We start from the raw sequence: 57,671 nt of genomic DNA, 5'->3' as shown, positions 1-57,671 counted from the left end.
TGTCTCCGTCGGAAGAATCTGTATAGCCGCAGACAGCGTATCCGCCATCGGCAGTCTGAATAATGTCGAATCCTTCATCATCATCGCTGCCTCCGTAAGTTCTGCTCCATTCAAGCTCACCATCGAACGAGAACTTCAGTACCCATAGATCTCTGCCGCCTTTTTGGTCTCTGATGACTCCGCCGGAAGATTCGGTGAAACCGGCAACAACATAGCCGTCGCTTACCTCTTTCACTGAGTTTGCACGTTCATCGTTCTGACCCCCAAGAAGCTTCTGCCAGATGATATTCAGCTGCGGATCCAGCTTAATGATCCACAGATCTTCTCCGGTAGATCTGCTTAATGTCTTAAGATCACCGTCAGAGGATTTCGAGTATCCGCACACGATGTAACCGCCATCTTTGGTCTGCATTCCATAAAGCAGCTCGTCATCCTGAGTGCCACCAAAGGCTTTGATCAGATCGGCAATCAGCGCGCCGGAAGAGCTCATAACCGCGACCCAGCCATCCTTGCCTCCATGATATCCACTTCCTGAAAAATTGGAGTCAGAGGAAGTGGTCATACCCGTCAAAAACAGTTTCTCACCTATAGTGGTGTTCACGGAATGAATTGTATCGTCTTCACTACCGCCAATGTAAGTCTGCCACCTCAACGAACCGTCGTTTTTCATCATTACTACGTAACCGTCTATACCGCCATGATACGGATAGCCGCTTCCAGTGTATTCAATATCATCTGATTCCGTCCAGCCTACAGCCACGTAACCGCCCGTAATTCTAACTGCATCTGAAAGGAATTCCTCGTCGCTTCCTCCATAACAGAGTTGAGGCTCTATGACGTAAGAGCTAGACAGATACTCTAGAGAAGGAACCCAGAAATCGCTCTTTCCGTTGTTTCCAAGTATCAGATTACTCTGGGTTGAACTTGAAGTAACGCCAATCACAATCTCTGTCGAACTCTCTACAACGAGTCCCATTCCCTGTTCCACTCCGGTTCCGCCATAAGTAATCTCGTGAACAAGCCTCGGACTGTAGATCGCCTTGATTATCGTATTGCCTTCGATACTGATCTCGATCTGTGCTGCTTCCATCAATTCATTGTTGACAAGCCAGCCCTCAAAATCGTAGCCCGGAACTAGTGGAGCCTTAACAGAGACAACTTGTCCATTTCTGGCCGAAAAACTATGAGGAAGTTCTCTCTCTCTGTTTCCGACTTCAATCCTCTCAATCAAAGGTGTGCAGCTCACGACCACCGAGTAGCGGCGAAAGATACACCCGGAGAGAGTGAAGACTATGATTAGAGACATAACAAGCACCAAAATCCACTTCTTCTTCATTAGATCACCCCCGAAATTACTTCTTACATTAAGTATTGTATAACGGATGCACAGAATATTATAAAAGCCGTCAAGTGCAACCAATAGCCATTGCAATATTCCCCAATTGTGGTAACATATTTATCGATCAAAGGAAGGTGGTGCTTTCGTGGAAGGAGAAAGTTGTAGCAACTATTACGAGTGCCCCGTTGTTAGAGCTTATGAGGAAGGAAAGATTGACGGGGAATGGATAAGAATGTATTGCGAGAGAAACTGGAGAGAGTGTGCGCGGTTTCAGCTAGATGAGATCTTTAGTTATTCAACCGATTTTGTGCTGCCTGATGGCAGTGTTGAAGATAGATTGAGCAGGTAAGTCGGACTACCACATACAAGTTATACTTCGACATGGTGAGTTGAAGGAAACTACCTTTGGCCACACTTGACTTCTCTACATGCTACTTATCATTGTTCATGTGCAGGAGAGCAGATCGGCAATCATATGATAGCTCTTATGTTTTCGCAAATTCTGTATGTAACTCCCGATGATCTTGATCTCAGGTTTCCGCCCGAGGAAACTAATCAGTAGATTTTAATCAGCTCTTTAGCGTCACTCACATGCAGGTTCTTCTCTCTTGCACGAATGCTGTGTTTGTAAGCTGATATCCTGATCCTAAGTCCTCCCTTGCTACATTCATCATACCGATAAGTCGCGGCGTTTATGAGAAATCATGTGATGCTTCTTCTCCCTTGACAATACGTGCTGTGTTAGCCTCTTGAAAATCTATATCTTAAATCCTCCCTTGAGAAAGGAGGGCCACGTAGTGGCGGAGGGTGTGCACTAATTCGCAAGATCGAGATTGCAAAAAAGAAAAAGACGTAAGAGGCAAGAGGTAAGAGGTAAGAAGTGCAATTAGATCTTGCCTTTCTGACCTCAAGCCTCAAACCTCTTACATCGTACGACGCCGCATCGTACGCAGCTCAAGACAGTCGAGATTAGATCCAGTACAGAACCACTACGGGATGAGAAAGTGAGTGGATTCCAGCGCAGGCTCGTAAGTGTAGGCTCTCGAATGACAGCCTCTCACGTCATCCTCGTGTATTGTCATAAGAGAGAAAGTAGAGAGAGTATAGAATGAGGGTAGAGGGAGTAGCCAGTCGTCATTCTCGATCTTTGAAACAGTTACAAGTGACAAGTTGCGTGTTGTAGAGCAAAAGCCAAGAAACTCTATAAGTCTCTTGAAACGCTCTTCCCGGTGGACGGTGGACCGTTGACGGACAACGTTGTTTTGAGCAGCGCTCAGCGGGGCCTTCTTCTTAAGCGTATAGCGGATCTTCAGGGCGAGATCCCGTGCAAAGGCATCACGGGATGACTGTCTTTTCTTACTTCACGTCATCCTGACAATGTTCAGGCCAGGATCTCGATCTTTGAAACTGTTGCAAGTTCCAAGATGCAAGTCGCAGGAACGGTTATCCGTTATCGGTTCGCCGTTCTCCGATAGTATCGGAAGATCGGTTCCGGCGCGTTGCGCCCAAGTTCCTCGTTCCGGAGCTAGTAGCTTTGTTCTTGGTTAGTAAGAGCGGGAAGGTACGAGTTGAAGAGAGAGAAAGAGACAGAGGAGAGAGTTCTCGTCTTCTCGTGAGCGCAGCGAACCTCTCGACAATGCTCCTTCTCGATTGGTCTTATCGGTGAACGGATCCTCGCTCTTGGACGGTCAACGGCGAACCATGTTTTAGAGCGTTCAGCTGGGCCTTGTTCTTAAGCGTACAGCGAACTTCTGGCGTCTAGCGGTTCTCTCCAGCGTTCAGCGGCTCTTAGCCCACGAAGCGGAACTTACCTCTGCAAAGCAAAGACTGGCTTCTGAATCCTCCCGCTGAAAGCGGCATCACTTCCTGGGATGATTTTTCCAGCATCACTTCCTCGCGCCAGCGAGCCTCACTTCCTGGCGAAGCCAGCCTTGCGTCCGCCGGTGATCTTTCGGCGCATCACTTCCCCGGACGTTCCTCCGGGCATCACTTCCTCGCGCCAGCGAGCCTCACTTCCTGGCGAAGCCAGCCTTGCGTCCCCGGATGCTTCTCCGGGCATTGCGACCTGGCGAAGCCAGCCTTGCGTCCGCCGATGCTCTTCGGCGCCTTGCGTCCCGCCGAAGGCGGCATTGCGTCTTACTTCAGCAGTGACTAACTTTTCCCTCGTCTGCTCGTGAGCGCAGCGAACGTCTCAAAATGATTCTTCTCGTCTTGTCTCGATCGATCTTATTGAATACGATTCCGCTTCTTTCCTCGTAGCAAGAATATCTGGCGAACTTGGAAAGACTGTTACGTACAGTAAGACGTATAACTTACTATAATATTGATAGGTGTTGAACAATCTTCTCTTAAGGACAGTCGAAGAGTTGTATGCCCTTCTGGTTTAGATGTAAGCTCGCGCCCGGTTTTCTTTGTGGATGCGGTCTTGAGGGAATTGCTGACTAAAAAGCACATCGATCATTGAAAAAGGGGGTATTTTTGATGAAGAAGCTTTTGGTAGCAGTTCTTGTTGTACTTACCACTGCGCTATTTGCAGGTACCGTCTCGGTAATCGGACCTTGGTCCGGCTCCGAAATGGATGCTTTCATTCCGGTCCTGGAGGCATTCAAGGCAGAAACGGGAATTGATTACACTTATCAGACTTACAGGGCAGAGGATCTGGCAAATGTCTTACCTGCTCAGTTTGCCGCAAGGAAGGCTCCCGCTGATGTGATATTCATGTGGTCTAGTTTCATAACAAACAACACGAAGAACATAGCGGAGCTTACCGATGTAATTGACAGAGATGCTTATATTCCGGGCGCACTTGACAACGTAACAACCGCAGACGGAAAGGTCTATGGAATAGCTTACACGGCAAAGGTAAAACCAGGTTTCTGGTACAGAAAATCCTTCTTTGAGGCTCACGACTTGGAAGTCCCTTCTTCCTGGGAGGAGTTTGTTGCACTTCTTGAGAAAATCGACTCGTTGCCTGGAGTGAAAAATGCCATTGCAAGTGGTAATGGTGTAGGATGGCCTCTTTCTGATGTCACAGAGCACTTCTTGATAACGTTTGGTGGGCCGGAACTTCAGAAGGATCTTATCGAAGGGAATACATCATGGAGAAGCCATGCCGTTCGAAATGCCATGGGCAAGCTAGTCTATCTGATCGAGAGAGGATTCTTCAGTGTACCAACTGAGTGGACAACGATACTGGAACAGTGGTGGAAAGGAGATTACGGCCTATACTTCATGGGGCAATGGATAACCGGAATGGTAGAAGATGCCGATGATCTCGCTGTTTTCAGCCTCCCGGGGAATCGAGGAATGGTTTTCAGTATCGACTACGCTTTCGTTCCAGAATTCGCCACAAACAAGGCGGAAGCTCTCGAGCTCGTGAAATTCCTTGCCGGTGAAAAAGGGCAGAGCATTCAGGTCGCACAGGGTGGCCATATAGCAACGGTCGAAGTAGCTATGGATAACTACCCGGCCGTCGACATGGAAATCGCGAAACTCACTGAGGGAGTTCAAACTCTCAACGATCTTGATGACTCTATTGGTGGTCTATGGCAAACCGCATTCTGGGATCAACTGAAGCTCATCTGGGTCCGCCCAGAAAGACTCAATGACGCTCTAATGGATCTTGACGAGAAGATGCCTAATTAATTCGTGAACTGTAGTGGGGCCCTGAGGGTCCCACTACTTTTTTTTCGGAGGTGAGATAGTTGGCTGTAAGAAAGGCTAAGCTAAAACACTTCTTGTACTTCATTCTACCTGCCTTGTTCCTCCTGGTTGTTTTCGTTCTGTATCCAACTCTGAATACGGTTTTTCTAAGTTTCGTGGACGATGACGGAAAGATCTCACTTTCGAACTACATTGAGGTTTTCTCCAGCAGGGACATTCTGGATACGCGAGGATTCAGTAGAGGCTTTCCCTATGGTTCGTTGATCCACAATATCCTCTGGATAGCCATTCATTTACCGCTGACGACCATCGTCGGTCTTTTTCTTGCCGTTCTTCTGAGAGGTGTGAAGGGTGGAGGGATTGTCAAGTCCGTGATCTTCCTCGGAATGGTAATGCCTATGATCGTTGGGGGAATAATGATAAGATTCATGTTCGAAGAGAACGTGGGCGTTGTGAACCTTGTTCTTCAGATACTTGGATTAGAAACGAAAACCTGGACAGCATATCCAGAGACGGCCTTGTTTGCACTGATCTTCGGTTCGGTGTGGCTATGGACAGGTTTCTCCATGATTCTCTATTCTGCAGGACTCGAGACAATCCCAAGCACATACTATGAGGCAGCACAGATAGATGGAGCTTCGAAGGCGAAGATGCTTTTCAAGATCACTATCCCCCTGCTGAAACCTATAACTGTTGTAGTACTTACAATGACGCTTCTATGGGAGCTGAAGGTCTTCGATATTGTCTACATTGCAACGATGGGTGGGCCAGGCGGCTCATCTAACGTCTTGGCGCTCCAGATGTATCTCTACGGCTTCAGAGAGTGGGATTTTGGAAAGTCAGCTGTTGTTGCAGTGCTAATCGCAGGTTCGACTCTTCTAGCGGCGATACCAATGATGAAGTCGGCGGGGGATGAGGCAGAATGAAGAGAACGAGACGAGAGACTCTTGTGAAGACTGTTGTAGCCTGGATAGTTGCTCTAATCTGGATACTGCCTCTTATGGGTGTTGTTATGACGGCCTTGAGGCCTTTCAGCGAGGTAATCGATGGATGGTGGAAGCTCGAGCCCTTCAATGCGACTCTCTCGAACTTCTCCGGAGCGTTGAATCACCGGACAGCGGCTCTATACAAGGGAATGATAAATTCGCTAATGATAGCGATTCCAGCTACTATTGCTCCTCTGCTTCTTGCGACACTGGCCGGCTACGGAATCTCGAGGTACGGATTCCCATTGAGAAAGACCTTCATATTGACAGTGGTGCTAACGCTTGCTCTTCCTCAGCAGATGATAGCCATACCCATTTTCAGAATCATGAGCAACCTTGGGTTGGTGGACACCTTCTTTGGACTCATATTGCTTCATACTGCGTGGGGAATTCCGTGGATAACTTTTTTCATGCGCAACTACTTCAAGACTCTTCCTGCAGACATGGAAGAGGCCGCAAGAATCGATGGAGCCGGCGACTTCGGCATATTTTTCCGCGTGGTTCTCCCTAACGCATTCCCCGCTATTGCTTCTGCATCTGCTCTGCAGTTCACCTGGGTGTGGAGTGATTTCTTTCTTGCGCTCATCCTTATCTACTCACCGGAAAAGCTGCTCGCGACTCAACGAATCCCGCTGATGCGAGGTGTTTACCATGTTGACTGGGGACTGCTTTCGGCCGCGTCTTTGCTCGTCATGACAGTTCCCGTTCTCATTTACGTCCTCTTGCAGAGATATTATGTAAGGGGAATGGTAGGATGGACAATCAAATAGAATACTATGAAATGAGGGAATTGGATGAACGGTCAATTCCCTCTTTGTATTATTACATCTATCGACACTATTCGCACAGCAGCACTATTAGGTCGTTGACATTCGTGCCCGTCGGGCCCGTCTTGAATAGATCCCCTGATTTGTCCAGAGCGTGGTAGGAGTCGTTATCGAGAAGGAACAGTTGCGGATCTATTCCGGCATCGATCATTCTGCTCATAGAGTTTCCATCGACAATTGCTCCAGCCGCATCGGTAGGACCATCAATGCCGTCTGTACCTACACATGCGAGTGTTACGTTCTGCATTCCATCTGCTGCGATTGCAAAGGCGAGAGTCATCTCCTGACAACGGCCTCCGAGACCTTCTCCCCGAACATGCACTACCGTTTCGCCACCTAGTATCAACGCCGCAGGTCTCTTTGTAGGTCTGTTGAAGCGCTCTTCTCTTGCGATTGCGGCCAAGAAGACTCCGGCATCTCTCGCTTCGCAATCTAGTGAGGTGGTGACTATTGAAGAGTTGTAGCCCAGCTCTCTAGCAAATGTCGCTGCCGATTCGCAGGCTCTTGTGATGCTTCCGATTATCTCGGTCTGAACGTTGTGAAGTCTATCAGGGGTCTCCTTCTTCAGTGCTTCAACAACTTCGGGCCTGAGATTGAGCGCATACTTCTCGATCACGGCAAGTGCTTCTTCGCTTGTACTGCTGTCAGGATAGGTCGGCCCGGACGCTATCGAATCCAAGCGATCGCCAAGAACGTCTGAAAGAACAAGTGTATATATCTGTGACGGAGCGACGAGCCTTGCAAAACGGCCGCCCTTCACTGAAGAAAGTCGTTTTCTTACTGTGTTGATCTCGACGATACTGGCACCGGAGCGGAAAAGCTTGTTGTTAACCTCCACAAGATCTTCGAAAGCAACGCCATCGGCAGGCTTTTCGAACAGTGCCGATCCTCCCCCCGATATAAGAAAGAGGATTTTATCGGGCTTGCCGGATTCAATTAACTTCAGCGCATGATCGGTAGCTTCGACTGTCTTCCTATCTAGAATCGGGTGCCCCGCTTCAAATATCTCTATGCCTTCGATTTCTCCTTGACTGTAGCCATATCTAGTAATGACTACACCGCGTTCGATTTCATCGCCGAGCTTCTCCTTTGCTGCCTTGGCCATTCTCCATGCTGCCTTTCCAATCGCAAGAAGAAATACCGGACCGGTTAGCCCCGCCTTTTCGATCGCCTTTTTTACCGAGCTCTCAGGTTGAACGGCTTCGATCGATTTCTCGATTATGTACTTCACATCTTCTCTAAGTTCTCTCAAAACAATCCTCCTCAATAGCACCGAAAAAGAATCTGTCCATAGTGGAAATGCTAGTCTGATTCAATTCTATACTAGTTAAGAAAATTCATCGTTATGAACAGGTATTCTTGCGCTCCTCTGACTTGTATTAAGCAGTTGCAGTAAATAGATTAGAACCTAAACTGGTTGCTTGATGGAGACTTTTTCCAGGAAACCAGCCGGCCTACAATGAGAATAGTCTGCAGCACATATAAGCACAAATCAAAGAAAAAGACGGTGCATACACACCGTCTTTTCTCATCTCTGAAAGGCTCAGAGAAGTATGGTCAAGTATAGATATGGCCCGGGGAGGAAGTTGTATAGCAAACTAAGTCCTGCACTGAGAATTATATTATCAACCGGCCTCAGAATGAATTCCCATCCTCTGCCGAACACAGGGATGAAGAATAGGAACTTCCCATCGAAAGTATAAGCGTTTAGCTCATTTGGTGTCATCGGCTTTTCGTAGTAAGTGCTTGACTGGAATAGATAGAAATCCATTCCCTCGTAGCCGGTGATGTTTCCTGCTAGATCATACACTACATCTCCATACAGGCCCTGGCCGAGAATGAAGTTCTTCGGAGCGGCCACAAAAACAGATGCAACCAGAAGAACTGCCACAAGAATAAGGACTTTTTTCATCAAATTACCCCCTTTTAAGTGATATCGAACCTATCCTACTTACTGATTTTACACTTAATGGCCTCATTAAGTCAACGTATGTTCATTCTCCAGAAGCAATTTTTAGCATACAGCAAGGATGATAACAGTTAGGGTTCAAACCACTCCAGTCCATCGAATGAGTACCGGGCGAGGTCGATATTGTCATCCCTGATCCTGTAATACCATGACGTGAAAATACTTTCAGTTGAACCGGAACTGGAAAACTCAATCTGTGCCTCGTAAGAGTACTCTCCCCAATCAACTTCCGCGTATTCAACGGCTACTAACTCCAAGTGGTCAACTTTCACCTCTCCTGAAAGCACGTGTTGGTTGACGAACAAAATAGCGGTCTCTTCTATAGCGGGATAAACCATCTCGGGGTCGAATTCTTCGACCAGGCCTCTTGAAGAGAGCAGCATAATAACCACTGCCAGGACTATCACAGCGACTATCGTGTATTTCTGCAACACGGCTTTGATCTCGCTGTCTTGTTGATTCTCTACTTGAAGCTCTTCAGATTCTTCGTTCTTCTCATGTTCGCTCAAAAAAATAGACCCCTTTCGGGGTCAATTATACATATCTGTCAATCAAAAAACTACCGCGACATTCAGTCTCACCGAACTCAAGACAGACGATAGAATCGCTGAAGGTGACTCGAAGAAAAAGCCCAGAACGGTTAATGGTGAAGCAGAAACACCTGCTCCGACCAGAAGTGTCTGGTTGTTCTGAAGCACCAGTGCGTAATCAAAGCCGACTCCAACGTATGGGAAGATAACAACATTCGTTCCAAATTCATAGTAGAGATTAATCTTCTGAAGCTCGAGTGGACTAAAATAGGTCTTCCATGTCCAGCCCAAGCCCAGGTTAGGACCCGTCCATCCCGTTATGTTTCCAAAAACGTCTAGCTTTGCCTCTCCATAGACGGGAAAGTGCAGACCCGCTACCAGTGGCTTACCATGAGCCTTATCGGGCCAAACGATTAGTGGTTCGGAAAAAACGGCGATAGCCAGACCAAGAACAACAGCTAATAACAACAGTTTCTTCACTTCTATCCCTCCTTTGCAACGCGCGAACTCGACCTAAGTACATACCAATTATACAACATTACCCGACCGTTATCAGCATTAGGACCACTGTATAGAAATATAATAGCTCTGAGGACTAAAGCAAAAGAAAGGTCTAATGGATCTCAATTTGTAGCCGATCAAGTGTATTGATGATAGAATTTCTTAGACATATTCATTCATCGCGGAGGAGTGTTGTCTTGGGCAAGATTATTGTTTTGGCCGGGAATGTTGGCGCGGGTAAGTCTACTATAGCGAGCGCTATTGCAGAAGGTCTTGGATTCAGTATTCACTACGAATCCGTTTCCGACAATCCCTTCCTCGAGGATTTCTATTACGATCAAAAGAGATGGTCATATCATCTCCAAACATACTTTCTATTTCACAGGTACTGTTCTCTGAAACAGGCTGAAGAGAAAGACAACACCGTCTTCGATCGTTCGATATATGAAGACAGAGAGATTTTTGCTCGCAACCTTTTTGAGACCGGGAAGATGTCTCAAAGGGAATTCGCAGCTTATGTGACAATGTTCGATTCAATGATAAAGTACTTGAAGAAGCCTGACTTGCTGGTCTATATCGATGCGGACGTCGATACGATTCTTGCCAGGATAAGGCGGAGAGGAAGACAGATGGAGACTGCAGTTCCAATAGCTTACTGGGAGCAGCTCGACAGGTTGTACTCGCAATGGATTGAAGAATACGACCTTTCTCCGGTCTACAAGATAGATGCCAGATCTGTTGATATCGTCATTAATCCAGAGAAGACAGAGAGAATCATAGGCGAAATAAAGAGAATCCTGTAGAGGCGCTGTTCATTCCTTAACAGATTTGCAGAAATCGTAACTTGACATTCTGTACAAGATGTTGATACTATCAATTATCAAAACACTACGAAGGTGATCTGTGTGAGAGTTAGTTCGAATTCATTCTTTATGACAAACAAGCTTCATCATCACAGACTGTGGCGCCCGGTTGAGGGAGGCGGCACCTTCTAGTCGTGCTCTCTTAAGGAAATCAACAGACCGGGCTTATGGCCCGGTCTTTTTTTATTGGAGGTGTGGAATGAAGAAGTTCCTGGTACTTGCGGTTTTGATCTGTATGACAATGGCATTTGGAAGTCTGATCGACGACGTTAGGCAAAGAGGTGTTCTGAGAGTTGGGCAGGACGCAGGTTATATGCCCCTTTATGGAACCAATCCCGATGGCGAACGAATCGGTTTGGAAGTGGAGATCCTCGAGAGGATGGCCGAAATCCTTGGCGTGAAACTGGAATTCGTAGTTGTGAACTGGGATGGAATAATCCCTGCTCTGATGTCAAACAAATTCGACATAATCTGGTCTGCAATGACTATAACTCCGGAAAGGGCTCTGAGAGTGAACTTCTCTGATCCCTATCTGACAGTGGGTCAGATAATTCTCTACAACACAAACAGGTACACGGTTCCACCCACCGAGGAAGACCTGGACAATCCCGATGTCAAGATCGCTGTACAACTTGGTTCGACGGGCGCAGAAGCAGCAACCAGACTCCTCTCCAATGCCCAGATCTTCATGTTTGAGACGATCGACGAAGCTGCCTTCCAGGTCGCTTCCGGAAGGGCCGACGCAATGATCTTTGACTCCATTTATGCAAGATTTATGGCAAAGAAATACGATCAGCTCGATGTGACGGAAGAACTACTGACAAGAGAGGACTTTGGCGTAGCAATTGCAAACGGAGACTTTGAAACACTTCAGTGGTTGAACACCTTTATTCAGTGGGTAAAGACAACTGGAACACTGGAAGAGCTTGAAAACTACTGGTTCGTGGAATACCAGCCGGAGTTCTAAGGAAAGAATTATGACAAGAGCGATGTCGAAAATCATTCTGGGAGTAATAGTCGCAGGAATGCTCTGGTTCTCCTATTCATCAGTCTCAGCTGTGTATCCTTTTAACTGGAGATCGCTTGCCAGGTATTACAAACTCTTCATCGAAGGGATCGTCACTACTCTCCAGCTAAGCGTCATCGCTCTTGCTCTTGCAGTAATCGTGGGAATTGTGGTAGCACTTGCACGAGATTCAAAAGTCAATCTGCTGCGTGACGCGGGGACTCTCTATGTTTGGTTCTTTAGAAACATGCCGTTACTGGTGGTCATTCTTCTAGTCTACTACGGCTTCGGTTCTGCAGTTAACATCGATAGATTCTGGGCGGGAGTTGTCTCTCTTTCTTTATTTGAGGGAGCATACGTAGGCGAGATCTTTAGAGCGGGGATAGCCGCAGTTCCTTCTGGAGAGAAGGAAGCCGGAGAGGCCATGGGACTCTACAGAAGTCAGATAATGTTCTCTATAGTCTTTCCACAAGCCTTTAGAATCTCAATTCCCCCTCTAATCGGACAACTCGTAACGCTCATCAAGGACAGCTCGTTGGTGTCGGTCATAGCCCTTGGCGATCTCACGATGCGCGCCAGACAGGTGGGAACACAGACTTTGGCAGTGTTTGAAGCGTATATCTTACTTGCCGCCTGTTACCTGTTTATGACATCGCTGATCTCTCTGGTAGGAAGGATACTTGAAAGGAGGCTTGCCATTCCATGACAGAAAGAAACGTAATTTTGAAGCTCTCGAACCTCTCAAAATCATTCGATGGGCTGTCTGTCTTGAAAAACGTCTCGTTCGACGTCAAAGAAGGCGATGTGATAGCTGTCCTGGGTTCTTCTGGTGCGGGAAAGACGACCCTACTCCGATGCATTAACAACCTAATAACCCCCGATGAAGGCGAGGTCTTCTTTAAGGGGAGACAGGTAGAGAGAACGAGACAATCAATTAGATCTTTCAGATCAAAGGTTGGATTCGTATTTCAGAGGTTCAATCTGATTAGTCATTTGAGGATTGTCGATAACGTTGCTCTGCCTCTCGTGAAGGTCAACGGTATGAAGTGGGCAGATGCAAGAAAGGCCGCCGAAATTCAACTCAGGCAGGTGAATCTTGGCGAAAAACTTACAAGTTACCCTTCTCAGCTTTCCGGTGGACAGCAACAGCGAGTGGGGATAGCCAGAGCGCTCGTCATGAATCCCGACATTGTTCTCCTAGATGAACCCACATCGGCCCTAGACCCGTCTCTTGTAGGCGAAGTAATGAGAGTAATCAGAAGGCTCTCCTCAGAAGGGAGGACGATGATAATCGTCACCCATGAGACCGAATTTGCAAAGCATATAGCAAATCGCGTAATCTTTTTGAAGGACGGCGAGATAACTGCCGATTCTTGTCCGAAAGAATTCTTCGAGTCGAAATCAGACGATGTAACCGAGTTCTTGACAGACCTTTCGGCAATTGTATAGCACTTTCCTGCAATGAGGGTTTCTTCCGTGATCTCTCGCAAAAAAAGACGTAAGAGGCCAGAGGGAAGAGGTTGGAAGAGCGGGAAGAGGAGAGAGGAAGAGGAGGAAGAGAGAGAGAAAGAGAGGGCGAGAGGACGCGAAAAACAGTACAGACGTCAGGAGCTCGTCAGTCCCTATTTTCGCTTCTCGTCTTTTCGTGAGCGCAGCGAACGGCTCGGCGACGCACTTTCTCGTCTTATCTCGATCTCATTCGTCAACGGCATGTTTTTTTTTCGGGAGTTGCCTCTTGCATGTTGATTTTGGAGCTCATGAATGGCAAACTATAGTAGACACATCAAGCTGGAGGATTTCATGAGAAGGGTATGGTTGACAATCATGGTATGTACTGGTATTCTTTTGACTTCGCCTGTATTGATTTCGAGAGAGATCAAAACGATTTTCGTCACCGCTCCTGCAAGCTTTCCCGAAAGAGCAAAGCTTGAGAGCGGCGTTAACGCTTTGAGAAGTGTTGGATACCGTGTTGTAGTTGGAAGAAGCTGCCAGGTATCGCTTTCGTCTAGAGAAAAGGCTAATGAGCTGAACGAAGCCTTCGCAAATCCAGAATATGATGCGATTATCACTGCCAGAGGAGGTTATGGCTCGTATAACCTTCTGGACTGGCTCGATTGGGGCTTGATCGCTTCAAACCCGAAGCCCCTGGTTGGCTACAGCGATATCACCGCACTGCTTCTTTCGATCTATTTCAAGACAGGTCTAACGACGTTCCACGGACCTATGGTTGCGGTCGAGCTTGGATCGGACACCCAGTCAGTCCAAAACATCGCAGCGATATTCAACGGAGAGAGGACTATTCGTTTCAATTACCAGTCCATTCCAGTAATTGAAGGCAAGATGGCCGGAAGGCTTATACCGGCAAATCTTTCTTTGTTTCAGACCCTTCAGGGGACTGAATATCTGGGCTCGCTGAAGGACGCTATCCTGGTGCTTGAGGATGTAAGCGAGACAAAAGAATCACTTGAGAGAATGATTTGGAATATTGCACATCTAGATGACTTTTCGTCACTCAGAGGTGTTGTTTTTGCGGGATTCACGGAGATCAAGAACGGCGATCTAGACGACATAAAGAGGGTGATACACGACTATTTTCTGGACAAAGAGATTCCTGTCTGGATCGGTTTGCCAAGTTACCACGGGGACTTCCCAAAGGTTGTACTTCCCGTAGGTCAGTGGGTGGAAATAGACATGGAGAAGGGGACAATCGAGATTCTTCCAGTTCCCGAGGCAAGAATAAAATAGAAAAAGAGCGTCCTGCGCTCTTTTTCTATACTATGGAGTCTAGTCAATCGTAGAAATAGTTTCTTGCCGCGTGGTAAATCGCTATTGATCCATCGGCCGCTGCCGTAACTATCTGTCTAACCTCTTTTTCTCTTACATCACCAATTGCGTAGACGGCCTTCTTGTTTGTCTCCATGAAATCGTTTGTCTTGACATAACCGAACTCGTTGAGCTCCACCTTTCCTTTCAAGAACTGAGAGTTCGGAATTAGCCCAATGAAAACAAATACTCCATCCACCTCAAGCGGAGTTATTTCGCCAGTGTCGACACTCCTGATGTTCAACCTTCTCAGCTGAGAATCGCCTTCAACTGAATCTACTACTGAACTGAAAACATACTCAACCTTACCTGTGTCGTTCAGCTTTTTCTGCAGAAGTTTGTCGGCAGTTAGCTTCGGGAGATTCTGAATCACTGTTATCTTGCTAACCATTTTGCTCAGATAAAGCGATTCATCGAGAGCACTGTTCCCTCCGCCAATTACAGCGATGTGTTTATCGGAAAAGAAGTGTCCGTCACAAGTTGCGCAATAGCTTATTCCTCTTCCCTTGAATTCTTCTTCGCCTTTCACGCCGAGCTTTCTCGGATTCGATCCTGTGGCGAGTATAATGACCTTCGACATTATCTTCTTTCCATTGTCAAGGACAACCGCTTTCTCCTCTTCATCAATTTCTAGATCGACAACCTCACTATATGTGAAAGGCACGTCAAAAGCTCTCGCGTGTTCAGCCATCTTCTCACTCAGTTCCATTCCGCTGATACTGGTGAAACCCGTCCAGTTCTCAACTGCCCGGGTATTGTTCATCTGCCCGCCATCCAGCGCCTTCTCGATGATCAAAGGACTCAGTCCTGCCTGAACGGCATAAATTCCCGCAGTGATTCCGCTAGGACCTCCTCCAATAATAACTACATCATAAGAGTCTCTCAAAACGGATTTCTTTGCGCTGCCAAGTTCGAAGAATGACATTCTGCTCCTCCTTATACGGCCTTCAATACCTGATCTACGTACTGACCTTCCGGATAAGCTCCAACGAAAGTCACCTTGTCGTTAATCACAATCTGTGGTACAGAAGAGACACCGTACTTCTTTGACAGTTCCGTGAACTCATTCGCTTCAACCATGTATGCAGTAATATTCTTGTTTGCCATAGCAATATTGTGAGCCGTGATAACGGCCCTGGGACAGTACGGGCAAGTAGTGGTCACAAAGACCTTTATGTCTACAGGCGAACTTATCGCTTCAATCTTCTTGATCGAGTCCTCAGAAAGCTCTGGAAGTGCTCCCTTAGAAAAAGAGACAATGTCCTGCAAAAGCGTGCCGAACTCATGACCGGCCGGTATGCCGAGGAACCTTACTCCCTTGTCATCTCCGTCCGGATTGAGCAGAACTATACTAGGAGCTAGATCAATGCGATACTTATCGGCCATTTCCGATTCAAGATTATGAACTTCGAAGGTTATCTTTCCTTCAATTTCCGAGAGTTCTTTCAACATCTGTTCGGCAGTGGAACAGTAATCGCAGTTCTTGTCACTCTTGAAGAGAAGTGCCTTTACAGGACCTTCCATGCTGCCAAAGACCTCTTTAACCTGTTTTATTGTATTGTCCGGAAATAACTTTGCCATAACTATACCTCCTTGGAATTCCGTATTATGCATACCCTATAGGGGTATGATATCATCTGTATGTTACTCTTCCTTTGACAGCTTGTTTACAGAACTGTCGCCAAACCATCTGCTTACGCCAACGGTCAGGCAGATGACTGTGAATAGAAGCATTATCTGCAGCCATTCGTCGGGATAGAAATACTTTAGGTGGTCAGATAAGAACCTTATGACAGTTGCGATCGCAGAAAAGGTAAGGATGCAGTCGGCCAACTTCCATTTTCCCTGTACGATGAGGTATTTCTTGAAGAACTCCTGACGCGTATACCCCATGGAAAGAAACAACATACGAAATGTGTCATCGTATCTCGACATGTGTCTGCCTAACGATCCATATACATAGAGATAGGCGATCAGGAAGAGGACTAGATTGTGAAGTCTGTAATTATCCGTGAATAGCATAGTACTTAGAAAGATGAATCCATTTGCAAAGGCAATGTTCATAAACAGAAGAAAGAAAGTCGGTTTTCTTATTTGACGCTGAAAGGCAAAAACTGAGGCCACCGAAAGGACGGTGGCCAACACAGTAATAATTAAGAAACTCAGAAAAATGTGAACAATATCACTGACTAACAATCAGATCACTTCTTGCTTACCTTCTCATTGCCGTCTGAACTGTCTTTCCCTTCTCTGAAGATCTCCGCCATTGCACCTATCGAGCTAAGCATTGCACTGCTCTCATAAGGCAAGAAGACCTTGTTTGCCTTACCATCTGCAATCTGCTTAAGGGACTCCAGGTATCTGATAGCAATAACGTCTTTCGTCGGATCACCCTCATGAATGGCCTTGAAGACGTTAACTATAGCGTTAGCCTGACCCTCGGCCTCTGCTATCAGCTTGAACTTGTTGGCTTCTGCGACTCTCTTTATTGATTCGCTCTGACCTTCGGCCTGAAGTATCGCGGACATCTTATCGCCTTCGGCTTTCGTTATCTCCGACTGCTTATAACCTTCGGCCTCCAGAATGACGGCTCTCTTGGTTCTCTCAGCCTTCATCTGCTTGGACATGGCATCCATTATGTCCTGAGGTGGATCGATCTTCTTGATCTCAACTCTAGTGACCTTGACTCCCCACTTGTCCGTGGCTTCGTCAAGTACCTCTCTCAGAGTAACGTTTATTCGCTCTCTTGAGGTAAGTGTCTGGTCCAGCTCCATCTCACCGATAACGTTCCTTAGGTTTGTCTGAGCCAGCTTTATGGCTGCGATCTCGAAATTAGCGACGTTGTATACGACCCTGAATGCATCGGTTATCTGGAAGTATATGATAGCGTCAACGGTGACGACAACGTTATCCTTTGTTATGACCTCTTGAGGTGGCACGTCGATAACTGTCTCTCTGAGATCGACCTTTACCATCCTTTCAATAAACGGAATTATGAACTGAAGACCCGGTTCTGCATCTCTTCTGTACTTTCCGAGTCTCTCTACCAGTCCCTTCTCGAACGGACGGATAATCTTTATTCCTGAAGCTGCAATGATGAATATTACTGCTGCAAGTATCAACCAAAAAACCATTTCTGATCCCCCTTTCTATCATTCACTGAGTGTTATCGTTTACTCTCTCGACATAGACCAGAGTACCTTCCAGTCTCACCACTTTCACCACGGTATCCACCGGTATTACTTCACCGTTAATCGAGTTGGCTCTCCAGTCTTCTCCTTCTATCCTGACCCTGCCTTTTTCCAGCACCGGGTTAATCTCGACCATCACACGTCCCAAAGAGCCCACCATTCCGTCTATGTACATCTTCCTCGGCGAATCACCTTTTGAAAGCCTTCTGGCAATCGGTCTTGTTAGAAGCACCAACAAAGAGCTGCTTACTGCAAAGACAAGTACCTGCCAGCCGAAACCGAAAGAAAACATTGATGCCAGACCTGCGAGAAAGGAACCAATAGAAAACCACAGAAAGAAGAACGTAGGAGTAATTATCTCTGCCACGAGTAAGACAACGCCGAAAATCATCCAGCCTATGTAGCCCATTCTTTACCTCCTCCCGGAGTACTCAGAACAACCTTACAGTTCAAAAACATGTTCCGGGTGAACAAGAAACACCTCAAGTTCGGAACCGTCAAGTTCCTTCTTAATTATATTATGCCATTTTTTCATCTTGGATGTGTACCGTCCCGATATATGATACAATATCAATCTCTTTATACCCTTGCTATTTCTCACACTGTCGATTACTTCCTCAATGCTGGAATGATTCTGATTCCTTCTATCCTTCCCGACCAGAAAAGTGCACTCATGGAGCAACGTCTCCGAATCGGCAATAACCTCGGGAGGAAGTGCGAATGTGTCTCCACTGATGGTCACGATCTTCTTAAGATAAGTGTCAGTAATCTCTTCTCTACCTTTCTCACTGACTACACCGGCAATCTCCTTTGATGAGAGACCGGCGTATTCCTCTTTTAGCTTCTTTCTCTCTTCATAGATATGGTAACCGTAGCTGATCTCGCCGATTGTATGTTTCACTCTGAAGGGAGTAACATGTCTCCTGAAGCTGCCTGCAGTTCTAAGATACACTTCATCTCCGACGTTTATCGGGTTGACTATCATGTTATATCTTAATCGAGGATTCATTCCAATGATAAAATCGAGGTAAGCTTCGATAGCTCGATTGCCCGAGGGGAAACTAATTCTCAAAGGCTTGTTCCGGTCGCCCATTGCCGTGTTTCGGGTATTTATCAGGCCCCAGAGTCCGGAAATGTGATCGACATGACCGTGGGTAAGGAAGATATCTTTTATCGCATAGACGCTGTTGCCAAGAACAGTGGATATACCCTCTCCCACATCGAAGAGTATCCTTTCGGGTCGATATAGAATCCATGTTGAGTAGAGAGCCTTCGAGAAAATCTGAAACTCCAAATCAGTCTTCCTCCAGCCCTTCCACTTTCAATGCAATCTTTCCTTTAACATTTCCCGGAAGCTTAACATCTATCTTGTATTCACCAGTCTGTTTGATATGTTCCTCTAGCTCTATGTTCTTCTTATCGACCACAAGACCAAGCAAACTCTTGATGTGGCTGGAAATATCTCCGGAGGTGACTGCTCCAAATAGCTTGCCGCTAGATCCGGACTTAGCCTTTATCACGAAGTGGTGTTTCTGGAGCTCGTGCAACAGATCTTCACTGGCCTTCTTTATTCTTTCTTCCTTTTCTTCCTGCTGTTTCTGAATGTGCTTGAGCTTTGCCATCTCTTTCTGATTGGCTTCAACTGCAAACCCCTTTGGAATAAGGAAGTTTCTACCGTAACCATCAGATACGTTCTTCACTTCACCGGCTTTTCCAACGTTGTTTACGTCTTTCAGAAGAATCACCTTCATAAGAAACCTCCTTTTAAAAAAGGGAGGCTATTCGCCTCCCTGACTGACTCTATCACTCTTTTGTGTAAGGAAGCAGCGCCATGAATCTCGCCCTCTGAATCGCTTCCTTCACCATCCTCTGGTGTTTCGCGCAGTTACCTGTAATCCTCTTTGGGATAATCTTGCCCTTTTCGGTAACATAGTCGCGCAACAAAGAAGTGTTCTTATAGTCAATGTACTTTGTCTTTGTACCGCAGAGTCTGCACTTTCTTCTGCTTCTTCCTCTTCGCCTATTATCTTTTACCATAATCTTCCACCTGCCTCAAAATGGGATATCGTCGCTTCCGGAGTCACCCGTGTCGCTTCCAAAGAAAGTAATGTCATCGTTTCCAGTGCTCTCAACCAAATCATTATCCTGAGTCGATCTCTCAAAACCTCCAGAACTCTGTTGAGCCTGTGCCTTTGTCTCCATGAATCGTATGTTGGAGGCGGCAACCTCGGCCATTGACCTCGATTCACCGTCCTGCGTCTTCCACTTGTTAATTCTGAGAGAGCCCTCTACAAGTATAAGTCTGCCTTTCGTTAAATAGTTGCCAACGAACTCCGCTGTTTTTCCAAAGGTCACAATCCTTATGAAGTCGGTACTGTCGTTATTGGATGACGCGACATTTCTGTCAACTGCAAGAGTGAACGTTGCAATTTGAGTGCCACTGGCAGCGAACTTGATCTCCGGATCGCGAGTTAGTCTACCTATCAAGACAACATGATTGTAGCTAATCGACATTTCTTACTCCTCCGTCTGCTTTTCTTCTTCAGTAGTTTCTACTTCAACGGCGACCGCTTCTTCAGTTGCTGTATCTTCAACCGGTGTTTCTTCTGACTCAGCATTCTGAACGCTTTCTTCAACCACCGGCTGTTCTGCCGCTTCGTCTTTTTTCAGCAAAGCTTTTTTCTCCGCCTTTTCAAGATCTTCTCTCCTGAATGTCTGCCATCTGAAAACTTCAGGGGTGATACCAAAGAATCTCTCGAGGATATCAACCGATTCGGGGTCAGCCTTGAACTGAATAACCGTGTAGTCGCCTTCGCTGAAGCCTTTTGTAACCCTGTAAGCTAGTTTCCTGACACCCCATCTGTCGAACTTCTCGATTGTTCCTCCGACTCGTTCAACAATATAGTCTCTAACCTTTTCAGCCATCGCATTCCGATTCTCTTCATCTAGCTTCGGCGAGACTATGAACATAGTTTCGTAGATCCTGCTCATTAACTTCCTCCTCCCTTGGTCTGTGGCCTTGCCTTCTGCGGCAAAGCGGGAATTCAACGCATAGAATTATAACACAATGCCCGAATTCTTCAAGTCCGATCGATGACTTGTACACTAAATACGCTACAGGCAACGGAGATAACTCAAACTATTCATCTGCTAAGGCTTCGCAGTCTCTTATCATGTAAACTGTATTTGTTAAACAATGAAGTACCAATCCTCACCTTTAGGAGGCGTCTCTTATGAAGACCGCGATAATCTACTCGACTTGGAGCGGAACTGTGGAAAAGTGTGCAAGCGAAATCTCAAAGAAACTCTCTGAGGAACCAGAGATAATCAACATCAAGAAAGACCCATCTCCGAAACTCAAAGAATTCGATGCCGTGATCGTTGGGGCATCGATCAGAATCGGCAAGGCAAACAAGGAGATAACGGAATTTGTGAGAAGGAACCTTGAAGACCTTAAGTCGAAGAGGCTTGGAGTATTTCTCTGCATGGGTTCAGGAGAAGAGAACTTTGAAGAGTACCTCTCTCAGAACTTCCCTAAGGAGTTTCTTGACAAATGCAAGACAAAAGGGTTTTTTGGTGGCGAGTTCAATCTAGAAAGACTGGGTTTTCTTTCAAGAATGATGCTGAAGGCAGCTTCGAAAGGTAAGCCTCAGCCCCACATTGTTTCAAGCAACATCGATAAGTTTGTCAAGGACTTTGAGGCTTAGCCAGCTTTGCTATAATACAGCCGAACAATAAGTTACTGAAATTCATCTTCCGGAGCAAAGACGATGAAACTGATGTACCTTACCAGAGTACCCATATCGATAGGGATTGCAGTTGCAGCACTGAACGTAATCGTCATGGCGCTTATCTTTCCGAGGCTTGAAGAGGGACTGAAGGAGCTCGACACACTTGAGTTCGCACCGCTAAATCTATCTCAATTAACCGATGGAGACTATGAAGGAAATTTCGCGGCAGAGATAGTAGGGGTGACAGTAATCGTCATGGTCTCCGGACACGAAATCAAATCGATTGAAATAGTGAGACACAATCACGGCAGAGGAAAATCGGCAGAGGCAATCATCGCCTCCTTAATTGAGAACCAATCTGTCGAGGTCATTGTAATCTCGGGCGCCACTTACAGCAGCAAGGTTATTTTGAAAGCCATAGAGAATGCCACAACATAAACAGATAGAAGACTTATCTGACGGTCTACTTCTCTTCTTTCAGACTGAACCCTTCCATGATAGTTCTCTGGAAAAGCAGCAGCATGATCAACGGAGGAATCATGGCGATTATGGCTCCGGCCATAATGATATTCCATTCGGCCGCTTGAGCTTCACTTGCAAGAAGCATCTTTATTCCTATCTGTACAACACGCATGTTATTGCTGTTGGTAACTATCATAGGCCACAAGTACTCGTTCCACATATATGTGAATTCAATCAGAAACAACGCCCCGACATTAGTCTTTGAAAGCGGGATCAACACATTGAACAGAAATCTCATGGGTCCGGCTCCATCGATCCTAGCAGCGTCGGAAAGCGAAGGTGGAACAGTCATGAATAGCTGTCTGAAAAGCAGAGTTCCAGTCGCGCTGGCAAAAAACGGTATCGTGAGAGCTCTATATGAATTAATCCAGCCAAAAGTTCTCATCAGCTCATAAGTCGGTACAATTCTTATCGGTAGCGGAAGCATGTGGGTAATCAGAATTATCGCAAAGAAGAAATACTTTCCTTTGAAGTTCCCGAAATAGGTGAAAGCAAAGGCAGCGAGCATCGAAAGAAATATCTTTGCAAATGCCACGGTAATCGAAATGAATGCGCTGTTGAAGATCAATCTTCCCATGTTGACGGTCTTCCAGGCCGTCGAATAGTTATCGAATGCGTGAATGCTTGGGATGAACTTAGGAGGGAATGAGTAGGCTTCCTTCTCGTTGAATGTGCTCATAGTGAAGGCATAGTAAATCGGAAACATTATTGCTATGAGCGCGATTGTCAGAAAAAGATAGCTCAGAAAGATCGATGATTTTCTCTGCTTCATCTAGTTCACCCCACGATCATCCATAGAAGACCTTTTGCTCGGCAAATCTGAACTGAAGAACAGTCAAGATGGCTACAAAAACGAAAAGCACTATTGATTGAGCGGATGCAAAGCCCGTATCAAGGTTTATGAATCCGTCTCTGTAAAGTTTGTATACAAGGACTTGCGTGGCATCTCCCGGCCCGCCCTTTGTCATTATGTCGATCAGTCCGAAGACCTGAAAGAAGGCGTACAGCATGTTCATTATCAGCAGGAAGAAAGTGGTCGGCGACAACAGCGGAATTGTGATCTTAAAGAATCTCCGAACGCTAGATGCGCCATCTATAGCAGAAGCCTCAATCAATTCTTGAGGAATCGTTTGGAGTCCTGACAAGAAGAAAATTATATTATAACCAAGCATTTTCCACGAAGCTGCAATGATTACTGCAACGAGGGCAACTTTCCCATCCATCATCCAGTTAACATTAGCTCCAAAGATCGCCTTCAGCAAGAATGTAATCGGGCCGCTCGAAGGGCTGAACATCAGTGCCCAAATCGTACCTGCTATTGCCGGTGAAATCGCATAAGTCCAGATGAAAAGAGTTCGATATACTTGCAGCCCCTTCAGCTTCTGATTCAGAAGTACCGAAAGCAGCATTCCCAAAGTCAGACCGATCACTACGACGAAAACCGCAAAGATTAGCGTTATAACAAGGCTGTTGATGTAATCTGAAGATTTGAATAGCTTGGTGAAGTTGTACCATCCCACGAATATCAGTTTGTCGCCAAAAGGAGAGACCCTGAAAAAACTCAGGTACAGCGACTGAATAGTAGGAACAACCAAAAAGATGATGACCACGACCAATGAAGGCAGAAGTAGCAAGTATGGTAAGAGCTTGTTTGGAAAACGACTATGCATGCCTCATCACCGTCCGGAAAATACTAAAGATCCCCTGACATTTCTGTCAGGGGATCCAAAAAAAACTACTTGCCGTAGATCAATGTGTATTCTTCAAGTATCGTGTTCGACTTTTTTGCCGCATCGTCGAGAATTCTCTTCGCTTCTGCTTCGAAATTCGTTCCGGTGTACTGTATAGCCTTTTCAATAGCCCCATCAACGACATCTCTGATGGCGACGAAATTGCCGAGTCTCACTCCCTGAGCCTCGGGAATTCTCGTTCCCGAAAGTATCTGAAGGAAGGCGGTAAGGTGATTTGGATTTTCGGCAAACCAACCTTCGTCCATGAGTTTCTTGACTGCACTATTGGTGGTTGGGAAGTAACCCGTCGACTTATGCCACTCGGCAGTAACTTCAGTCTTCATAAGGTACTGGAAGAATTTCCAGATCGCCTCATATTCTTCGTCTGTATGACCCTTCATTACCCATAGCGTTGCACCGCCAATGACGGAATTTCCCTTCGGATAACCTGGTATAACCGGCAGGAAGGTTGTTCCCATCTCGAAATCGGCTTTCGACTCAATTGAGCTGACAGAAGATGTAGACTGAATCAACATTGCAACCTGCTTGGTAAGGAATGCCTGGTTTGCGTCATACTCTCTGCCGCCGTAAAGGAAAACTTTCGCCTGAGCCCATTTTATCCACTCCGCCAGGACCTTGACACCGAAGTCTCCGTTGAAGAAAACCTCCGTCGCTTTGGCGGCTCTGCCGTTCTCATTGTTTGCATAAAACTGGCCATGTACCGAGTGCATCTGCTCGAAGACCCATGCAGGCCAACCAAAAGAGATTCCTCCCTGTGCCGCCCCTGATTCGACTATCTTCTTTCCCATCTCGTATAGTTCATCAAAGGTCGACGGCGGTTTGTTCGGATCGAGGCCAGCGGCTCTGAAAATGTCTTTGTTGTAGTATAGGATGGCACTTGACGAGTTGAAAGGCATTGAATAGAGCTGGTCGCCCACTGTGTAATAATCGAGAATAGGGCCGATCACGTCTCCCCAATCAAAATCAGGACCGGAAAGCTCAAAGACCGGTTTGATAGCATTGCTGTCAAGCATAGTTTGAAGTCCAACCTCGTAAACCTGTACAACATGAGGCGCATCTCCTGCTCGATACGAAGCGATCGCCTTGGTTAGGGTCTCTGCGTATGAACCGGTGAACTGCGCAACCACCTCAATATCGGGGTTTTCTGCGTTGAATCCCTCTACAATTGCATCAACTGCACCCAATCTGCTGCCACTCATAGCGTGCCAGAAGTTGATTGTAGTCTTTCCGAAAGCAAAGATTGACAAGCTCAGAAGAACCAGTACAAGAAGCTTTTTCATAAGATCCCTCCCTTTTCGAAAATTGAAAACGGCAGAATACCGAAGTAATTATAACACCAAGAGTTCCCCCGAAAGAAGCTCCCTGAGAAGCCAACAGAGTTGGATATCACACGTAAGACCCCGCATATCGCTTCGTTCTCGTTATTTGAAAAGAAAGAACCGCTCACAAACCCTTCCGAAAAACGGATCCACAATTTATCCCGGAGGTCCTTTCAGACTGACATCAAGCAATGAAACATTATTTCGAGAGATACATCTCAGTTCTTGGATCCGGTGGGTTTCATCTGGAATTCGATCGCGATCTTAGAATCGCGAAGTAAACGCCCGTCATTAAGATTGCAGATAGAAGCCCGACAAATCCGAAGAGTCTGAATGCAAAGAAGACTGAGAATTTATCGATAATTATTCCTCCTCCGATTGACCCCACGATGAAAGTCAATCCCGACCTCACAATCCAGAAGACACTCTGAGCAGCAATCATCCGCCTACCCGAAAGACCGTAATGGATGAAGTGAAAAAGGGAGTAATACATTAGAATATACGTCAACCCGTGTAAAGACTCCACCAAATAGAGCGCATATACGTTTGTCGCAAAGGAGACAAGAATCATCCTGACTCCAATTACTGCCATGCCGAATAGCAGGATTTTCATACTGCCGATTTTCTCGATTATCCTGTCGGCAACCAACAAGAAAGGAATCTCTGAAAGAGCGGTAATTGCAAAGACAACCCCCACGACCGACGGATCCATACCGTTCTGTCTTGTGAAGACCGCAATGAAAGAATTATGGAAGGAGTTCAAAGTAATTCCGAAAAACATTCCGACAGTCATCAAAGAAAACTGAAGAAGAGAACCTGCACTGGCAGGGTTTTCCGGGGCTTCAGTTCTCGATTCACCGGGTCTTCTCTTGAGGAACATCGGTGAGAAGGCCAGAACAATGGAGGTGGCTGCAAATAACCAGAAGAAACTGATCCCGACGAGACTGCTTAACAAGAGAGAAGTAACTGCAAACCCAATCGTGCCAAAAAGCCTCACACGATCGAAACGACCTCCAGTAGTCTTAAGAATCGTCATAATAATTGAATCACCCAGCGGAACAACTGCCGAAAAAAAGAGAGAGAAGAGGATCATGAAGAGTAAGGATGTCAAGAAATCGCTGGTGGCAAAAATGGGCCAGATACATACGGCTGAAGAAAGAGATACGATATAATAGATTTTGTTCTGACCAAGTCTAGAGCTGATTTTAAACCACAGGGGGCTGGAAACTAGCGAGGCAACAGGCAGTACCGCCATCAGTATTCCGATTTCGGTTGGTGAATAACCGGAGATGTCGAAATATTGACTAAGCAGATTCTTAGTCGCCAGGCTCGCATATATTAGAGCTTCAAAGAATAGTATATTAAGATTCAACGCAATCTCACCCCACGCAACTAGTGGAAATTATACAACTTGCAATTCAAAAAGATTGAATGGAGTGTGACTATGAGACTTATCTTGAAATCAATGACCATTATCGTCATTCTTCTTATTTCAACGGCACTTTCCGCGACCGTAGAGTTCGATGTACAGGGACACCGCGGCTGCAGAGGTCTCATGCCCGAGAATACTATTGCCGCCTTCACACACGCTCTGAAACTGGGCGTTGACACTATTGAACTTGACACTGTAATCACCAGTGACGGCGTTGTCGTCATTAACCATGAGCCGTATCTGAATCCACAGCGAACGAGAAAGGACGGGGAATTCATAAAGGACCGGTTATTGATAAAAGACCTTACTTTCAAAGAGCTTAGAAAGTACGACATAGGAAGAACTGTCAATCCTGAAGATTGGCCCGAACAACTTCAAATGGATGGACAGGCTATACCCTCTCTCGAAGAGGTTCTTGACCTGGTCCGGCAACACAACGAGAAGTCTGCAAAGGAAGTGAGAGTTAACATAGAGATCAAGCACTTTCCTGAGAGACCTCAGGATACCGTCGATCTTAGAGAACACGTTAGAAAAGTTCTTGAAGTTGTTTCCAGATTCGGCTTCGAAGAACTGTCAACGATACAGTCTTTCAACTGGGAAGCTATCAAGATTTCTAGGGAGTTGGAACCATCCGTTGAAACGGTCGCCCTAATTTCAAGCACAAATCTCGATAAAACTATATGGACTGCCGGTCTGAGATTGAGGAACTTCGGATTCGACATAGGGAAGATGCTTGCCAGTATCGGCTGCAGTGTCATCTCTCCTAACTACACACTCATGACCGAGGGATGGATAGAGAGCGCTCACAGATCCGGACTGAAGATCATCCCCTGGACCGTAAACGAGGTCCCGGAGATGGAGAGACTGATAGACCTTGGAGTAGATGGAATCATTACGGATTATCCCGACAGACTAATAGAACTTCTCTCGAGCAGACAGAAAAGCCTTTCTCATTAGAGAAAGGCCTCTCATAAGAACGTTTTACACATCACCAAGTAGATTATACCGCAACCAGAAGGTTTTTCGTCGCAATTTCAGCCAATATAGATGGTAAAACACACTTGATTATAGACTGAAAGACCTGGTGATGCTTATGAAAACCGAATCAAGGTCTTTGCACTCCAGTGGAAGCAGTACTGTGACATTCTCCCCTCTGAGCTTTCCACTGCAGAGTATGCGTCTCGAATCAAAAGGACCGCAGTGTTCTGGCGAGAATTCCTCCCCTTTTTCGTCCAGTTGAACATCCTGGGGTCTGAAGGACGCATCACCCACCCTGTTGACTCCCATCGAAGAAAAGAGCTCCATCACAAAATGCGAAGCCGGATCTTCGTATATCTCTGTTGGCGGGCCATGCTGAACTATTGCTTCATCATACATGACGTACACTCTATCCGCAACTGCCATCGCATCTTCGGGATCGTTCAATACTATGAGCACTGACTCTCCAAGAGCAATCAGCAGCCTCTTGATCATCAGTCTCAGCTCGGTTCTGATCTTCTTGTCGAGTCTCTCGAACGGTTCATCAAGCATGATGATGTTGAATTTCTTTACCGTCTCTCTTGCGAACGCCGTCAACTTCTTCATACCGGCCGGCAACTCTTTCGGCCAACGGTCAAGATAGCCAGAAAGGCCATCGAGTTCATCGGCTCTTCTACTTACCTTTTCATTTGCCTCCTTGTCCTTCATTACTGTGAGAGGAAAGGCAATGTTGTCATGGGTATCCATGTGGGGAAACAAGGCATTGTCCTGAAAGACAAAAGCAAGGCCCCTGAGATGGGGCTCAAGGAAAGTAACGTCCTGCCCGTTGATCTCGACAGTACCCGAGAGCGTTTCGTGTAGCCCCGCAATAGATCTTAACAGGAGAGTCTTTCCACAGCCTGATGGTCCAATCAAACCTACGATTTCGCCCTTTTCAATTGATAGATCGACAGGCCCGAGGTCGAACTTCCCGATCCTGCTTGTCAGATTCTTCACATCGAGAGTCTTCATACAATCACCCCCAAGATAAATTATAGCTTCAGAGCAAGACAAAGCCCTTCATCCTGAGACTCCCTCATGCTGAATACTTGCACTGACTTGATCGCCTTCCGTTGAGAACCGGAACGAGTCGAGCTATACTATTACCAAAGCCTCTGTCGGTTCTCTTGTTACTTTTTTTTGCAATGTATAAGAAGTTATAATAGAGAAAATACTCGTGTATAGGAGTGACAAACGTGTCAAGACATCTACTTACCAAGGCTGAATCATACCGTGAGGAACTTGCCGCTTTTCTAAGCGATCTCGTAAGCATCAAGAGCTTTTCTGCCGGTGAAAGGGAGGTTGTCCAGAGAATTCGCGAAGAGATGGACAAGGTGGGCTTCGACGAAGTCATAGTCGATGGTCTGGGAAACATCATGGGTAGAATCGGATCGGGCAAGAAAGTTATTGCCATGGACGCACATATCGATACCGTAGAAGTGGGAAATGAAAAGCTCTGGAAGGTAGATCCTTTCGGAGGAGTTGTTAGAGATGGCATAATCTACGGGAGAGGTGCTTCCGATCAAAAAGCTGGAATGGCTGCAATGGTCTACGGGGCAAAGATAATGAAAGAAGAGGGACTGCTGGGAGATTTCACTCTCTACGTTACAGGAACTGTGATGGAAGAGGATTGCGATGGCCTCTGCTGGAGGTACATAGTTCAGGAAGACGGCATTAGGCCTGACTTCGTGGTCATTACCGAACCGACGAATCTAAATATCTACAGGGGGCACAGGGGAAGAATGGAGCTTCAAATAAAAACCTCGGGGCTTTCCTGTCACGCGAGCGCACCCGAACGGGGAGTCAATGCTATCTACAAGATGGGCCGTATCATACAGGAGATAGAGAGGCTCAATGAGAGGATAAAAGATGACGCTTTCCTAGGGAAGGGGACGATAGCCGTTACTCAGATATTCTTCAAATCTCCCTCCCAAAACGCAGTAGCCGACGAATGCACCATCCAGCTAGACAGAAGGTTGACGGCGGGAGAGACAAAAGAGACGGTAGTAAAAGAACTGGAAGAGGCCATTCAAATGGCCGGGGAGCAGGCGGAGATTGTAGAACTCTTCTACGAAAGACCTTCATATACCGGAACTGTGTATCCCGTCGAGAAGTACTTCCCAACGTGGGTAATGGAAGAGGACAGCGAAATAGTGCAGAAGACCGTAAACACTTTTAGAGAAGTTTTCGGTGAGGAGCCTTTCGTTGACAAGTGGACATTCTCGACAAATGGAATAGCAACAGCAGGTGTCTTTTCGATACCGACGATCGGATTCGGGCCCGCTAACGAGATCTACGCGCACAGTCCCGATGATCAGTGCCCCATCGACCATCTGGTAAAGGCTGCGGCTATGTACGCTCTTCTTCCTTTAAGGCTTTCACAATAGATTAGGAGGTAATAGGATGAGTAGCATTTTGAGAGGCAGAGACTTCATCACCACACAGGACTTTGACAGAACGGAGATTGATCTGATGCTCGATCTGTCTTCCGATCTGAAACGGAGATTTGCAACGAGCGAACCGACCCCTTTGCTTCCTTATCAAACGGTGTTCTTGATGTTCTTCGATCAATCAACTAGAACACGCAACTCGATGGAAGCGGGAATAACACAGCTGGGCGGACACGCTCACTATCTGGACCCTTCGACGATGCAGACTGCGCACGGAGAGGTTCCTAGAGATACCGCGATGATTCTTTCGAGATACGGCCACGCAATCGCTGTAAGGCACTGCAAGTTCAAGGCGGGAAATCCTTATCTGAGATCTCTTGCCGAACACGCGGATGTCCCAATTCTGAATCTGCAGGATGATGTCTATCATCCTATGCAGGTTATGGCCGATATGATGACGATTAGAGAGAGATTTGGAACGAATCTCAACGGCCTGAAGGTCGCGATAACATGGGCTTATGCCGAAAGCCATCTCAAGCCTCTTTCCGTTCCACAGTCCCAGATTCTTCTCTTCACGAGATACGGTATGGACGTGAAGTTAGCGTATCCGAAGGGCTTCGATTTGATGCCCGACATAGTTGATCAGGCAAAGCAAAACGCCGAGAACAGCGGGGCCAAGTTCGATATACTTCACGACATGGATGAGGCATTCAAAGATGCAGATATTGTGATTCCGAAGTCATGGGGTGGCTTCTACGTCTCAGAAGATCCTCAGGAGATCATGGAAGAAGTGAGAAAGAATAAAGACTGGATTTGCACACCCGAGAGAATGAAGCTTGCAAATAGGAGAGCGGTCTACATGCATGCTCTTCCCGCGGATAGGGGCAGAGAGGTCGTCGACGAGGTAATAGACGGTCCTCAGTCAATCGTTATAGACGAGGCGGAGAACAGACTTCACACAGCTAAGGCTGTAATGGCGCTTACTATGGGCGGAAGACCGTGACTTTTGACCTTGCCCTGGAAAACGGTACGATTTGCGCAGGAGACAGTGTCTTTCCTGCCAATCTCTATGTTTCGGGCGAGGAAATCGCGGCGATATCTGCAACCCGGAGCAGTTTCCCGTCACGCGAGATCCTTGACTGCTCCGGATTGTTTCTCTTGCCGGGATTCATCGATCCTCACGTACACCTTTCGTTGAATCTGGGAAGATATACGTCCGTTGACGACTTCGATTCGGGATCTGCTCTTGCAATCAGCGGGGGAGTAACCACGCTGATTGATTTTCTCGATCCCGTTTCCAGTCTTTTAGACTTTGAGAAAGCAAAGAAGAGTCGAATGCAGACGGCAGCAGACAGCAGGATAGATTACGCTTTCCACGTAACGCTTGCAGGAAGTCCTGGATTTTCCGCCGAAGAGATAGCCAGAGCTGCAATAGCCGAGAAGATGCCTTCTATAAAAATCTTCACGACATATAGTTCTTCCGATCGCAGAACAAGCGACGGAATGATCCTCAACCTGCTTTCGCTCTCAAGAAAGCTTGGGTTCGTTCTGCTGGCCCATGCGGAAAACGATGAAATAATAACTGAGACCGTTTCCGGTTTCGTAAGTCCTACTTTCAAAGATCTCTCGGATTTGAGACCGACTATTAGCGAGATGACCGAAGTAGTCAAGCTTGCCTTGATGTCTATGGACAAACAGGGCCAGCTGTACATCGTACATCTTTCCAGCGGCGAAACCGCAAAGACTCTCGGCTCGATCAATGTCAACTGGAAAGACTCTACAAGACTTGAAACCTGTCCTCAGTACCTACTGCTGGACAATAGCCCGCTACTCGGCGAGCAAGGTTATCTTAATACTTACTGCCCCCCTCCAAGGAGCGCACAGGAGAGACTGCTTCTTGTCTCTTCGTTGAGAGAGGGGGAGATCTCATCGATGGGCACGGATCACTGTCCATTCCTTAGGCAAGAGAAACTCGAGAATCGAGATGACTATTTGTCGATGCCGAACGGCTCTGGATCGCTAGGCCTATCCTTTTCCACCGCAAACACTTTGCTTGAAGGCGACCTCACAAGAGTCTCTTCTCTGCTTTCAACAAACGCGGCCAAGACGTTCGGATTGTTTCCAAAGAGAGGGCTGCTGGCTCCCGGATCTATCGCAGATATCGCCGTTGTCGATAAGGATGCAGAGATTACCGTCTCAAGATCGCCTTTCACAAGATCCGACCACTCTCTTTTCGATGGCATGAAGCTAAAGGGAAGGGTGGAAGCGGTAGTTCAAAGAGGCAGAGTCGCCTACAAAGACGGTGAAGTTCTGCTTCCCAGGGCTTCGGGACGCTTCATCGAACGCGAATCAATTCGTTGGGAGGATGCTTCATGCAAATAAATGGAGTTTCTATTTTCACAAATGATGGAGAATTCATAGAAAAGGGATACGTGAGGGTAGAGAACGGGGAGATTGTGAAGGTCTCTTCAGGCGAAAGCAGCTATGATGGCGAGAATCTGCACTTAGACGGAAAGCTCTTGATGCCTTCGCTGGTAAATGCCCATACGCATATTTACTCAACTTTCTCTCGCGGATTGGGGGTCTCTCCCTTCAATCCATCCTCGTTCACAAAACTGCTGGAAGAGTTGTGGTGGAGACTGGATAAAGCCCTTACTCTTGAAGATCTTGAGATCTCGGCTTATGTGGCTTCAATCGAGTCGCTTAAGGCAGGCGTTACATCTCTCTTCGACCACAACTCTTCGCCAAACGCGATAGATGGTTCTCTGGAGAGAATCGCCGCTTCCGTCAACGATGTCGGTTTGAGGTACTGTGGAGCTTATGAGGTCTCGGACAGAGACGGATTGGAAAAACGTGACAGGGGAATAAGAGAGAATCTCGAGTTCAGCAGGGAGTCGACGCAGTACAAGAAAGGGGTTTTCGGTTTCCACGCTTCCCTCACTCTCTCAAAAGAGACACTGTCGCTGGCTTCAAAAGAGATAGCTGGTAAGCTTCCCATACACGTTCATGTTGCAGAGGGCCCCGAGGACCAGGAGCACACGATTGGCGTATATGACCAGAGAGTACTGGAGCGCTTCCATAGAGCCGGGCTCATGACAGAGAACTCAATCTACGCCCACTGCATTCACACTACACCATCTGAAAGGGGCCTGATAAAGAACACAAAGGGCTACATCGTGGTAAATTGCCAGTCGAATATCAACAATGGTGTTGGATTTCCTGAATGGAAACGCTTTAGAGAAGAAGGAGCTGCAGTGCTGGTAGGAAACGATGGTTACGGATTCAATCTCAGCAACGATGTAAGGTTCATGATTCTCGGTCCTCACTACATCCAGCGCGATCCGAAAGCCAGCTATTCAGGAGATCTAAGCCCTTCTCTCTTTGGAGCAAACTACGAACTTGCAACCAGAACGTTTGGAGCAAACATTGGAACGATTCGCGAGGGAAGCTCCGCAGATCTGATCGTACTCAACTACCGAAGTCCGACCGAAATCACGGCAGAGAATTTCGTGGATCATTTCTTCTTTGGAATCTGCGACAACATTTCGGTAAGCGATGTGTTCGTCGGTGGCGAGAGGGTCCTAGCGCAAGGAGTACCGACAAAAGTCGACGAAGAGATTATTTATAGAGAGGCAAGAAGGTTGTACAAAGCATTTGAGAAGAGATTCTAGGAGGTGCTTTCGTGAATCTTTCGACAGAAGTGGCGGGTATTTCCCTTAAGAATCCATTGATGCCTGCCTCCGGTCCTCTTACAGGGGATCATAGGAAGATGCTCGCACTGGAAGCCATGGGAGTCGGAGCTATGGTTACGAAGACGATATCTACAGTAGCAGCTAAGGTCCCGAGACCTTGCATAGTAGCGGATAAGGACTTCGTAATCAATACTGAGCTTTGGAGCGAGTTCCCTCCTGACATGTGGTTTGAGGAGTTTCTACCGCAATACAAGAAATCATCAAGTCTTCCTCTGATAGTCAGTCTAGGTTACTCACCTGAAGATCTTCGAAAGCTGGTCCCGTTATTCTCAAGGTTTGCAGATGCTTTCGAGCTGTCTACTCATTACGTCGCCGATGACCCTTCGCTTATGAAGGAGTTGGTCTCTGCCGTTAAGGAAGGCACGGACAAGCCGGTCTTTCTGAAGTTCGACCCATCTGTGCCTGATCCGGCTGAAATGGCAAAGGCCGTCCAGGACTCCGGTGGCGACGGAATCGTTGCAATAAACTCGCTTGGACCGGTCTATCCGCTGGACAGGAGGGTGAATCGTTCGTTTTTGGGAAGCAGCGATGGGTTTGGCTGGATAAGCGGTCCCGTAATCAAGAAGCTTTCCCTCTCATCCGTAAGGAGAATACGCGAGGGCTGTTCTCTGCCGATTATAGGTGTCGGTGGCATTCAAAGCGCAGATGATGTAATTGACTTTCTCTCTTGCGGCGCATCCGCGGTGCAGATGCTTTCTGGAGCTCTGATAAAAGGCAAAGACCTCTTCAAAAGGATAGTAGACACTCTTCCGTCGGCTCTCGAGAAGAGAGGGTTCGATAGTGTAATAGATGCGATCGACTCTGCTGAAATACAGAAAGAGTCCTTTGAGGTGAGAAATCCGCTTATCGATCACGAGAAATGTACCAGATGCGGATTGTGTGTTGCGGTTTGCCCTTACTTTGCACTGAGGTTGGATGAGAAAGTGGAAGTGGATCCGTCTGAGTGTTTCGGTTGCGGGCTTTGCGAATCTCGCTGTCCCGTTAGCGCCATCGGGGGTGTACTGGTTTGAGCAAATATCTTCTGAAGTGCATCACTTGTGGTAAGGAATTCGCAATAGACGAAGTAGACTACTACTGCCCCGATTGCGGTGATCGTAAGGGGACCCTCGAAGTCGTATACGATTTTGCGCTTGTGAGGAAAAAATTTGAGTTCAGTTTGACTTCTCTTCAAAAGAGGGGAATCTGGGCCTTTGACTTCCTTTTGCCGTTTGAAGGGAAAATCGATTTCCCGGAGCTGCTTGTTGGCAATACACCGCTCTACAAGAGTCGTTCTCTTTCGAGGAAATACGGAATTCGGGAAGTCTTGATAAAAGACGACGGAAGAAACCCGACAGCATCTTTCAAAGACAGGGCAAGCGCCATTGCTGTAGCAAAGGCAGTGGAAAAGGGGTTCGACACCATCTTCTGTGCCTCGACGGGAAATGCAGCCAGTTCTCTATCGGGACTTTCGGCCGTATCCGGCTTGAAGAGCGTTATCTTCGTGCCTTCAACCGCCCCTGTGGCGAAAATCACACAACTGCAGGTGTATGGTTCAAAGATTCTTGCGATAGAAGCAAGTTATGACAGAGTATTCGATCTCTCTATGGAGATAGGGATGTCTATGGGTTGGTATTGCAGAAACAGCGCGATCAATCCCTATCTACTGGAAGGGAAGAAAACCTGCGCGTTGGAACTCGCTTTCGAGATGGAGGACGATCTCCCTGATTTCATATTCGTTTCGGCCGGCGACGGGACTGTTCTCTCAAGTTTCTACAAGGGCTTTGAGGATATGAAGGAGTTGGGTCTCATCGAGAAAGTTCCGAAGATAGCCGGAATCCAGGCCGAAGGCTCTGCTGCGATCAAGAAGACCTATGAAGCGGGCTTCCCTTTCGAACCGATCGATCTTGAAGCAACCACAGTAGCCGACAGCATATGTGTTGGAAAACCAAGAGACGTCATAAAGGCCTGTCACTACACAGAAGCGCATGACGGTCTCCTTCTCTCGGTTTCGGACAACGAAATCCTTGAGAGTATAATAGAACTTGCGAGGGAAACCGGAGTGTTCGCCGAACCGGCCGGTGCAACTGCATTTGCGGGCTTCAAGAAGGCTAGGAAGCTTGGACTCGTAGGTGAAAAGGACCGAGTAGTGATAGTTGTCACCGGCAACGGACTTAAGGACCTCAAGAACGTTTCTGCGGTTCTTCCCGAAGTACGGATTCTGCCGCCGGATAGAGATGCAATCGAGGAGGCACTGAAATGAAGATCAGCTTCATTCTAAACAATGAGAAGCATACACAGGAAGTAAGAGAAGATATGCGATTACTCGATTTTCTGCGTGATGAAATGGGGCTTACCGGAACAAAGGAAGGCTGCGGTGAGGGAGAGTGTGGAGCATGCACGGTCATTATTGATGGCAAAGCAGTCAACTCCTGCCTGGTTCTTGTTCCCGAAATCGACGGTTCAGAAGTGGTTACAATCGAAGGTCTTTCCAGGAGCGGCGAACTCGACCCGATTCAGCAGACTTTCATTGATGAGGGGGCGGTCCAATGTGGATTCTGTACGCCGGGGATGATAATGTCGGCGAAAGCCCTTCTGGACAGAAATTCAGCCCCAAGTGATGAAGACATTATGGAAGCCATAGAGGGAAATCTCTGCAGATGCACAGGTTACTACAAAATTATCCAAGCAATCCGTAAATCGGCAGAGAGCCTCGCTAAGACAGATGAAAAGTGATTCCATAGTACTGCTACTTCTGGCTGCAGGAGAGTCGAGACGCTTTGGCAGTGAGAAGCTTCTTGCGGACTTCGCAGGCAAGCCGATTCTGCAGTGGTCGCTGGACAGTTTTGGAACCATCGACGCAATGGGCAAGATTCTTGTGGTCAATCCTGATTTTGAACCGGAGATGTTTGAGATCGGATCGTTCCAGACGGTGATAAACGAGAACTACAAAGATGGGATTTCAACCAGCATCGTCAGGGGACTCAGAGAGTGCCCCGACAGCTGCGAAGGAATCGTTCTGGCCCTTGCAGACATGCCATTGATTACCAAAGAGGATGTGGAACGCCTGGCAGGTTCGGTAACCACTGAAGACGAGATGGTCTCCTACGTCTTTGAGGGAAAGAAAGGCTTTCCGACATATATTTCTAGAAAGGTCTTTTCCCGACTATCCAGAATAACCGGCGATAGAGGTGCATATCAACTGGTGAAAAGCGGGCTTGCCAAGATGCGCGAGATCGAAGGCCGAAGTCACAATGTCTTCGATATTGATATTCCGGAGAGTATGAATTGTACAGACCATGGTTTAGGTATTACAGATAGCAATGGAGGATTCCGGAGGTGAAAGAGATGTCATTCAGTGTCCTTATGCCGACAAGTGAAGAGGAACTCATGTCGATTCTCTCCAGAAGCGACTGCAATATTCTCGCAGGCGGAACCGACCTACTTGTAAAAATCAGGTTGAAACGCATAGCGCCAAAAAATGTCGTGAGCCTGAGACATTTGAGGAGTTTCGGCAAGATAGAAGACCTCGGCGACTCAATAAGGGTCGGATGCAAAGTAACGATGTCCGAGCTTTTGAGTAACGAGACAATTGGAGAAGATAGCAAAATATTGAAGATGGCTTTGAGAGAAGTAGGCAGCCCACAGATCCGAAACAGAGCAACTCTCGTAGGGAACGTTGTCAATGCATCTCCTGCAGGCGATTCAATCGTTGCTCTCTTGCTCTCAAACGCGACTTTGCAGATTGTGGGCCAGTACGGGGAGAGAATTCAGAGTCTAGCCGACTTCATCAAAGGTCCGGGAGTGACATCTCTTTCAAAAGGCGAGTTTGTAAGATCCATAACTTTCGAGAAAACCGGGGGGTTCTTTCCTCAGTTCTACAAAGTTGGTCAGCGAAGTTCTATGGCCATAGCAATAGCTTCGGTAGGCTCCTTGATATCTGAATCGGAAATCAGACTCGCATTCGGCTCGGTAGCTCCCGTTGTAGTTGTTCCGAAAGAGGCGTGCGAATATTATTCGAGTGAAAGGAGCTCGTTCGATGAATCGAAATTCGTCGAACTGGCCATGAAGCGCGTCTCACCCATAGATGATGTTCGAGCAAGTCAGTGGTACAGAACTACCGTTATCAGAAATCTAGTTTTCAGAACCCTAAAAGTCTGGAGAAAGAGGGGATATAATGCTGTCTAACGTGAATGAGTACTTCAGACCGGAAACCGTCGAGGAGGCATTTGAACTCATGCAACGCGACAGAGATCATTCGATATTCCTTTCCGGAGGTACGATTGTAGCTCTTATGGAGTCTTCAAGAATCGAGAAGATCATCGATCTGAAATCTCTAAGGCTTGACACGGTATCGATCACCGAAGATGAAATAGTAGTCGGCGCCTCAACGACAGTCGAGTCTTTCAGAAAGGACCCACTGATAAGAAGGGAATTCGGAGATTTCTTTTACGACGCCTTCTCTTTAGTAGGCTCATGGCAGATTAGAAATATGGCGACTATCGGCGGCTCAATCGCCCCAAAACTTGGATGGTCGGACGTAAGCACCTGTCTTCTCGCTGCCGGCTCAAGTCTCATGATCTACGGGGTCGATGGTTACCAGCGAATGCTGATCTCTGATTACTTCTCGCTACCGGCAGGTGAAAAACCTCTGATCACTCACGCGATTCTTAAGAAAGACGGCTGGTTCACGGCCTTCGAGAAATTCTCGAAGACTACTTTCGATATTGCGACGGTCAATGTAGGCCTTTCGATCAGACCGGAGCACGGGAGAATAAGAGCGGCCAGAGTTGTTTGCGGATCTAGACCGCAGTATCCGGCAAGGTTTGAAAGTGTCGAAGCGGCAATGGTGGATCTAGAGATAAACGATGTGATGCCTTCAATAGTAAGAAGTCTCGTTTATGAGAGCTTTATTGGGGGCTCGAATATGACCGCCTCCTTCGAGTACAGAAAGCACCTTGCTTCAGTGCTGGCCCAGAGAGCTGCTGAAAAACTGAAGGGGATGATTTTATGAGAATTGCCTTTACTGTGAACGGAAGACTTCATGAACTCGATATTGACCCCGGTGAGTATCTGCTTGAAGTACTAAGGAGGATAGGCTATAAGAGCGTCAGAAGAAGCTGCAATTCTGCAAGTTGCGGAACTTGTACCGTTCTCCTGAATGGAAAGCCGATACTTTCATGTTCAACTTTTGCGGTTTCTATTGATGGTCAGAACATTGAGACCGTCGAAGGCATGGCCGATGGAGACAAGTTGCATCCAATCCAGGAGGCCATTCTCGAAGAGGGCGGAGCTCAGTGCGGATACTGTATCCCCGGGGTAGTAATGACGGGAGAAGCTCTGCTAAGAGAAAACCCGGATCCTTCCGACGAAGAGATAAGGCTCGCGCTCAACGGGAACATCTGTAGATGCACGGGATATGAGCCTCAGAATCGAGCCATAAAAAAGGCGGCCCAAGTGATGCGAGGTGAAATCGATGAATGATTCCTTCATGACGATCGGAAAATCAATGAAGAAAGTAGACGGTCTCGCAATAGTGAGGGGAAAGCCGGCATATACACCAGACTATGATATGCCGGATGCTCTAGTTGTCAAACTTCTCAGGTCTCCTCATGCCCACGCAATTATTAGGAGTATCGACAGCTCTCAGGCTTTGAGCATACCGGGTGTAGTCGGCATCTTCACCTACCAAGATGTGGAGAGAGTTCCTTACACCAGAGCAGGTCAGGGATACCCAGAACCCTCTCCTTACGATACTTATCTCTTGGACAGAAAGGTTAGGTACGTTGGCGACCCTGTGGCAGTCGTAGCAGCAACTACCGAAAAAGCGGCTCTCAAGGCACTAAGAAAGATCAAGGTCGAGTACGAGACCCTGGATGCGGTTTTTGATATGAAGGAAGCCTCAAAAGAGGGCTCTCCGATAATTCATGATGAAAGCGACTGCTCGGGTGTCTACGACAAATCCAGAAATATCGCCGCTCACTTCGTGATGGATATCGGAGACGTTGAGAAGACCCTCGAAGAGTGCGAATTCGTTATCAGAAGAACATATCATGTGGACACTCAGCTGCATGCTGCACTGGAACCACACAACGCTCTCACTTATCTTGATCCTGTCGGAAGACTAGTAGTTATCTCGTCCACTCAAGTGCCTTTTCACTGCCGAAGAATTCTCTCTCGAATACTGAAGAAGCCAATTGCAGAAATCAGAGTCATAAAGCCGCGAATCGGCGGAGGATTTGGAGGTAAGCAATCGGTAATCGCAGAGCCTTACGCCGCTCTCGTTACTCTCAAGACCGGTAAACCCGCAAGAATTGCTTATACAAGAGAGGAAGTCTCGATGGCAACGAATATTCGCCACGAGATGAGCTACGATGTTATCGTCGGAGCGGCTGGAGATGGAAAGATCAAGGCCATTTCACTTCACGGAATCTCAAATACTGGGGCCTATGGAGAACACTGCCTTACAACTTTCATGGTCTCGGGATCAAAAACGTTGCCTCTGTACAACAAGGTCGACGCTGTACACTTCGGCGGAGACATAGTTTATACGAACCTCCCTCCTGCAGGAGCTTATAGAGGTTATGGAGCGCCTCAAGGGCTCTTTCCTCTCGACTGTGCTATCGATGAACTTGCCTATGAGATGAAGATGGATCCGCTGAAGCTCAAAGAGATGAACTCCATAAGAGAGGGCGAAACCTCTCCAATATTTGAAATCATGGGTGAGGGAAGGGAAGGCGTCCCTCAAATAATGAGGAGTTGCAAGCTTCAGGAGTGCATCGATCTTGGAAGAAAGGCAATTGGCTGGGACAGTAAGTGGGGAAAGAAGAAGAGAAATGGAAACAAGGTTCGCGGGGTTGGCTGTGCTCTTGCAATGCAGGGTTCGGGTATCCCGAAAATCGATATGGGCGCTGCCACTATCAAGATGAATGAAGACGGCTCATTCAATCTACTTGTGGGAGCTACGGACCTTGGCACTGGAAGCGACACAATCCTTGCTCAGATTGCCGCCGAGGTTCTAACGGTGCCTCTGGAGAAGATCATCGTCTATTCATCAGACACGGATCTGACTCCCTTTGACGTTGGCGCTTATGCGTCAAGTACAACTTATGTCTCCGGAAATGCCGTTAGGCTTGCTGCCGAGAAGGTAAAGGAAAGGCTTCTTGATCTGGCGGCCGTGTACTTCGAAAAAGACAGGTCTGAACTGACTTTAGAATCTGCCGAAGTCCGCTCAAGAGACGGCTCATCAGTCTCCCTGTCAGAACTCTGCACCATGCATATGTACACCTTCAATCAGCAGCAGATTTCAGAGTCGGCCTCCTATGTGGGTGAAGAGTCCCCGCCACCGTTCGCCGCAAGCTTCGCTGAAGTTGAGATTGACACAGATACCGGAAAAATCACACTGGTCAACTTCGTTTCATATGCCGACTGCGGTCTCGCACTGAATCCAGTACAGGCAATGGGTCAACTTGAAGGCGGTTCGATGCAAGGCATCGGCTGGGCGCTGTACGAAGACATCATCTACGGCAAGGACGGAAGAATGTTGACTAATGATTTCTTCACCTACAAGGTTCCCTCAAGAATGGACTACGGGAAGCTTACATGCGGTCTCGTCGATAGTTACGAGCCGACGGGCCCGTTTGGAGCGAAGAGCATAGGAGAAATAGGTATCGACACACCGATTCCAGCAATCTCCAATGCAATCTTTGATGCTGCGGGCATCCGACTGAGACACGCGCCATTCAAGAGCGAAAGAGTTCTATTCGAGATACTGAATATGGAGGTGTGAAATGAAAAAAACGGCAACATTCTTATTCGTGATACTGCTCTGCTCGTTTACATTTGGAATCACCTTCTGGGTGAGCTGGGAAGGAGAGGATTTCTACAGGGCGGCGGCCGGTAGATTTTCAGAGAAGACGGGGATTCCGGTTGAGATTGTCTACTTCCCGAAGATCGAGGAGAAACTCAATGTGAGCTTGAAGACAGGCGACTTGCCTGATGCTGTGATGATAAAGGATACTTATGTCGGCGACGTGGCAGCCTCGAAAAGGAATCTGCCTATCCCGGAATCTGCGCTGAGAGACCACCCCGAGAGATATCTGAGTGCCTTCACCTGGAACGGTGAAGTCAGCGCTGTTCCCTACTATGCAGACAGTCAAGTCGCCTTCATCAATCTGGATGCCTTTGAAGAAGCAGGCTTGAATCTCGAAGATGACTTCGACTTCGTACAGTTCGAGATAATAAAGGAGAAGCTCACAGGGATAGTTGACTATCCTATTGCATTCGATTTCACGTCACCCTACATAATGTTTCCCTATGTCTCGGCACTTCTGAGAGGAGAGGAGAGGGCTGCTCTCAAGATCGGAAGTCCCGAGAGCAAGGAGACTGTATCGATCGTGAAGAGCTATTTCGATTCAGGTGTGATCTCCAGACTTGAAAGGGCGGCCATGAATGGGCTTTTCAGACAGGGAAAGATTGGCGTGATGCTTCAAGGCAGCTATATGGCGGAGAAGTTCAGAGAGAAGGGCCCTAGATTCGCGATGCTTCCCTTTCCCAATCTACAGGGGATAGAGGTAAGAGGAGTTATCGATTCAAAAGGTTTTGCTCTCTTCAACAGCGATACTTATGAACAGTGCATGAGCTTCATAGCCTACCTTGGGGAGCAGAGCGAAGAGTTCTTCATACAATGCGACAAGTACCCGCTTTTTGGGTCAGGCTGGCTTCCAGAGCTTGGAGAAATCGTCAATAAAGGAGAATTCATGCCAAATTTTCCAGGATATCAGACACTGTTGTTTGAGGCTCTGGAACCCGCTTTACAGGCAATATTTAGTGGAGCTATGACCGTCGATCAGGCCTTGACGGGTGCACAATCCTACATTGACTCTGTCCGGTAGTTAGTATGTCGGTCGTGATACCGATCTTCTTTACCCTTGGACTGCTTCCTCTTATAGTGAGAAGGAAGTGGTCTATGGGTTTGTCTGTTACCTTCATTCTCGCAATCGCGACTATCGCTCCTACGGTTTGGGCTCTGTATGTCTCATTGACGGAATTTGGCATCTTTCAGACGGAACCTGTCTTTTCCGGTCTGAAAAACTACGAGATTGTGCTAAGAGATTCCGGTTTCAAACTCTCGCTGAAACTGACGGCCCTCTGGTCGACACTGAAATCGGCAATTGAGGTCTCAATCTCCTTCTTAATCGCGCTCAGGTTGAGAAAAGCCAACAGGTACAGCAAGTCCGCTCTTCTGCTCTTGGGTATAGGCTGGTTTATACCATCATTCATAACGGTGTCCGGATGGAGGGTCTTTGTTCAGGGATACGGAGGGTACTCTTTGTTGAATACCCTTCTTGGCACAAGTATTGACGTGACTCTCAACCCTCTGCACGCATTTCTTTCTTCCCTACTTGTAAGCGTCTGGCTTTCGATACCTCTCTCGACCATGATAATTCTCGGGATGCTAGGGAGAGTTTCAAAGGAACTGGATGATGTAATGAAAATAGACGGTGCGGGAGATCTCACAACCGCCTCTATTCTGTTTGGAGAGATAAGATATCTATTGATTCCGTACTTCTTGTTTCAACTTGCCAGATCGATGAAGGAGTTCACATCTGTCTTTCTTATGACCGGAAACGGTCCGTTGCTGCCTGAGGGATTCACTCCGCATACCTTGACCGGTTCAACTTCATTTCTCGGAATCGTTCTCTTCAGGAAATTCAATACGGCAAAGGATTACGGACTTCTCTCCGCTTACGCGGTATTCGTAGGAGTATTCGCACTCATATGGATCCTGGGCGCGCTCTTTTCTCGAGGAGAAGTGCCAAAGAGACACAGGCGGGTTCTCTATCTCAGCAGCGCGGCACACATTCTTCTGGGGCTTTTCGCAGGCTGGAACTGGCTCGTTTTTCCCGTTGTTGCCGGATATTCGATACTCCCGCTAATAATACCCCGCTTCAGGAAGCCGTTCAGACGGCTAGTGGGAGTTCTGTTGATATACGAAGTCGTCATATTCATTCTGAGCGTTGCTCAAAATGGTATCAGTGGCGTCATTCCGGCCACCCTTCTAAGCGTGCCTATGATCCTTCTGTCTATAAGATACAGATTTCCTCACTTCGATTTTTCCATTCCCGGATGGCTTAAGAGAGCGCTTCTTATTGTCTGTCTGGTTCCCACCGCAGTGATAGTGATCTACATACTCTTTCTCTCCTTCGCTTCCGATTCGGACATTGTGCCTTCAATCTCTGAACTGACACTGGCAAATTACGGCAAAGTGATCTCCGACGGACTCCCGGGCAACATATTCAATACTCTGAAGATCGCTTTTTGGGCCTTTGTGATCGTTCTTCTGGCTGGAGTTCCCTTTTCCTATCTCTTCTCTTTGAAGAGAAACATATTTGTGAGGATTGTCGCTTCAGTGATTCTCTTCGGAAGCCTCTACAACGGAATGCATACGTTACTCCCTATGTACTTTGTATTCGACAAGTTGGCCCTCGTGAACAGCTTGTTCGGAGTTGGGATGGTTGTATGTATTCAGGCAATGCCGCTAACTATTTTGCTGCTTGGCGGCTTTTTTTCTTCTGTCCCGAGAGAGCTCCGGGAAGTCTCTCTCCTCGAGGGATTATCGGAAACCGGCTACTTATTGAGAGTTCTTATTCCTCTTTCAATGCCCATAATCGGCGGACTACTCATGTACACTCTAGTCTCAGCATTCAATTCCTTCTCCATGCCGCTAATCCTTCTAAACAGTCAGGAACTCATGCCTTTCTCTCTCAAGATCTACAGTTACGTGGGTGAAGTAAGGAGCTTCTACACCTCCTGGAATTTATTCGGAGCGGCCTCGGTAATAGGGGTTATTCCTCTCCTTCTTTTCTTCAGAAGCTCACTGAAGCTCATTTACAGCTCGAATCTACGTGATCAGGGAATAGAATATGACTGAGCTTCACTCGAGGCTTTCAGGAAAGAATCCTTCATTTACGATACAATATAGATGGTGGTGAATTCTTTTGAAAATACTTTTGACTAACGATGATGGAATCCAGGCGACTGGAATAAGGTCGCTCGCGAAGAGACTTTCAAGGTCTCACGAAGTGACAATAGTTGCTCCCGAAAGCAACCGGAGCGGCGTAAGTCACTCAATTACATGGTTGACGCCGGTACGGATAAGAGAGAGGGAAACAATAGAGAACGTCTCCTCCTTCTGCACGAGCGGAACTCCAGCAGACTGTGTGGTTGCTGCTGCAACGATCACCGGCATTGACAGGTTTGATCTTGTGCTAAGCGGCATAAACCATGGCCAGAATCTTGGGGTTGACATCAGGTACTCGGGAACATTATCTGCAGCACTGGAAGCCAGGGTACACGGGATACCTGCCATGGCAATCTCCGTGGTTAGCGAGGAGAATCCAGATTTTCTGGCAGCTGTGGACTTCTCTGAAAGTTTCGTAAGAGAGTATGACTGGAAGAAGCTTCCGAAGCATACCGTTCTTAACGTTAACGTGCCTGCGATACCTAGAGACAAGATCCGGGGAATCAGTTGCACAAGACCTGGTGGTCTCATAAAGAGACGCTGGTTTGAGAAAAAAGTAAATGAATGGGGTGAGGAGGAGTTCTGGATGCGGAAGGAGATCCTCCACGATTCTCACGATGAAGACCTTGACTTTGTAAATGTCGACAAAGGGTTCATCTCGGTAAGCCCCATCGATTTCTTTGGCTCCTGTGACTCAGATTTCGGATTCTCTCTCGAAGAAGATTTAAGGCGCTTTTCAAGTCACTGGTTCAACAATAGAAATGCCAGCGATTATATTGCAGGAATTGCTGAAAGCAAAACCTAGAAGTCTATAGAAGTTGAAAAGCCCATGCTGAGATCAAATCTGACAGACTCATAGAGATGTATTCTTGCTCTTGCTAACAGGACTAGCTTTTGATTCATAAGAAACCTAGCTTGAGCAGATATCATAAATTCGTGTGAGATAGGCGTCACAAGTCCATACCAATTTTCGTCGTAGGGGAAATCGTATTCCGAGTCTATATCTATAGTGCCTTTTCTGAGATACTCCATCGTAACATCTAGTCTCATAGTCGAGTTCTCGTATTCAGCACTCACCAAGCCCAATGCTGCATCCGGTCCATACGGAAAGCCAAAGAATCCATTGATTGCTCCCAGTTCCTCAATCCATAGCGGATTCACAAATCTGCCTTCTTTTTCCTTTCTATTGTACATATAAGTCGTTGAATGATAGTACTCAAATCTAAGCTTTAAACCCCCACCTCGTAAAAGCGAGCTTTTCCTTACTGAATAATCTGCTTCCATAATGCGGGGCCCCAAGAATTCGTTTCCTTCAAGTAGAGTAATCACCCCTCCTACCAACCAACCAAATGCATTTGGGTTTGATTCATGAGATTGACTTTCGACTCCAGTCACTAAGTCGTCAAGTGTGAACTCACCGTAACCAAGGACATTGCCTATGTTCATCTCCATTCTAATTGCACCCATTATGTTTGAGCCTTTCTGATAGGTGTTGTGGTGCAGAATGAAAGGAGCAAGATCCTCCAAATCAGGATATGCACCGTGTACAAGGTTTTGCTCCACCACAGATATGAGAACGTTTTCGTTGAGGATCTGAATTGTGTGTCCTATGAGCGTCCTCGGGGCATTATAGATGCTCCTATCAGAAGTAATCGCGTAGAAACCGTACGATAAATCTCCGAAGATACTTCCTGTTGTCAGATTGATCCACAAATGATCAAAATAAGGAAAGCTTTCCGATAAAATGAAGCTATAGAAAGAACTTCCATAAGCGATTTTCCTTCTTCCCAAAGAGAAAGAAAGTACATCTTCGTTCATCTCCAAGTAACCAACTCTCGGGAAATTGAGATCAATAGTCGGAAGAACATAGCCTTCAGTATAAGGGAGGTTGCTTTTCCCTCCTGTTTTCAGAAAAGTTGATGGAACCTGTCTAATATCAAAACGTAGTATCAATTCGCACTTTGGGAAACTCATTTCTGTTGAAAACTCTGCAAACGGGGGCATAGACAAGTATCTTTCGAATTCTCTCATTGTAGCCTTGTTATCATCAATCATAAGAGGCATGTTATTCATGGAAAGAACGGGCGAAAAAGTAAATCGAAATTCCGACCAAGAAACGCCAATAATCGGAAACAAGAGCAGGTAAAGAAGCATTAATCTATTCCTCATAACCTCCACCTTCAGTCACCACATAGGTTGCTGGAAAATAAGCTGCTCGTAACCCGATAGTTCTTCTAAATTAAAACAAATTAAGATTACGAGATCTAAACGATGCTGATACTTCTGAAGAGCACGACGGGATCTTCCAAAATGCGGCATTAACATCTTAGCCTTCTCATGCTTCTCTTCCTCTATCTAGTTTAGACTAGTTCAGACTCAGTTTGCCAGCCAGATCTTCGATCCCCTTCACAACAAAAGGCAAACAATATACTAAGACGGGTAAGAGAAGCCTTGCTTCCGACGTCCGACCGATCATGAAGTTCATAAAGATGAAAGGTACTACCCACAGCCAAGTTGATTTGTAGAACGGAATCTTCCAAGCAAGAGGAGTAAAAACAGCCGGAATCGAAAGCAGTATGACTGGATAAACTAGGGACCAGATGTTGTTAAGGTTAAAATCATATTGAAAGAAATTCAGATAGTATTGAGCTTCAGGAAACAGTACTCTAGACAGCACTACCGTGAAGCCCAGTGGAACCAATACTAGGACTGCTATCTTTAGCCAATTATCAAGTCTCTTCAAATTCGACTTGTCCGACATTTGATACAAGGAGTAAATGACTGCGATGAATAAAGCGTGATCTGTTCTAGCAGTACATGCTAGCAGAACCAACGAAATCATTGTTGCGAAGGCGCTCCTTTTATAGATGGCAATCAACGAGCCTGTAAAAAGCGACAACGAGAACATTGTCTCCGCCTGAAGAAAATCCTGAGTCGCAAACGGCAAGAGACCGGCAAACAGAAGAACAGCCATAAGGGATGAATAAGGACCTGCAAAGTTCTCAGTGAAGAAGTATAACAGGATGAAGAAGACAATGGAAAAGAAGAATCTAGCCGTCACATGCCCGTAGTAGATCCTGCTTTCTTCAGTGTCGTCTATCAAGTAATTCTTGAGTTCTTCAGGGATGTGGCTCCCAACTGTAAGAATCAACCTGGCCGGATCCATTGCATACTCTTCGATTTTGAGAGACTGAATGTTTGCTTTCAAGATGTTCTTGATTAGTTGATTCTCTCCAAACACAGAAGACAGTAGATTGTCAACGTTCTCATTAATAACATTCAAGATGGACATCCGCTCTTCCACAGAGAAGAACAGATCGAAGCTCCTGCGGAACTCTTCATCCCAAGCTTCTTCTTCCAAGAGCAATCTTGACAAATACTGATTGTTGATGTCATACCACTTCAGAGGTATGTTCTTGAAGAAATACTCAATCAAATAGTAGACTCCAAAACGAAATTGATCAGGTGCAACGCTGTTTCCTGCAATTACATCTCTGTGACAGGCCACACGCGAGTACCTTGAATATGTCAGAAGTCTGCTATCTGTAGTCCATACAGTCATCGATGCAAAAACATAAGAGAGAATCACGATCAACAATAATACCACGAGTAGCCACTTCTTTCTTGATGAAAGCACTTTATTACCTCTCATACTTAACAAGCTCCTCTCATATTGCTTCATCGCAATTTCTTGTTGCATCAACAATCCCAACGATTGTTAGTGGGATAAAATAGACTAAGACCGGTAAAAAGAGCCTTACATCAAAAGTCTTCCCCACGGCAAAGTTAAGAATCGTAAAGGGTATAACCCATATCCATGTCTTCCTATACCATTCAATCTGTCTCAACTTGAATGAAAATACAAGCGGAATACATAAGAAGATCGAAGGAAAGATCCAAGACCAGATGAATGCGAAGTTAAACCCAAACTGAAAAACATCAACATAGTACTCCGCATAAGGATATACAATGTTTTTCAGAAACAATGTAGCTATGACCGGAATGCTGAGAAGTACTATTCCATGTACAAGTGTCGAGATCTTTCTTACTCTCAATGCATCAAGCCCGTAATAAAGACAGAATATACCTGAAATGAAGAGAGCGTGATCTGGTCTAGCTGTACATCCCAAAATAATTAGCAGAGTAAGGATAATTCCCGTTCTGCGTTTGAGCATGGCTAGTAATGATGCAGTAAAAATACAGACCGAGTACAGGGCTTCAGCTTGAAGGAACTCCTGAGTTACGAAGGGAAGAATCGCTGCAAACGTAAACATCGAAAAAACGGATAAGGGCCGACTTAGGAAACACCGAGCATAGAAATATATGAGAATGTAGAGAAGTGAACTGAAGAAGAACCTGGAATTGAAATAGCCGTTCATAATTCTTGTTTCATCGCTGTCTGGATCTAGGTAAGATCTGATGTCTGAAGGAAGCAAATTACCTATCAACAACGCAGTGCGCTTTACATCAGATACATAATCCTGCCATCTGATCTCACCAATTAGATTTTTGAGCAGATTCTGCGCCAAGACACTGTCCTTGAACAAGTCTTCCAATATGCTGTCTATAGTGTTATTGATAGAAGCTATCAGTTCTTGCTTGTTGGCCTCAGTATACATGTAATTGGCACTCTTCATTATTTCTGGAGTCCAAGCAGCTTCATCGGTCAAGAGATTTGAGAGGTTCTCGTTGTAGTTGTCAAACCATTTTAGAGGAAAATACTTGAAAAAGTGTTCAATAAGCATAAAACCGCCTATTCGATATTGCTCGGGTGCAGTACCCTTTCCCAACACAAGATCTCTGTGTATACTAACTCTCGAATATCTTGAGATGGTCAGAAATCTGCTATCGGTAGTCCATACAGTAACGGAAGTGAAGACGTATCCGAGAACGAGCGCAACAAAAAGTACAATGAATGACATTCTCAATCTACTTGACCCAGAAAAAGACTGTGATTCCGATTTCATAGATACCTCCCATGGTATTGTCGGCTAGTAGTTGTCCCACAGACGGCCCCAGGGGCTCTCTCTCTTCCACTCCTCGAATGTCTTGACGCCGTGCTTCTTCCACCAGTGCTTATCGTGATAGGTATCTGAAGCGGCCACGAAGACTTTTACAAGAGGCGTGTGGAAGAAGAGTTTCTGAAAGACCTTCAATGGGCTGAACCAGAGCAGATCACCGACTCTGCTGGCAAAATTGTCTCCCACGTGGAATTGCAGGTTCACTCCAGACACATCGTCCCCGACCAACTCTATGTTCTCAGGCCTGCCGTTCCCAAGGCCCTCTTCATCGGCCAGCCTTATGTATTTCAAGTCCATCGGATTGAAGCCCATCATCTTCGCCGCAACCGCGTCAATAGCGACCTGGTCTTCACTGGCGAGTATGTAGTCTGCCTTCACCGGGATCAGTGTTCTGGGACCGGGTCCGTTTCCCGCAGTCGTTCCATCCATAAAGGCAAACAACCCTGTGTGAATCTCCTTCTGTATCTTCAACAGATCGACAAGAGTCTCGTGAATCCATGAATGAGTGTAATGCCTCTTCACGTTCAAGAGACCGCCGAATGCGTTTTTCATCGCGCCTGTGGTCGTCGTATAGATGTGGCACTTCATCGTCGGAAGCTGAATTATGTTTTTGCCGAAGAAGTAGTCAGGAAGCTTCACTCCCTCGGGAAAGATCTTAGGCAGAACCGTCAGTTTGCTTTTTGGCGTATATTCAATCCATGACATGTCTTTCGGTTCGAAGTTGTACAGGACGGGGATATTGTATTTTTCATAGACGATGTCATACTTGTTCTGTTTCTCTCCGTACTTCGGCCTCGTAACCACAGTCTTATTTTCTACCGAAACGATGTCGTTCATGCCTTCATCCTTCAGTGCGAGCACCACGCCTTCTAGCTGCCACGGCGTGCTATTGGCGCCCGGCATTGGAAGATGCCAGGAAATGTTGTCCTTCAAGATTGTCGTGGCACTTACGTCCAAAGCCTCTTTCATACCGGCAAGTTTTGCAAGCCTTCTATAGTCATCCAGGACAGTCTCCGGTCTAGTCTTTAAAATCGCAACTTTCGTCTTTTTCATCTTCTACCTCCGCTATTTCGCTATCGCAACCAACCAAATCCCTACCGCAATGACGGCTATTCCCATGAGCTTCATTGCGCTGAGTCTTTCGTCAAACAGGAAAACCGCCGCAACGGTAACGATCGCGAACCCGGCACTCGTCATTATCGGATAGGCAACTCCCAGTTTCATCTTCGTCAGAACTACGCTGTAGAAAATGAAGGCAACTCCGAATGAGAAAAGTCCCAGCCAGACGCTGATGTTTGTGATTGAATTTATAAGCATCCCCTTAAGTCCAACGGTGTTTATGTCAGGCGCATTTTGCATCCCGTATTTCAACAGGACATTTGCTCCCGCGTTGAAGACTATTGCAACGACAAGTATCATGGCCTCAGTAAAACTCATAATTCGTCCCTCTTTACAACCAGATTGGCAGATAGATTGCCAGCATAACAGATACTAACCACAAAACAACGGTAATCGCTATTCCTCTGTCTCTTGTTACGACTTCCGTCGGGTCGCCCTCTCCATTCTTGAAAAGGAGAAGGAGGTATCTAAACATCCCATAGGTTACGAAAGGCACAGTGTAGACAAGCTTATCAGTACTGAATTTCACAATCGTCGCCGGATCAAGACAGTAGAGAGTATAGGCGATGATAGTAACAGAGGCCGAAGCAACCATAAGGTAGTCTAGATATCTGTCGTTGTAAACGCTCAAAACCTTTCGGTGATTGTTGCTTTCTTCTTTAAGTGAAAGCAGCTCGTTTCTCCTCTTTCCAAAACCCAAAAAGAGCGAGAGAAAGAAGGTTGTAACCACTATCCATCCCGTAGGAGTTGCATCGATAGCGTAAGCCCCTGCCATTACTCTTATCACGAATCCCGCAGATATGCAGAAGGCGTCAATCAATACGATCTCCTTGCCCTTCAGAGTATAAAAGATATTCTCAACAACATAGAGAAGTAAAAAAACAAGAGCAAGGTATGGAAGAAAGAGAGCAATCAGGACCGCAACGACACTCATTACTGCTGCGACTGTTGCTGCATCTCTCACACTGATCTCACCGGAAGCAATCGGCCTATTCTTCTTTCTGGCGTGATGCATGTCGCTTTCACGGTCTTTGATGTCGTTGAAAATATAGACGCTGCTTGAAACGAGGCAAAATGCAACGAAGATCAGCGTAGCACTCAGAAGAGAGTTTGGGTCGGCAAGACTCGAAGAAAATATCAGCGGAGCAAAAACGAACAGGTTCTTTATCCAGTGTCTTATTCTTATCACTCTGAGCGCGATAGCTAGATCTACCATCTTTTTCTCCTGAAGAAGCTTGTGATTATTTAAGAGTCGAGTATCTCATAAGTGCCAAGCTCTCATATATTAACACACAGGCTTGAAAAGTCGACAATGCGGAGTTGAAATCATCCAGTGAAGTTAAACCCTTTATCGAACAGCTCGAGACAGGCATCTACGACTCTTGCATCATAGAGCTTTCCCTTACCGCTTCTGATCTCATCAAGCGCCGCCTGAAGACCGAGTGAAGACCTATACGGTCTGTGAGACGCCATCGCTTCCACAACATCGGCAACGGCTATTATTCTAGCCTCGAGAATAATCTGATCCCCCGAGATTCCTTCGGGATAACCGCTTCCGTCAAGTCTCTCGTGATGCTGCAAGATTGCGTCTGCCACCGGCCAGGGGAATTCGATATCTTTGAAAAGCTCACATCCCGCCGTCGGGTGAAGTTTGATCAAATCGAACTCGAGATTGGTCAGCTTTCTTGGTGTGTTGAGTATCTCCGCGGGAACCTGTATCTTTCCCACATCATGAATCATCGCCGAAAGCCTCAGTCCCGTTAGCCTGTTCTCTTCGAATCCCAGCTTTTTGCCGATTGCAACAGAAAGCTCTGCGACTCTCCTTTGATGACCTGAGGTATAAGGGTCCCTGAGATCTACGACCGAAGCGAGAACGTTCACCGATGCCTCCATCGTTTTTGAAACAGTCTCCAGACTCTCTCTCAGCTCTTCGGTACGTTTTCCGACTTCTCTTTCAAGATGGAAGCTTCTATTACCCAGTGACCCGATCAGGACTGCAAGCGACAGAGTTACAGTCAGTCCGATCGCGAGGATGAAGATCCAGTAGTTCATGGGGTACACGACGCTGAAATCCGGCCCTGGATGGGCAACAATAACGAAAAGCCGCCCGAACAGCATTACCGGAAGGGCGATGTTATTCTCATTTTCCGGATAGTGCCATATGGAAGCCTCCGCAGACTCATGTACATGTAAACCAGATTCCCGCGCCGAGGAAAACAGCAGCACAGGTTTTCCGTCCGAGTCGATCTGATAAAGCCCCAAAATAACTGTTGGATCTCCATTACTGGGGAGAATCGGAACGGCACTGTGAAACGCTTGTGAATGAAAGATAGCCCCTACGAATCCAGTTTGACCCTGCGGTCTCTCCTCGACAATCGGTCTGAAGACAAAGAAGTGGAGGGCTTTCTCTTCGTTCGTCGGAACGACGACAGGATCGCTTGCCCACATCAGTCTAAAAGCAGCTGCCTTTTCAATAGCTTCCCCGACCGACTCGAGAGATCCCAGGTCTAACCCCAGCAGATTTCTGTTGCTCTCTAGAGGCTCAATGTACTGTATCGGGTAATATGACTCGCGATCCAGATTCCTTTCCTTTCCGCCAGATTCACCGGGTTCCCAGACGAAGAAGTCCGGAAAGCCTTCACTTCTGATACTTTCTTCGAACGACTCTATCTCGCCCGGCGAAACCCTCTCAATCCAGAACCATGAAATCAGTTCGTTGTTTTTCGAGAGTGAACCTACGTAGTTCAAGAACTCCTGCCTGTAAACAAAGCTGCTTGACTCAAAGAACCTGGCAAGAGCCTCGACCTGAAAGTCTTCAATATTCTTCATCGCTCTGGAAAACGAAGTTACGTGAGTCGCGGCCAGACCTGCAAAGGCGTCATTTCGCGCTGCCTCCTGTCTGTCATGAACTAGAGATGAGACCATGATGGTAACAGCGACTCCAAATGCGGCAAAGGCGATAGCCTCAAGGTACCTCTGAACTCTCTTTTCCTTCTTCTCTTGAGGCAGCTTGTCTCTGCGGATGATGAAGAATCCCGAAAGTATCGCCATCAATATCATAACCAGAGAGAAAACTACGGGCTTAATCGCATATGATAAAATCCCTTTCCGGAAGTCGTTGGCTTCAACGTCTATGCCGAGTACGGCAAGGAGTCTGCCTGAATTTTCATCGATTACGGGAACCATTACCGATACCCATGTTCCCCAGCTGTCAGTAATTACTGGCAGCACTCTGGCCTTCTTCTCCCTGAAGACTTCAAAATCATACTCAGTAGCATCGGCGTATATGTCTCCCGGAAGAGATTCGTCATCTGAACCGGGCGGCTCGGAATCAATGAAAAAGAACAATTCTCCAGATTCCTTCTGTCCCAACAGGTAGATGGAGCGGTATTGAGGAAATAGGGCATTTACTTGCTCCAGCTGGCTCTTGAGTCTCCAGTATTCAGGCCTGTCCAGATCATCTATGCTCCCTGAAAGCCTCGAAAGTTCGTCCAAACTGAGACCGCAGTGGACAAATCTTGCCTGTCTCAAAAGCCTGTCCGAAAACTCCCTCCTTCCCCTGGCTATCTCGGCAAATGAAAGCAGAACACCAAGAAAAAGAATCATAACGACAGAAATAACAACGACGGCAAGACCGGATAGTTTAGCAGCAAAGCCAACCAATCTTTTGGAAAGACCAAAGCTGGGACCTCTCATCAAAGGCACTTATGGACACCCCTCTTCGAAAAACTTTCTCAACCAGATTTTAACACAGGATTTCTCTTCAGCCACAACGTGCTCTTTGAAGAGACCGCGACTTCACTTCTTCAAGCGGCTAATACAATTCGTCAAGATCGATCTCTTCCTCCGGCTTTCCCTTAAGAAGAAAACTCTCGATGTTCTTTAACGCGCCATTCACCATTGACTGCATACTCTCCACCGACCAGCTTCCGACGTGCGGTGACATGACGACATTGGAAAATCTATGAATTGGATATCTCGATGGAAGTGTTGCGGGCCGATCACTTGAGGGATACTCGTACCAGGCATCTATTGCCGCGCCGGCGAGAGTTCCGCTTTTCAGAGCATCATACAGAGCCTGCTCCTCAATTACTCTTCCCCTGCTCACATTGACCAGGTACTTGTCCTTCATCTGACTTAGCAGATCGGAACCGATGATCCCCGCCGTCTTTTTCGTCAGCGGAAGAGCAACGAATACAAGATCTCCGGCCCGAACGGCATCGTGAATATCGTCTGTTATTTTCTTCACGTAAGGGAACCCGCTGCCAGGAGTTCTCTTGAATCCCGTTATTTCGCATTCAAAGCCGCTGATCAGTTTTGCTATCGCCTGCCCAATTCTGCCTAGGCCGAGAATAGAGCACCGCTTACCGATGATCGAGTACCAGGTCGCCTCCTTATTGGATGGCCGACCCAACCACACTCCCTGAGCAAGATCGTTATGAAGTTCGACCACTCTTCCCGTAACAGCTAAGGCCAGAGCTACGGCTCTTTCAGCAACGACCTCGGCATTCTCATGGGTGTTTGAAACAATGACACCACGTTCTCTTAACCGCTCGAGAGGCAGACCATCAACGCCTGTCCAAGGGACCACAACCATTCTGAGATTTCTAGCCTTATCAAGGTCGGCTTGCGAAAGATTTCCTTTTACTATTACCTCGGCATCGGAAATATGGGATTTCGGATCACTGTTGCTGGAGTACGAGATGAAAGAATGTTCGGGAAATGCTTTTGCAAGCTCTTCAACTTTTCCTTCCCAGTATCTGTCAAGTCTATTTAGGAATAGGATCTTCACGTTTCTAGCCTCCCACGGGATTTAGCACGAGAAAATCGGAGTTTGTAGCGAACCAGTCCATTCAGAGTCTGGATTTCATTCACAATATTGAACCCTATCTTCTCATAAAAACCGACGGCATCCTCGTCTGTCCACACCGCAAGAGTATCTATCATGAAGGCATCTATAATTGTCTTTATGAGTGTGCGGCCGAAGCCTCTCCTTCGCTTGTCTTTCCTGACAGCAAGATGCAGAAGCTCGGACTCTTCAAGCTCATGGAGCTTCAAACCGGCTACAGCAACTATGCTTTCTCCCTGCCTCATAGCAAAGAGTCTTCTCTCCGGAGCCTGATACATCTTCAATACTTCTTCGGACTGCTCCGGTCTTCCCAGACATTCGGAGAAGATCTCCGCAAATCTTGAAGGCAGGTTCTTGATTTCTACTTCCCTAATCATCTTTCCAACTCCTCACCGGCCATAATCGTTGCTTGAGAATCAGGCGCGTTTTCCTTCAACCACTCGTAATGAGTTGCAGCTTTATCGTTCATGCCATTGCGCATATAAAGCTGAACAAGCTTAAGCCTCGCGTTCAGCTGTATCTCTATACTCAAGCCTTCCTCAGCTAAAACCCGAACTATGATCTCAAAATCAGAAATGGCTACATCTAGCTTTCCGAAAAAAGCCGGTATATTCGCGTAAGCGTTAGCCCTTATGACTCTTATTAAGATATCGTCAGGATTCCCTTCCACTGCCCTATCCAGGTGATCGATCCCCTGGTTCAGATTCAACAGCTTTCCAAAGGGGTTCCAGTCATCTCTCGCTCTGAGGAGGAACGAGGACCCAAGATAAGCTCTGGCCAGTCCCAGGTCTCTTCTCTTGAGAACATCTTCGAGGATTCTGATAGCCTTCGTGACGGAATCTTTGTCACCTTCCAGACCGGCATCGTGGTAAGCAATTCCCAGCTCGATGGCAAGATCGATGTTTTGTGGGTCTTCTTTGTGAAATCTCTCCAATTCGGAAATCGAATAACTTGCACATACAAACACTCCGGCAAGCAAGACAATCAAAATTAAGGTCCTTCTCATTTTCTCCCTCCTCTGTAAATATTAGCATATGAAAAGATCTCCGAAAAGAGTCACTGTCACAAAGCACCGCTTCCATTGACTTCGATCGGAGTAATTCAGCCGGCATGAACCTATAGTCTGAGCTCAGAACCTTCCTCGAAAACCGTAAGCTGCCTTTGGCGTGTTCATTTGCTCAGACGAACACTAGGACTGCCAAGGAACTTTAAGGACCTCGATATAAGCCTGTTTTCGAAAGCTCCACATAATGCTGGCCTCCATCAAATCGATGCGAACCTCTCCACGGCACTTTGGAGGAAACAAAAAAAAGCAAAGCGAGAGGCCACATAACTTCAGTTGTTCACTTGCCTCGTCTGGAACCTTCATTCCCGAAAAGTCTAACGATGAAAATCTTCGTGAAGCATTGAAAAGACTACGTTAGAGTTGTTTTCTATAGATTTATCCCTCGTTATATATTATAATGTATGTAACGAGGTGAAGAGATGGGGATTGTCTATCAGAAGAACAAGAAAACAGGAATCACATATGTCTACAAAAACGAAGCCTACTGGGACAGGGAAAAACAACAGTCCAGAGCCAAGAGAACCTTAATCGGCAAGCTGGATCCAGACACTGGAGAAATCGTACCAACCAGGTCATACAGGAAGGATTCTGAACAGAAGGATGGCATTTTGAGAAAGCCTGGACCTGTACCAATAACCAAAATCCGAAGGGATTTCTATGGTGCTTGCTATCTTCTCGATCAGGTTGGAAAGATCACCGAAGTTGCAGCCGATTTGAAAGCCTGTTTTCCCGACCGTTATAGAATGATTCTATCGATAGCCTATTATCTTATTCTCGAAGAGAATAACTCACTCAGTCGGTTTTCTCATTGGCAGAGACTGCATGCCCATCCTTATGGAGAAGACATACCATCACAGCGCAGCAGTGAGCTGTTCCAATCCATTTCCGAAGAAGAGAGGATGATGTTCTTCAAGAAGCAGGGCAGACGTAGAATTGAGAAAGAATACTGGGCCTTTGACATCACTTCCATCTCCAGTTATTCAGAGACACTGAGACAGGTCAAGA

General features: G+C 46.7%; 57 protein-coding genes and 1 pseudogene (1 of these 58 running past the window's edge). 28 read left to right on the top strand and 30 right to left on the bottom strand.

Annotation, left to right across the window (positions count from 1 at the left end; all coding sequences use genetic code 11):
- A protein-coding gene (locus Q502_RS04715) for a hypothetical protein (RefSeq protein WP_099829405.1) crosses the window boundary here: on the bottom strand, nt 1–1,336 show its 5' portion. The gene continues 233 nt to the left of window position 1, outside the view; 1,336 of the gene's 1,569 nt are visible here — the first part of the coding sequence; it begins with the start codon at nt 1,334–1,336; its stop codon lies beyond the left edge, outside the window.
- Nucleotides 1,337–1,484: 148 nt separating this feature from the next.
- Here Q502_RS04715 and Q502_RS04710 point away from each other — a divergent pair, with 148 nt between their 5' ends.
- From Q502_RS04710 to Q502_RS04695, 4 genes are all read left to right on the top strand, one after another.
- A complete protein-coding gene (locus tag Q502_RS04710; RefSeq protein WP_099829404.1) occupies nt 1,485–1,688 on the top strand; it encodes a hypothetical protein in 204 nt (67 codons plus the stop codon).
- 2,132 nt (nt 1,689–3,820) lie between these two features.
- Nucleotides 3,821–4,984, top strand: a complete 1,164-nt coding sequence (locus tag Q502_RS04705; RefSeq protein ID WP_099829403.1) for an ABC transporter substrate-binding protein — start codon at nt 3,821–3,823, stop codon at nt 4,982–4,984.
- Nucleotides 4,985–5,043: 59 nt separating this feature from the next.
- Nucleotides 5,044–5,928: a carbohydrate ABC transporter permease gene (locus tag Q502_RS04700; protein ID WP_099829402.1), complete on the top strand. Its 885-nt coding sequence runs from the start codon at nt 5,044–5,046 to the stop codon at nt 5,926–5,928.
- Nucleotides 5,925–6,758: a carbohydrate ABC transporter permease gene (locus tag Q502_RS04695; RefSeq protein WP_099829401.1), complete on the top strand. Its 834-nt coding sequence runs from the start codon at nt 5,925–5,927 to the stop codon at nt 6,756–6,758. The genes Q502_RS04700 and Q502_RS04695 overlap by 4 nt, the downstream gene beginning before the upstream one ends.
- Nucleotides 6,759–6,825: 67 nt before the next feature.
- Here the strand turns inward: Q502_RS04695 and Q502_RS04690 are convergent, their stop codons facing one another.
- The 4 genes from Q502_RS04690 to Q502_RS04675 form a co-directional block, all read right to left on the bottom strand.
- Nucleotides 6,826–8,067 carry a glycerate kinase gene (locus tag Q502_RS04690; protein ID WP_099829400.1) on the bottom strand — a complete coding sequence of 414 codons (1,242 nt, stop codon included), beginning with the start codon at nt 8,065–8,067 and terminating at the stop codon, nt 6,826–6,828.
- Between the two features lie 291 nt (nt 8,068–8,358).
- Nucleotides 8,359–8,727 (bottom strand): hypothetical protein, encoded by a 369-nt coding sequence (locus tag Q502_RS04685; protein ID WP_099829399.1) that lies wholly within the window; start codon nt 8,725–8,727, stop codon nt 8,359–8,361.
- A gap of 128 nt (nt 8,728–8,855) precedes the next feature.
- Nucleotides 8,856–9,293, bottom strand: coding sequence for a hypothetical protein (locus Q502_RS04680; RefSeq protein WP_099829398.1), 438 nt, complete (start codon nt 9,291–9,293; stop codon nt 8,856–8,858).
- Between the two features lie 42 nt (nt 9,294–9,335).
- Nucleotides 9,336–9,794: a hypothetical protein gene (locus Q502_RS04675; RefSeq protein WP_099829397.1), complete on the bottom strand. Its 459-nt coding sequence runs from the start codon at nt 9,792–9,794 to the stop codon at nt 9,336–9,338.
- Nucleotides 9,795–10,012: 218 nt separating this feature from the next.
- On the opposite strand from Q502_RS04675, the gene Q502_RS04670 reads away from it, so the two are divergent.
- The 5 genes from Q502_RS04670 (at nt 10,013) to Q502_RS04645 (ending at nt 14,429) form a co-directional block, all read left to right on the top strand.
- A complete protein-coding gene (locus tag Q502_RS04670) occupies nt 10,013–10,618 on the top strand; it encodes a deoxynucleoside kinase (protein ID WP_099829396.1) in 606 nt (201 codons plus the stop codon).
- Between the two features lie 259 nt (nt 10,619–10,877).
- Entirely contained in the window at nt 10,878–11,645 is a 768-nt protein-coding gene (locus tag Q502_RS04665; RefSeq protein ID WP_099829395.1) for a transporter substrate-binding domain-containing protein, read from the top strand.
- Between the two features lie 10 nt (nt 11,646–11,655).
- On the top strand, nt 11,656–12,390 hold the full coding sequence (locus Q502_RS04660) for an amino acid ABC transporter permease (protein WP_099829394.1): 735 nt from the start codon (nt 11,656–11,658) through the stop codon (nt 12,388–12,390).
- Entirely contained in the window at nt 12,387–13,133 is a 747-nt protein-coding gene (locus Q502_RS04655; protein ID WP_099829393.1) for an amino acid ABC transporter ATP-binding protein, read from the top strand. Before Q502_RS04660 ends, Q502_RS04655 begins: the two co-directional genes overlap by 4 nt.
- Before the next feature lie 351 nt (nt 13,134–13,484).
- On the top strand, nt 13,485–14,429 hold the full coding sequence (locus Q502_RS04645) for an LD-carboxypeptidase (RefSeq protein WP_099829448.1): 945 nt from the start codon (nt 13,485–13,487) through the stop codon (nt 14,427–14,429).
- A gap of 43 nt (nt 14,430–14,472) precedes the next feature.
- Here Q502_RS04645 and Q502_RS04640 read toward each other — a convergent pair whose 3' ends face one another.
- From Q502_RS04640 to rpsF, 10 genes are all read right to left on the bottom strand, one after another.
- Nucleotides 14,473–15,432 carry an NAD(P)/FAD-dependent oxidoreductase gene (locus Q502_RS04640; protein ID WP_099829392.1) on the bottom strand — a complete coding sequence of 320 codons (960 nt, stop codon included), beginning with the start codon at nt 15,430–15,432 and terminating at the stop codon, nt 14,473–14,475.
- A gap of 11 nt (nt 15,433–15,443) precedes the next feature.
- Complete coding sequence (pdo, locus tag Q502_RS04635) at nt 15,444–16,088, bottom strand: protein disulfide oxidoreductase (protein WP_099829391.1); 645 nt, start codon at nt 16,086–16,088, stop codon at nt 15,444–15,446.
- 63 nt (nt 16,089–16,151) lie between these two features.
- On the bottom strand, nt 16,152–16,703 hold the full coding sequence (locus Q502_RS04630; protein WP_099829390.1) for a hypothetical protein: 552 nt from the start codon (nt 16,701–16,703) through the stop codon (nt 16,152–16,154).
- A 5-nt stretch (nt 16,704–16,708) separates the two neighbouring features.
- The gene (locus tag Q502_RS04625) at nt 16,709–17,641 is read right to left on the bottom strand and encodes an SPFH domain-containing protein (protein ID WP_099829389.1); all 933 of its coding nucleotides are present in this window, start codon (nt 17,639–17,641) and stop codon (nt 16,709–16,711) included.
- Between the two features lie 22 nt (nt 17,642–17,663).
- Nucleotides 17,664–18,107, bottom strand: a complete 444-nt coding sequence (locus Q502_RS04620; protein WP_099829388.1) for an NfeD family protein — start codon at nt 18,105–18,107, stop codon at nt 17,664–17,666.
- 33 nt (nt 18,108–18,140) lie between these two features.
- Entirely contained in the window at nt 18,141–18,992 is an 852-nt protein-coding gene (locus tag Q502_RS04615) for an MBL fold metallo-hydrolase (RefSeq protein WP_099829387.1), read from the bottom strand.
- A gap of 1 nt (nt 18,993) precedes the next feature.
- Nucleotides 18,994–19,449, bottom strand: coding sequence for a 50S ribosomal protein L9 (gene rplI / locus Q502_RS04610; protein ID WP_099829386.1), 456 nt, complete (start codon nt 19,447–19,449; stop codon nt 18,994–18,996).
- A 52-nt stretch (nt 19,450–19,501) separates the two neighbouring features.
- Nucleotides 19,502–19,735, bottom strand: coding sequence for a 30S ribosomal protein S18 (rpsR, locus tag Q502_RS04605; RefSeq protein WP_099829385.1), 234 nt, complete (start codon nt 19,733–19,735; stop codon nt 19,502–19,504).
- A 15-nt stretch (nt 19,736–19,750) separates the two neighbouring features.
- Nucleotides 19,751–20,212 (bottom strand): single-stranded DNA-binding protein, encoded by a 462-nt coding sequence (locus Q502_RS04600; protein WP_099829384.1) that lies wholly within the window; start codon nt 20,210–20,212, stop codon nt 19,751–19,753.
- Between the two features lie 3 nt (nt 20,213–20,215).
- Nucleotides 20,216–20,689, bottom strand: a complete 474-nt coding sequence (gene rpsF / locus Q502_RS04595) for a 30S ribosomal protein S6 (RefSeq protein ID WP_099829383.1) — start codon at nt 20,687–20,689, stop codon at nt 20,216–20,218.
- A 242-nt stretch (nt 20,690–20,931) separates the two neighbouring features.
- Here rpsF and Q502_RS04590 point away from each other — a divergent pair, with 242 nt between their 5' ends.
- Both Q502_RS04590 and Q502_RS04585 read left to right on the top strand, forming a co-directional pair.
- Complete coding sequence (locus Q502_RS04590; RefSeq protein WP_099829382.1) at nt 20,932–21,405, top strand: flavodoxin domain-containing protein; 474 nt, start codon at nt 20,932–20,934, stop codon at nt 21,403–21,405.
- Between the two features lie 63 nt (nt 21,406–21,468).
- Entirely contained in the window at nt 21,469–21,867 is a 399-nt protein-coding gene (locus Q502_RS04585; protein ID WP_099829381.1) for an FMN-binding protein, read from the top strand.
- 25 nt (nt 21,868–21,892) lie between these two features.
- Here Q502_RS04585 and Q502_RS04580 read toward each other — a convergent pair whose 3' ends face one another.
- From Q502_RS04580 to Q502_RS04565, 4 genes are all read right to left on the bottom strand, one after another.
- The gene (locus tag Q502_RS04580; RefSeq protein WP_099829380.1) at nt 21,893–22,723 is read right to left on the bottom strand and encodes a carbohydrate ABC transporter permease; all 831 of its coding nucleotides are present in this window, start codon (nt 22,721–22,723) and stop codon (nt 21,893–21,895) included.
- 16 nt (nt 22,724–22,739) lie between these two features.
- Nucleotides 22,740–23,621 (bottom strand): carbohydrate ABC transporter permease, encoded by an 882-nt coding sequence (locus Q502_RS04575; RefSeq protein ID WP_099829379.1) that lies wholly within the window; start codon nt 23,619–23,621, stop codon nt 22,740–22,742.
- A 65-nt stretch (nt 23,622–23,686) separates the two neighbouring features.
- Nucleotides 23,687–24,982, bottom strand: coding sequence for an ABC transporter substrate-binding protein (locus Q502_RS04570; protein ID WP_102819329.1), 1,296 nt, complete (start codon nt 24,980–24,982; stop codon nt 23,687–23,689).
- Nucleotides 24,983–25,262: 280 nt separating this feature from the next.
- On the bottom strand, nt 25,263–26,393 hold the full coding sequence (locus tag Q502_RS04565; protein WP_099829378.1) for an MFS transporter: 1,131 nt from the start codon (nt 26,391–26,393) through the stop codon (nt 25,263–25,265).
- 72 nt (nt 26,394–26,465) lie between these two features.
- On the opposite strand from Q502_RS04565, the gene Q502_RS04560 reads away from it, so the two are divergent.
- Nucleotides 26,466–27,410, top strand: a complete 945-nt coding sequence (locus Q502_RS04560; RefSeq protein ID WP_099829377.1) for a glycerophosphodiester phosphodiesterase family protein — start codon at nt 26,466–26,468, stop codon at nt 27,408–27,410.
- Between the two features lie 108 nt (nt 27,411–27,518).
- Here Q502_RS04560 and Q502_RS04555 read toward each other — a convergent pair whose 3' ends face one another.
- Nucleotides 27,519–28,442, bottom strand: a complete 924-nt coding sequence (locus Q502_RS04555; RefSeq protein WP_099829376.1) for an ABC transporter ATP-binding protein — start codon at nt 28,440–28,442, stop codon at nt 27,519–27,521.
- 215 nt (nt 28,443–28,657) lie between these two features.
- Between Q502_RS04555 and Q502_RS04550 the strand changes: the two genes are divergently transcribed.
- The 15 genes from Q502_RS04550 to surE all read left to right on the top strand — a co-directional run bounded on the left by Q502_RS04550 (nt 28,658) and on the right by surE (nt 45,416).
- A complete protein-coding gene (locus tag Q502_RS04550) occupies nt 28,658–29,857 on the top strand; it encodes a YgeY family selenium metabolism-linked hydrolase (RefSeq protein ID WP_181456424.1) in 1,200 nt (399 codons plus the stop codon).
- 16 nt (nt 29,858–29,873) lie between these two features.
- A complete protein-coding gene (locus Q502_RS04545) occupies nt 29,874–30,863 on the top strand; it encodes an ornithine carbamoyltransferase (RefSeq protein WP_099829374.1) in 990 nt (329 codons plus the stop codon).
- On the top strand, nt 30,860–32,242 hold the full coding sequence (locus Q502_RS04540) for a dihydroorotase family protein (protein ID WP_099829373.1): 1,383 nt from the start codon (nt 30,860–30,862) through the stop codon (nt 32,240–32,242). Before Q502_RS04545 ends, Q502_RS04540 begins: the two co-directional genes overlap by 4 nt.
- Entirely contained in the window at nt 32,233–33,531 is a 1,299-nt protein-coding gene (locus Q502_RS04535) for an amidohydrolase family protein (protein ID WP_099829372.1), read from the top strand. The genes Q502_RS04540 and Q502_RS04535 overlap by 10 nt, the downstream gene beginning before the upstream one ends.
- A gap of 11 nt (nt 33,532–33,542) precedes the next feature.
- Complete coding sequence (locus tag Q502_RS04530) at nt 33,543–34,622, top strand: 4Fe-4S binding protein (protein WP_099829371.1); 1,080 nt, start codon at nt 33,543–33,545, stop codon at nt 34,620–34,622.
- Nucleotides 34,619–35,851, top strand: coding sequence for a threonine synthase (gene thrC, locus Q502_RS04525; protein ID WP_099829370.1), 1,233 nt, complete (start codon nt 34,619–34,621; stop codon nt 35,849–35,851). The genes Q502_RS04530 and thrC overlap by 4 nt, the downstream gene beginning before the upstream one ends.
- The gene (locus tag Q502_RS04520) at nt 35,848–36,324 is read left to right on the top strand and encodes a (2Fe-2S)-binding protein (RefSeq protein WP_099829369.1); all 477 of its coding nucleotides are present in this window, start codon (nt 35,848–35,850) and stop codon (nt 36,322–36,324) included. The genes thrC and Q502_RS04520 overlap by 4 nt, the downstream gene beginning before the upstream one ends.
- Complete coding sequence (locus Q502_RS04515) at nt 36,314–36,931, top strand: NTP transferase domain-containing protein (protein ID WP_099829368.1); 618 nt, start codon at nt 36,314–36,316, stop codon at nt 36,929–36,931. Before Q502_RS04520 ends, Q502_RS04515 begins: the two co-directional genes overlap by 11 nt.
- 5 nt (nt 36,932–36,936) lie before the next feature.
- Nucleotides 36,937–37,776 (top strand): xanthine dehydrogenase family protein subunit M, encoded by an 840-nt coding sequence (locus tag Q502_RS04510; RefSeq protein WP_102819331.1) that lies wholly within the window; start codon nt 36,937–36,939, stop codon nt 37,774–37,776.
- Entirely contained in the window at nt 37,766–38,602 is an 837-nt protein-coding gene (locus Q502_RS04505; protein WP_099829366.1) for a xanthine dehydrogenase family protein subunit M, read from the top strand. Before Q502_RS04510 ends, Q502_RS04505 begins: the two co-directional genes overlap by 11 nt.
- Entirely contained in the window at nt 38,599–39,072 is a 474-nt protein-coding gene (locus tag Q502_RS04500; RefSeq protein WP_102819332.1) for a (2Fe-2S)-binding protein, read from the top strand. The genes Q502_RS04505 and Q502_RS04500 overlap by 4 nt, the downstream gene beginning before the upstream one ends.
- Entirely contained in the window at nt 39,065–41,377 is a 2,313-nt protein-coding gene (locus Q502_RS04495) for a xanthine dehydrogenase family protein molybdopterin-binding subunit (RefSeq protein WP_102819333.1), read from the top strand. Before Q502_RS04500 ends, Q502_RS04495 begins: the two co-directional genes overlap by 8 nt.
- A 1-nt stretch (nt 41,378) precedes the next feature.
- Nucleotides 41,379–42,482 carry an extracellular solute-binding protein gene (locus Q502_RS04490; protein WP_102819334.1) on the top strand — a complete coding sequence of 368 codons (1,104 nt, stop codon included), beginning with the start codon at nt 41,379–41,381 and terminating at the stop codon, nt 42,480–42,482.
- 5 nt (nt 42,483–42,487) lie between these two features.
- Nucleotides 42,488–44,521, top strand: a complete 2,034-nt coding sequence (locus Q502_RS04485) for an ABC transporter permease subunit (protein ID WP_102819335.1) — start codon at nt 42,488–42,490, stop codon at nt 44,519–44,521.
- A 67-nt stretch (nt 44,522–44,588) separates the two neighbouring features.
- Nucleotides 44,589–45,416 (top strand): 5'/3'-nucleotidase SurE, encoded by an 828-nt coding sequence (gene surE, locus Q502_RS04480; protein WP_102819336.1) that lies wholly within the window; start codon nt 44,589–44,591, stop codon nt 45,414–45,416.
- Here surE and Q502_RS04475 read toward each other — a convergent pair.
- The 10 genes from Q502_RS04475 to Q502_RS04430 form a co-directional block, all read right to left on the bottom strand.
- Nucleotides 45,413–46,780: a hypothetical protein gene (locus tag Q502_RS04475; protein ID WP_146739762.1), complete on the bottom strand. Its 1,368-nt coding sequence runs from the start codon at nt 46,778–46,780 to the stop codon at nt 45,413–45,415. The two genes, surE and Q502_RS04475, sit on opposite strands and share 4 nt — an antisense overlap.
- A gap of 196 nt (nt 46,781–46,976) precedes the next feature.
- Nucleotides 46,977–48,248 carry a hypothetical protein gene (locus tag Q502_RS04470; RefSeq protein WP_102819339.1) on the bottom strand — a complete coding sequence of 424 codons (1,272 nt, stop codon included), beginning with the start codon at nt 48,246–48,248 and terminating at the stop codon, nt 46,977–46,979.
- Between the two features lie 31 nt (nt 48,249–48,279).
- A complete protein-coding gene (locus Q502_RS04465) occupies nt 48,280–49,578 on the bottom strand; it encodes a hypothetical protein (RefSeq protein ID WP_102819340.1) in 1,299 nt (432 codons plus the stop codon).
- A gap of 24 nt (nt 49,579–49,602) precedes the next feature.
- The gene (locus Q502_RS04460) at nt 49,603–50,685 is read right to left on the bottom strand and encodes a DUF362 domain-containing protein (RefSeq protein ID WP_102819341.1); all 1,083 of its coding nucleotides are present in this window, start codon (nt 50,683–50,685) and stop codon (nt 49,603–49,605) included.
- 12 nt (nt 50,686–50,697) lie between these two features.
- On the bottom strand, nt 50,698–51,069 hold the full coding sequence (locus tag Q502_RS04455; RefSeq protein ID WP_099829356.1) for a multidrug efflux SMR transporter: 372 nt from the start codon (nt 51,067–51,069) through the stop codon (nt 50,698–50,700).
- A 13-nt stretch (nt 51,070–51,082) separates the two neighbouring features.
- Nucleotides 51,083–51,967, bottom strand: a complete 885-nt coding sequence (locus Q502_RS04450) for a decaprenyl-phosphate phosphoribosyltransferase (RefSeq protein WP_102819342.1) — start codon at nt 51,965–51,967, stop codon at nt 51,083–51,085.
- Nucleotides 51,968–52,077: 110 nt separating this feature from the next.
- Nucleotides 52,078–54,447, bottom strand: a complete 2,370-nt coding sequence (locus Q502_RS04445; RefSeq protein ID WP_258002038.1) for an HD domain-containing phosphohydrolase — start codon at nt 54,445–54,447, stop codon at nt 52,078–52,080.
- Nucleotides 54,448–54,565: 118 nt separating this feature from the next.
- Nucleotides 54,566–55,543: a 2-hydroxyacid dehydrogenase gene (locus Q502_RS04440; protein WP_102819344.1), complete on the bottom strand. Its 978-nt coding sequence runs from the start codon at nt 55,541–55,543 to the stop codon at nt 54,566–54,568.
- On the bottom strand, nt 55,540–55,977 hold the full coding sequence (locus Q502_RS04435) for a GNAT family N-acetyltransferase (RefSeq protein ID WP_102819345.1): 438 nt from the start codon (nt 55,975–55,977) through the stop codon (nt 55,540–55,542). Before Q502_RS04435 ends, Q502_RS04440 begins: the two co-directional genes overlap by 4 nt.
- Entirely contained in the window at nt 55,974–56,606 is a 633-nt protein-coding gene (locus tag Q502_RS04430; RefSeq protein ID WP_102819346.1) for a lipopolysaccharide assembly protein LapB, read from the bottom strand. Before Q502_RS04430 ends, Q502_RS04435 begins: the two co-directional genes overlap by 4 nt.
- Nucleotides 56,607–57,085: 479 nt before the next feature.
- Here Q502_RS04430 and Q502_RS04425 point away from each other — a divergent pair.
- Nucleotides 57,086–57,671, top strand: a pseudogene (locus Q502_RS04425) (transposase); the annotation flags it as partial.

The sequence above is a fragment of the Mesotoga sp. Brook.08.YT.4.2.5.2. genome, from assembly GCF_003351125.1.
Classification (GTDB): Bacteria; Thermotogota; Thermotogae; order Petrotogales; family Kosmotogaceae; genus Mesotoga.
Note: the sequence above shows the minus strand (reverse complement) of the source record. Positions and strands in the feature narration are given on the sequence as shown.

Bases quoted from the DNA above. Each gene is read 5' to 3' on its own strand.
- Q502_RS04705 (WP_099829403.1), top strand. From the start codon at position 3,821: ATGAAGAAGCTTTTGGTAGCAGTTCTTGTTGTACTTACCACTGCGCTA.
- Q502_RS04695 (WP_099829401.1), top strand. From the start codon at position 5,925: ATGAAGAGAACGAGACGAGAGACTCTTGTGAAGACTGTTGTAGCCTGG.
- Q502_RS04685 (WP_099829399.1), bottom strand. From the start codon at position 8,727: ATGAAAAAAGTCCTTATTCTTGTGGCAGTTCTTCTGGTTGCATCTGTT.
- Q502_RS04665 (WP_099829395.1), top strand. From the start codon at position 10,878: ATGAAGAAGTTCCTGGTACTTGCGGTTTTGATCTGTATGACAATGGCA.
- Q502_RS04660 (WP_099829394.1), top strand. From the start codon at position 11,656: ATGACAAGAGCGATGTCGAAAATCATTCTGGGAGTAATAGTCGCAGGA.
- Q502_RS04655 (WP_099829393.1), top strand. From the start codon at position 12,387: ATGACAGAAAGAAACGTAATTTTGAAGCTCTCGAACCTCTCAAAATCA.
- Q502_RS04645 (WP_099829448.1), top strand. From the start codon at position 13,485: ATGAGAAGGGTATGGTTGACAATCATGGTATGTACTGGTATTCTTTTG.
- Q502_RS04640 (WP_099829392.1), bottom strand. From the start codon at position 15,432: ATGTCATTCTTCGAACTTGGCAGCGCAAAGAAATCCGTTTTGAGAGAC.
- pdo (WP_099829391.1), bottom strand. From the start codon at position 16,088: ATGGCAAAGTTATTTCCGGACAATACAATAAAACAGGTTAAAGAGGTC.
- Q502_RS04625 (WP_099829389.1), bottom strand. From the start codon at position 17,641: ATGGTTTTTTGGTTGATACTTGCAGCAGTAATATTCATCATTGCAGCT.
- Q502_RS04620 (WP_099829388.1), bottom strand. From the start codon at position 18,107: ATGGGCTACATAGGCTGGATGATTTTCGGCGTTGTCTTACTCGTGGCA.
- rplI (WP_099829386.1), bottom strand. From the start codon at position 19,449: ATGAAGGTGATTCTTCTGAAAGACGTAAACAACGTTGGAAAAGCCGGT.
- rpsR (WP_099829385.1), bottom strand. From the start codon at position 19,735: ATGGTAAAAGATAATAGGCGAAGAGGAAGAAGCAGAAGAAAGTGCAGA.
- Q502_RS04600 (WP_099829384.1), bottom strand. From the start codon at position 20,212: ATGTCGATTAGCTACAATCATGTTGTCTTGATAGGTAGACTAACTCGC.
- rpsF (WP_099829383.1), bottom strand. From the start codon at position 20,689: ATGAGCAGGATCTACGAAACTATGTTCATAGTCTCGCCGAAGCTAGAT.
- Q502_RS04590 (WP_099829382.1), top strand. From the start codon at position 20,932: ATGAAGACCGCGATAATCTACTCGACTTGGAGCGGAACTGTGGAAAAG.
- Q502_RS04585 (WP_099829381.1), top strand. From the start codon at position 21,469: ATGAAACTGATGTACCTTACCAGAGTACCCATATCGATAGGGATTGCA.
- Q502_RS04580 (WP_099829380.1), bottom strand. From the start codon at position 22,723: ATGAAGCAGAGAAAATCATCGATCTTTCTGAGCTATCTTTTTCTGACA.
- Q502_RS04575 (WP_099829379.1), bottom strand. From the start codon at position 23,621: ATGCATAGTCGTTTTCCAAACAAGCTCTTACCATACTTGCTACTTCTG.
- Q502_RS04570 (WP_102819329.1), bottom strand. From the start codon at position 24,982: ATGAAAAAGCTTCTTGTACTGGTTCTTCTGAGCTTGTCAATCTTTGCT.
- Q502_RS04560 (WP_099829377.1), top strand. From the start codon at position 26,466: ATGAGACTTATCTTGAAATCAATGACCATTATCGTCATTCTTCTTATT.
- Q502_RS04555 (WP_099829376.1), bottom strand. From the start codon at position 28,442: ATGAAGACTCTCGATGTGAAGAATCTGACAAGCAGGATCGGGAAGTTC.
- Q502_RS04545 (WP_099829374.1), top strand. From the start codon at position 29,874: ATGAGTAGCATTTTGAGAGGCAGAGACTTCATCACCACACAGGACTTT.
- Q502_RS04535 (WP_099829372.1), top strand. From the start codon at position 32,233: ATGCAAATAAATGGAGTTTCTATTTTCACAAATGATGGAGAATTCATA.
- Q502_RS04520 (WP_099829369.1), top strand. From the start codon at position 35,848: ATGAAGATCAGCTTCATTCTAAACAATGAGAAGCATACACAGGAAGTA.
- Q502_RS04515 (WP_099829368.1), top strand. From the start codon at position 36,314: ATGAAAAGTGATTCCATAGTACTGCTACTTCTGGCTGCAGGAGAGTCG.
- Q502_RS04510 (WP_102819331.1), top strand. From the start codon at position 36,937: ATGTCATTCAGTGTCCTTATGCCGACAAGTGAAGAGGAACTCATGTCG.
- Q502_RS04505 (WP_099829366.1), top strand. From the start codon at position 37,766: ATGCTGTCTAACGTGAATGAGTACTTCAGACCGGAAACCGTCGAGGAG.
- Q502_RS04500 (WP_102819332.1), top strand. From the start codon at position 38,599: ATGAGAATTGCCTTTACTGTGAACGGAAGACTTCATGAACTCGATATT.
- Q502_RS04495 (WP_102819333.1), top strand. From the start codon at position 39,065: ATGAATGATTCCTTCATGACGATCGGAAAATCAATGAAGAAAGTAGAC.
- Q502_RS04490 (WP_102819334.1), top strand. From the start codon at position 41,379: ATGAAAAAAACGGCAACATTCTTATTCGTGATACTGCTCTGCTCGTTT.
- Q502_RS04485 (WP_102819335.1), top strand. From the start codon at position 42,488: ATGTCGGTCGTGATACCGATCTTCTTTACCCTTGGACTGCTTCCTCTT.
- Q502_RS04475 (WP_146739762.1), bottom strand. From the start codon at position 46,780: ATGAGGAATAGATTAATGCTTCTTTACCTGCTCTTGTTTCCGATTATT.
- Q502_RS04465 (WP_102819340.1), bottom strand. From the start codon at position 49,578: ATGAAATCGGAATCACAGTCTTTTTCTGGGTCAAGTAGATTGAGAATG.
- Q502_RS04460 (WP_102819341.1), bottom strand. From the start codon at position 50,685: ATGAAAAAGACGAAAGTTGCGATTTTAAAGACTAGACCGGAGACTGTC.
- Q502_RS04455 (WP_099829356.1), bottom strand. From the start codon at position 51,069: ATGAGTTTTACTGAGGCCATGATACTTGTCGTTGCAATAGTCTTCAAC.
- Q502_RS04450 (WP_102819342.1), bottom strand. From the start codon at position 51,967: ATGGTAGATCTAGCTATCGCGCTCAGAGTGATAAGAATAAGACACTGG.
- Q502_RS04445 (WP_258002038.1), bottom strand. From the start codon at position 54,447: ATGAGAGGTCCCAGCTTTGGTCTTTCCAAAAGATTGGTTGGCTTTGCT.
- Q502_RS04435 (WP_102819345.1), bottom strand. From the start codon at position 55,977: ATGATTAGGGAAGTAGAAATCAAGAACCTGCCTTCAAGATTTGCGGAG.
- Q502_RS04430 (WP_102819346.1), bottom strand. From the start codon at position 56,606: ATGAGAAGGACCTTAATTTTGATTGTCTTGCTTGCCGGAGTGTTTGTA.